The following is a 57671-nucleotide window of genomic DNA, read 5'->3' on the forward strand; positions in this document are numbered from 1 at the left end:
GACATCTACGAGTCGCAGGACGGTTCGTACAGCAGCCTCGCCACCAGCGGCTCCTACCCGAGCGGCCACACCTACGGCGGCTACGAGGCGGGCACCATCCTCGCCACACTGCTGCCGGAGCTGGCACCGTCGATCCTGGCGCGCACCTCGGAGTACGGGAACAACCGCATCGTCCTCGGGTTCCACTACCCGCTCGACGTCATGGGCGGCCGCATCACCGGGCAGGCCACCGTCGCGCACCGGTGGGCGGACCCCGACTTCGCGAAGCTGCTGACGCAGGCGCACACCGAGATCGAGAACGTGCTGCTCGCGCAGTGCGAGAAGGAGGGGTACGGCGACACGCTCGCGGCCTGCGAGGGCGACACGTACGACGGGCTGAGCACGGCGCAGGACGTCAACGTGTACACGCAGCGCCTGAGTTACGGGTTCTCGCGGACGGGCAAGGCCGGGCAGCCGCTGAAGGTGCCGTCCGACGCGGCGGCCCTGCTGGTGACGGCCTTCCCGCAGCTCGACACCGAGCAGCGCACCGAGATCCTGGAGCAGACCGCGACGGACTCCGGGAACCCGCTCGACCTCACCGCCGACGGCGGGGCGAGCTGGGAGCGGATCAACCTGGCGGCGGCGATGACGGCGCACGTCGTCGTCAACGCCGACGGGTCGGTCACGGTGACGAACATCGCGGACGCCACCAAGGCCGCCGTCGCGGACGCCGGCGCCATCACGGTGGGCGGGGTCGCGATCGACGGGTTCGACCCGGAGGTCTCCACGTACCTGGTCGACTGGCCGAAGAACGTGAAGCTCCCGTCCGTCACGGCCGTACCGGCCCAGTCCGGTGCCCGGGTGAAGGTCACCGACGGCAGCCCGGTCCTCACCTCGACCGGTTCCCGGATCACCACCCGCACCATCAAGGTCACCTCGGCCGACGGCACGGTCACCCGGACCTACACGGTCGGCTTCCAGCCGACGGCCCGGGATCACCGCCCCTCCGCCGCGGGCGGCAAGGGGTAAGGCCAGGGAGCGAGGACCACGGGGTACGGCACAGCGTCACCGCGGCCCCTCCGGGCGACCGTCACGGTCCCCGGAGGGGCCGCCCGTATTCCCGGGCGGGCGGCGGCGGGCGGGCGGGGTCGGGCGGTGCCGGGCGAGACCGGGGCGGGGTGAAGGATCTGGGGAGACAGTGTCGGTGCGACCACATATCCTGCACCGGACGATCACGCGGGACCAGGGGAGGGCGCGGCATGTTCGGCAAGCTGTGGGGTCGGGGTGGCCGGGAGAGACCGGAGGCGGACCCGTACGCACTGCCGGTCCCGCGCCGGCAGAAGGACGGGACGTACACGCTGCGCGCGCTGGGGGACACGCGGGTGCTCGCCCTGACCGACGCGGTGCGGGCGGACGACTGGGCGGCGTTCACCACGGCGCTCGCCCCCTTCGACCTCGGTCGCGACCACCATGTCCTCAGCGAACTCGCGGAGTTGGGGGGCGTGCAGAACTGGATCGTCGAAGCCGCCGAGGGCAAGGAGGAGTACCGCGCCACGGCCCTGCTGGTGGCCGGGGCGCGCAACATCGCCTGGGGCTGGGAGGCCCGCACCCGCGCGTCGGCCAAGAACGTCACGCGGGAGCAGTGGCGGCTCTTCCACGAGCGGCTCGAAGTCGCCGAGGAGCAGTTGCTCGAAGCCGCCGAACTCCGGCCGGAATGGAGCACGCCGTGGTCCCGCCTGCTCACCTCCGGGCGCGGCATGTCGCTGGGCGACACCGTCAACGAGACCCGGCTGGCCGCGGCGCTGCGCCGTGACCCGCTGGACCTGGCGGCGCACCACGAGTGGGTGTCATACCTCCAGCCCCGGTGGAGCGGTGAGCCGGGGCAGGCGCTGGCCTTCGCCCGGGAGAGCCTCCCGCGCGCGCCGCAGGGACACCGGCTCGGCTGCGTGATCGCCTGCGCGCACATCGAGGACTGGGTCGAGTCGGACGACGGGAAGTGCCTCGAAACACCCGTTATCCAGGCCGAGTTGAGGGCGGCGGCCGAGCACAGCATCCTCCACCCCGACTACGTGCGGGTGCCGGGCTGGCAGCATGACTTCAGCCTGTTCGCGATGGCCCTGGCCCTGGCGGGTGAACGCCGTACGGCCCGGCGCGTCTTCGGCGCGCTCGACGGCGCCTTCACCGGGCGGCCCTGGTCGTATCTCTCCCAGCCCGAGAAGCAGTTCGCCCGCTTCCGCAGTCGCGTCTGAGCCGGCAGTCGCGTCCGAGCCGGCAGCGGGTCCGAGCGCGACCCGCACCCCGCCGGGCCCGCACCCGCCGCCGGCCTTCCACGGCCCGGCCCGCGCGGACCCGACCCCGGCCCGCCGCTCACCCGCCGCTCAGCCGGCACCCAACTGCCGTTCACCCGGCGCCCCTCCGCCGCTCCCCCGCCGCCCATCCGCCACCCCTTCGCACCCCGGACTGCCCGATGACTCCGCACGACGACAACACCGCGCCCACCACCGCGCCCGCCTCCGCCGACCGCACCTTCCAGGTGGACCTGCGCGGACTGGTCGACCTCCTCTCCCACCACCTCTACTCCAGCCCCCGCGTCTACCTGCGTGAACTCCTGCAGAACGCGGTGGACGCGCTGACCGCCCGGCAACTCCTCGAACCCGACGCGTTCTCCGCGGACTTCGGCATCCGCCTGTACGCCGACGGCTCGTCGGTGCGCGTGGAGGACGACGGTGTCGGACTCACCGAAGCCGACGTCCACGCCTTCCTCTCCACCATCGGCCGCAGCAGCAAGCGCGCCGAGCGGATCGCCGAGCAACGCGCCGACTTCATCGGCCAGTTCGGCATCGGCCTGCTCTCCTGCTTCCTGGTCGCCGACGAGATCCACGTCCTCAGCCGCTCCGCCCGCACCCCCGACGCGCCCGCGGTGGAATGGCGGGGACACGGCGACGGCAGCTACACCGTCCGCACCCTGCCCGCCTCCGCCCGTCCCCGGCCCGGCACCACCGTCCGGCTGACGCCGCGCCCCGACGCCGGCGAGTGGACCCGGCCGTCCCAAGTACACCTGCTGGCACGGCACTTCGGCTCGCTGCTGCGGCACCCGGTGACCTTCGACGACGGCACCGGCGGCCCGGGCGCCCCCGTCAATCGCGAGCCCGCGCCCTGGGCGGCCACGTACCCCACCCCGGGCGCCCGTTCCCGCGCACTCGCCGCCTACGGCGAGCAGGTCTTCGGCTTCACGCCCCTGGACACCATCGAGCTGGACCTGCCGGCCGTGGGCCTGAAGGGCATCGCGTGCGTGCTGCCCGACGCGGTGCCGGCCGGGCGCCGCCACGGCCACCGGGTACACGTCAAGGGCATGCTGCTGTCGGACCAGGCCGAGGAGATCCTGCCCGACTGGGCGTTCTTCGTCCGCTGCGTCGTCGACGCCGAGAGCCTGCGCCCGACCGCCTCCCGCGAGTCGCTGTACGAGGACGAGACCCTCGCCGCCGTCCGCGACGCCCTCGCGGAGCGGCTGCGCGCGTGGATCGCCCGGGCCGCCGCGAGCGACCCGGACCTGCTGGCCCGCTTCCTCCAGGCGCACCACCTGGCCGTGAAGTCGCTCGCGGTGCACGACGACGAGATCCTGCGGATGCTGCTGCCGTGGCTGCCCTTCGAGACCACCGACGGGCACACCACCCTCGACGAGTTCGCCCGCACCCACCCGACCGTGCTGGTCACCTCCAGCGTGGAGGAGTTCCGGCAGGTCGCCGCGATCGCCTCGGCCGCCGGCCTCGGCGTCGTCAACGGCGGCTACACCTACGACCGCCAACTCGTCCACCGGCTGCCCGAGGTCAGGCCAGGGACCAGCGTCGCCGATCTCGACCCGGCCACGCTCACCGCCCACCTCGACCCGGTGGACCGGGAGACGGAACTGGCCGCCTCGGCCTATCTCGCGCTGGCCCGCGACGCCCTCGCCGTCTTCGACTGCGACGTCGCGCTGCGCACGTTCCAGCCCGCCTCCGCCCCCGCGCTCCTCGTCGACAGCCGGGAGGCCCGGCACGAGCGCACCCGCTCCCAGCTCGCCCGCGAGCAGGAGGGCGGCCTGTGGGGCGACATCCTCGGCGCGCTGCGCCACGAGGCGCCACGGGCCCAGCTGATCCTCAACCAGCTCAACCCGCTGGTCCGCACCGCCGTGGCCATCGACGAGCCCGAGCTCGCCCGCACCAGCGCCGAAGCCCTCTACGGGCAGGCCGCGCTGCTGTCCCGGCGCCCGCTCAGGCCCGCCGAGTCGAGCCTGATCAACCGCTCCTTCCTCGACCTTCTCGCCCACGCCCTGCGCAAGGACAGCTGACGATGCCGACCGCACCCCTGACCACCGACGAGCTGTACCAGGCGCTGAGCGACAACGAGCAGCGCCCGTTCGGACGGGACCGCACCGTCGTCGCGGAGGAACTCGCCGAGGTCGCCGAGCAGTTCGACGACCCCACCACGCTCATCCACGCCCTGCTCGAACTCCACAAGGCGTACACCTACGGCTCGGAACCGCGGAAGTCGCCCGTGGTCTTCGCCCGCCTGCTCACCCTCTTCGACGAGCAGCCCGACCTCTTCGACGAGCGGCTGCGCCAGCAGCTGTTCTGGCGGTTCAAGTGGGTGGCCAACGCCCTGCTCCAGCTCCCCGAGATCCCGCTGGCGAGCCTCCGGCAGTGGCTGACCGAGATGCGCGACCGGTACCAGAAGGCCGGTCTCGGCCTCCAGCCGTACTACGGGCAGGCGTACCAGCTCGCCCACCACGTCGGCGAGGGCACCGCCCCGGCCTACGAGCTGTGGGCCGCCCGCGCCCGCACCCGGCTCAGCGACTGCGAGGCGTGCGAGATCTGCGCGCGTGCCCTGTACCGCCTCACCGCGGGCGACGACGAGCAGGCACTGGACCTCTGGGAGCCGGTGCTGGCCGGCAAGTCGTCCTGCCAGGAGGAGCCGGCCCGCTCCATCTCTTACGCGCTGGCGGCCCTGGTCCGTACCGGCCGCGCCGACCGCGCCCGGGAACTGCACCTGACCGGGTACCGGGGCTGCCGCCGCAACGCCTCGATGGCCGCGGAGGTGGGCCGGCACCTGGAGTTCTGCGCGCTGACCGGCAACGAGGCGCGCGGCCTGGAACTGCTCGCCGAGAACCGCCGGCTGTTCGACGAGGTGGAGTCGCCGCTGGAGACCTACGACTTCCTCACCGGCGTCGAGGTCCTCCTCCAGCGGATCGAACGGCTCGGCCACGGCGACCTGCCCGCGGCCGGGTACGCGGGCCGCACCTGGTCGGTCACCGACCTGCGTGCCGAGATACGGGACCGCGCCGACGACCTCGCGAGCCGTTTCGACGCCCGCAACGGGACCACGGCGCACACCGATCGCCGTCGCGCCCGCCTGGACCAGGCGCCCCTGCTGGACGCGCTGGAGCTCACCCTGCGCAGCCGCCGCCTCGACGACGCGGTGGCGCCGGCCGCCCCGGTCACCGCCACCCCCGCCACGGCGGCGCCCCTCCCCGAGTCCCTGACCGAACTCATCCTGCGGGCAAGGGACTTGGAGCAGCAGGGGCACCCGGACGGGGACGCCTGCTGGGCCCGGCTGCGGACGCTCACCGCCGCCCCGGACTACGCCCACCCCGACGATCCGGCCGTCGGCCCGTTCGCGCGGCTGCGCGCCGACCTTCTCGCCGACGAGGCGAGCCGGGCCCACCAGAAGGACGAGCACAGCACCGCCGTCCCCCTCTACACGCAGGCGGCGGCCCTCTACGACGAGGCCGGGGAGCGGGGCTACGCGGTGCTCGCCCGCGGCTGTGCCCTGCTCGCCGAGGCCGAGAAGCCCGCGGACGCGGAGCGCGGCGGCGGCGCCGAAGCCACTGACGCGGCGGACGCGACGGACAGCGCGGACAACACAAGCGGCGCGGATGCAGCGGACACGGCGGACAGCGCGGACGACACGAGCGACGCGGACACGGCGGACGGTGCGGACGACGCGCGGAAGGCGGAGGCCGCCGAGGCCAAGGCGGCCGCGCTGGGCGAGGTCCACGCCGCGCTGGTCCGTATGCAGGAGGACACGCCCGACCTCGCCCCGTACCTGGCGGCCCGCCTGCTGCGGCTTCGGGCCACCGCGCTGGGCCTGCGGTTCCAGGAGTCGCGGAGCCAGGAGCACGCCGAACCGGTCCTCGCCGCGACGGACCTGCTGCAGGAGTTCGCCACCCGGCACGACCTGGCCGGCCAGATCTCCGGCGCCCGCCTGCTGCGGACCAGTACCCACGCCATCCGCGGCGACCTGCCCGCCGCCCTTACCGAGATCGACGGCCTCCTCGACCTCCTGGCGGAGCACGGCCCCGCCTGGCACCTGCCCCGCACCCTCGGGCTCCGCGCCCGCCTCCACCTCGGCCTGCGGGACGCGAAGGCCGCGCACGCCGACCTGACCGAGGCCCTGCGGCTGGCCGCCGGCTGGCCCGCCGGAGCGGCACCCACCGCCCGCCTGCACGCGGACCTCGCCGAAGCGTGCATGCGGCTGGACCGGCCCGACGAGGCGCTGCGCCACCTGACCCGCTCGGCGGAGCTGGACCTGCGCGCGGGCAGCCGGGTCGACGCCTTCTGCGCCTACAGCAACGCCGCCCAGCTGAGCCTGGAACTCGGCCGCGTCGAGGACAGCATCGCCCTGCTCGACTCCGTCCTGGCCGAACCGGACGCCGCCGCCGGGGAACTCGACGACCGGCTGCTCGCACAACTGCGGCTGACCCGCGCCCGCGCGCTGCACGCGGGGGAAGACCTCAAGGCCGCCACGGCGGAGTTCGTCGCGCTCGCCGCCGAGTCGGCCGGATGGGACGACGACCGCGGCAGCCACGCCATGATCGCCGCCGAGACGGCCGTGCTCCTCGCCGAGGCGGGCGAGTTCGGCCCGGCCCGCCGGGCGGTGGACCAGGCGATCGCCGCCCACGCCCGAGCCCCCCGCTACGAGCAGCTCAGCAACGCCCTGCGGGAGGTCGCCCGCCTCCGGGGCGAGCAGGACGGCCCCGACGGCCTCCAGGACGCCCTCGCCTTCCTCGCCGACGCCGGCCTGGTCGCCGACGAGGCCCGCGAGGCCGGCTTCGCGCCGCGCGGCCGCTCCCTGGACACCGCGCTCGCCTACGAGTACGGCCGGGTCAACGCGTACGCGGGTGCGTACGACGACGCCGTGGCCGCGCTGGACCGGGCGCTCGACCTGCTCGGCGAGGCGGCGGCCGGGGACCACCGCGTCGACGAGTGGACCGAGTGCGTCCGGCTGGCGGGCGTCGTGGAGGGTATCCACCTCAAGCGCACCGCCGCCGCCCTCGCCCGGCTGGACGCGGCGGTCGCCCACCTGACCTCCCTGGACCGCCCCAAGGAGGCCGACAAGCTCGCCTCGCTGGCGTCCCGGCTGCGCGACGGCAGGTAGCAGGGTACGGGCGGTTGCCGGGGCCGCGGCCCGGACCGGGCAGCGCGGGGTCACTCCACGCGGGCGCGTATCCAACGCGCTTGTCCAGGGCGGGTGTCCAAGGGGGTCGGCCGCTGCCGGCGCCGCTCGATCTGTACGGTGGGAACGGACGTGTCCGGCGGCACCACCTGATCGGTCCTGCTCGGCGTACCTGACAGTCGCCGAGCAGGACTTCCCCGGAACCGGGCTGGCGACGAAGCACGCCCCCGGGCTCCCCGTGCGTCACCCGCTTTGGCCTGCCGCACCACACTGCGGCTAGTTTGTGTGCAGGACAGGTACGCGGGCCCGTGATGGCGGAGACACACGGGGACAGGAGGACGGGAAGAGTGTCGCTGCGCGGAGGGGACCCAGCCGAGATCGGCGGCTATCCGCTTGAGGCACGCCTCGGCTCGGGTGGCATGGGCACGGTCTTCCTGGCCCGGACGAGTTCGGGGCGGGCCGTGGCGATCAAGCTGATCCACCAGCAGTTCGCCGGGGACGAGGAGTTCCGCATCCGGTTCCGGCAGGAGGTGGCGGCGGCGCGGCGGGTCAGCGGCGCGTTCACCGCCGCCGTGGTCGACGCCGACACCGAGGACGAGCAGCCGTGGATGGCGACGACCTACATCGAGGGGCACACGCTCGCCCAGCACATCGCCGCGAAGGGCCCGCTGGACGGTGCGGAGCTGAGAAGGCTCGCCATCGGGCTGGCGGAGGCGCTGCGCGACATCCACCGGGTGGGTGTCGTCCACCGTGACCTCAAGCCCTCGAACGTCGTGCTCTCCCCCGAGGGCCCGCGCGTCATCGACTTCGGCATCTCGCGCGCCGTCGACCAGCAGACGCTGACCATGACCGGGCGGGTCATCGGCACGCCGCCGTTCATGTCGCCGGAGCAGCTCCAGGCACCGCGTGGCGTGGGACCGCGGTCCGACGTCTTCTCGCTGGGGACGCTGCTGGTGTACGCGGCCACGGGCCACGGTCCCTTCGACGCGGACAGCCCCTACATGACGGCGTACCAGGTGGTGCACGAGGAGCCGTCGCTGGATGCCGTACCGGCGGCCCTGCGCGCGGTCGTCGAGTCGTGCCTGGACAAGGAGCCCGAGGGGCGCCCCTCGGCGGACGAACTCCTCGTGCTGCTGCGGGATCTGCCGGTCGACCTCGGCGGGACCGAGCCGAGCGGCATCGGCGCGGGCCACACCCGCGACGTGATCACCCAGCATCACCTCGCGACACCGCCCACCCCGGCGCCGAACGCCTCGGTGCCGAACCCCCCGGCCGGTTCCGGCACCGAGGACACCGAAGCCCCCACCGGCCGCCGTCTGCGCGGCCGTTGGCGTCCGGTGCTCGCGGCCGCGGTCGCGGTGGCGGCGATCGGCGGGGGGATCGCCGCGCTCCAGGCGGGCGGCCTCGGCGGGAACAGCGGCGGCGACCAGGGCAAGAACGTCGGCGACAAGGTCACCGGCGTCGCGGCGCCGGTCGGCTCGCTTCCGGACGGCTTCGCGCCGTGGCACATGACCGTGCGCGGCGGCGCGGGCATCCCCGACGAGCTGCGGTGCGTCACGCACGGCGACGCGGTGTACTGCGGGGGCGGCGGTGTGCTCGCGACCCGGATCAGGGCCGCGGACGGCTCGCGGGTGTGGACGGTGAAGAGCCCGGGCGTGCCCTCCCAGGGCATGCACATGGTCGGCGCCACCGACGACACGGTGATCGGTTACCGCCTCGCCGCCGAGGACGCCCCGCAGGACCCGCCCACCGAGGTGGTGGCCGTCGACGCGAACAGCGGCCGGGAGCTGTGGTCCGTCGCGTCGGGCGACCAGTCGGCGGCCGTCACGTCGCGGACCGAGGAGGCCCTCGTGTTCGGCTCCGCCGTGGTGACGGTCAACGCGGCCGACACCCGCCTGGAAGCCCGGGACGCGCACAGCGGTCACGTGCTGTGGAAGACCCCGTTCCCCGCGGACCGGCAGTGCTCTCCCGTCCTGGCGGGCGCGCGGCTCCTCGCGATGTGCGCGACGCGTGCGGAGGTGGACGACCTGGACGTGCGCCACCCCACCCTGTACACGGTCGACCGCGTTTCGGGGAAGCTGGGCAGGCCCCTCGCGATCGACGTGAAGGCCCCCGCCGTGCCGGTAGGCGTCGCCGACGGCAAGCTCGTACTCCTCCAGGAGCACATGTCGGGACCGGCGCCGGCCGGCTACGACAGGGTGGTGCGGGTGGACCCTGTCGCGCGGACGATCACCTACACCCCGCTGGCCAAGGTGTACGAGGGGACGCCCGGCATGGCGGGCGGCACCGTCTACGTGAGCGGGCAGACCGGTCTCGTCACCGCGCTCGACCCCCTGACCGGCCGGAAGAAGTGGTCGCGGCAGACTGCCGTGGAGGGCGCGTCGGGGCCGGTGGCGGGAGCCGGTGCGCTGTACTTCAGCTCGGCCACCGGCCGGGTGGTCGCGCTGTCCCCGGCCGACGGCAGGACCCTCTGGACCACGGACCCGCGGGCCGACGGTCTGACCGGCGAGCAGGGCGCGAGCCCGCGCGTGGCCCTCGCCGGGCGTGAGGTGATCGTGGCCGCGGCCGACAACACCCTCTTCGCCTTCGACGCGCAGAAGCCGCCGAAGTCGGACTGACGGTCCCGCCGACGGCCGACCGCCACCCGCCGACCGCAACCCGCCGACCGCAACCACTGACCGCCATCACTGACCTCCTCCCGCCGACCGCCTCCCGCCGGCCCGACGGGCCCGCTCCTTGCCCTGCCCGGCACCGAACGGGGGACGGAGGGGCACGATCGGCGTGACAGCCGGGCTCGGGCCACGCCCGCCGGTTACCGTTGGGGAGAGCTTCACCGAAACCGCTCGCCGTGAGCGGCGAACGTACCCCGAGGTGAGCCGAGTTGGGGGGGAACAGGCATGCTCGCGTCCAGGGACGCCCAGGTGGTGGTGGTCGGTGCCGGACCCGCGGGGCTGGTGCTCGGCAACCTGCTGCGGGCGGCGGGCGTCACGTGCGTGATCGTGGAGCGGCAGAGCCGCGCGCACGTGGAACGGCGGGCCCGGGCGGGGTTCCTGGCGCCCCACAGCGTCCGCGTCCTGGAGGAGAACGGGCTTGCCGCGGGGTTGCGGGCCCGCGGGGAGCGCCATGACACGTGTGCCTTCCGCGGCGAGCACGGGCAGTTCGAGCTGAACTACGGAGCGCTGGGGCACCGTCAGCCGCTGACGGTCTACCCGCAGCAGGACCTGGTCGCCGACCTGATCACCGCGTTCCTGGACCGCGGCGGCGAGATCCGCTTCGACACGGCGGTGACCGGGCTGCACGGCATCGACACCGACCGGCCGTCGGTGGACTGCGCCGGTCCCGACGGGACGGCCTACCGGCTGTCCGGGGCGTACCTGGCCGGGTGCGACGGCCGGCACGGCGTCGCCCGGCGTGCGCTGCCCGCCGGCGCGGCCCGCGAGTACCGGCGGTATCACGGCGTGACCTGGCTGGCGATCCTGGCACAGGCGCCGCCGAGCATGGCCGCGGTGACCTACGCCGTGCACGACCGCGGGTTCGCCGGCCACATGGCACGCAGCTCCACGGTCACCCGCTACTACCTCCAGGTGCCGCGCGGCGAGGACCCCGAGGAGTGGGGCGAGCGGCGGATCTGGGACGAACTGGCCGTCAGGATGCGCACCGCGCAGTACGAGCCCCTGCACGAGGGGCCGATCCTGGAGCGGACCACCGTGGACCTGAGCTCCGAGGTGCGTGAACCCCTCCAGCACGGGCGGCTGTTCCTCGCCGGCGACGCCGCCGCCCTGATCAGCCCGTCCGCCGCCAAGGGTGCCAACCTCGCCATCATGGCAGCGGACACGCTGGCCAGGGCGCTCGTCGACGCGCTGGTCAGGGACGACCCGGGCGGGCTCGCCCGGTACTCGGGGGACTGCCTGCCGCGCCTGTGGCACGCCCAGGAGTTCTCGCACTGGATGATCAACCTTCTGCACGGCCCTGCCGGCGACGACGACGAAGCCGTCTTCCAGCGCGCGCTGCAACGCGCGCGGCTGACGAGCCTGCGGGATCTGCGCAGCCACCAGGACTACTTCGCCGAGAACTACGTCGGCATCTGAACCTCCCGCCCCGACCGGTTCCTCCGCCAACCGGCTCCCGGCCCGCAGCGGAACCTCCAAAACCCAAGATCGGCCGTAAAATTGGCACATTCCTGAGAGACCTGGGGCGGGGGGTGTGCCGGCTGATGGAACTCGAACTCCGACACCTGCGGATGCTGTGCACGATCGCCGACACGATGAGTCTCGGCAGGACCGCCACCGTCCTGGGGTGCTCGCAGCCCGCGGTCAGCAACCAGCTGAAGCGCATCGAGCGGCTGATGGGCGAGGACCTGTTCGTCAGGGGCAGTTCCGGGGTGACCCCGACGGGCTTCGGGGTCGAGGTGGTGGTGCAGGCGCGCGAGGTGGTGGCGCTGGCCGACGCGATCGGGCGGCGGTCCACCGCCGGCCGGCCCGGGGCCGGCCGGGTGCTGCGGCTGGCCGCGACGAACACGCCCGTCCTGCCCGGCATGCTGCAACGAGCGCGCGCCGTCCTGCCGACCCTCGCCGCGCAGGTGAGCAGCGTGTACTCCTCGGCCGAGATCGTCGAGCTGATCGAGGACGGCAAGGTGGACGTCGGCGTCGCGGTCGACTACCCGGGACGCGAGTTGGCGCACTCCGCGGCCCTGGCCCGCCGAGGGATCGTCACCGAGCCCAGCTTCGTGGCCCTGCCCACCACGCACCCGGCCCGCGGCCGGCTGGACGTGCCACTGCTCGAACTCGCCGGGGACGCCTGGTTCCTGACCCCCGACGACGGTGCCGGCTGGCCCGGTGTCTGCTACGACGCCTTCCGGGCGGCCGGCTTCACCCCGCCCACGGTGCACGAATTCCTCGGCGACCGGGACGAGTTGCAGCGGATGATCGCGGACGGGCTGGGGATCTCCATCGTCCAGGCGACGTGCCGGCCGATTCCCGGGGTGATCGTCAAGCCCCTGGTCGGCACGCCCCTGTGGTGCCGCTACGTCCTGGTGTGGCATCGCGAGCGGGTGTCCGGCGAGGTCGCGGAGACCCTCTTCCGCGCGGCCCTGGCCGCCTACGAGGAACTCATCGCCCGGGCACCGCACTTCCAGGCGTGGGCCGCCCGCCACTACCGGACCCCGCGGACGTGAGGCGGCCCCGGCGCGTGCCGGAGCCCCGTCGTGCGGTCAGCCCGCGCCGCGGTCCGGCCCGGCGGACGGGGCCCCTTCCGGGGTGTCGGCCCACAGGGAGCGGACGTTGCCGAGGTGGCGCCGCATGCACGCCTGGGCGCCCTCGACGTCCCCGGCGATCATGAGGTCGAGCAGTTCGAGGTGCTCCTCGGCGGACTCCACCAGGCGGCCCCTCGCGTCCAGCGCGGTGAGCCCGTACAGCCGCGAGCGCTTGCGGAGGTCGCCCACCACCTGGACGAGGTGAGCGTTGCCGGCAAGGCCCAGCAGCCCGAGGTGGAAGCGCCGGTCCGCCTCCAGGTACGCGATCAGGTCATGCCGCCGGGCACCCTGGACGACCTCCTCGGCCAGCGGGCGCAGCGCCTCCAACTGCTCGGCGCCGGCCACGGCCGTGACCCGTCCGATCGTCGGAACCTCGATCAGCTCGCGGATCTCGGTGTACTCGTCCAGTTCCCGCTCGGTGACCTCGGTGATCCGGAAACCCTTGTTCCGCACCGCCTCGACCAGCCCCTCCCGGGCCAGATCGAGCATCGCCTCCCGCACCGGCGTGGCCGACACCCCGAGATCGACGGCAAGGGTCGGCGCGGAATACACCACACCGGGCCGCAGCTCCCCCGCGACGAGCGCGGCACGCAGCGCGTTGGCCACCTGGTCCCGCAGGTTCTCCCGCACCGGAATGGCACTGCGAGACGACAGATGACCCATGACCGACCCTCCCACGCACGTGACCGCCAGAATACAATGTCACGTTTCCCTCAGCCCACTGCCACCCCGGGCGGCCACTCCCGCCGCGGCCACTCCCGCCGCGGCCACTCCCGCCGCGGCCACTCCCGCCGCGGGTGCCCAGGACAGGGCGCGCAGGCATCCCGAGCGGATGTCGTCGAGGTGTGCGGAGAGTTCTCCCGGGTTCTCGCTGTGGAAGCCCTGGCGTACCGCCGTCAGGCCGGGGCCGAGACGGAGGTGCAGTCCCCAGGTGAGGTGGGCGGTGGCGAAGCCCAGGGCGGCGGGGTGGCGCAGTTCGGTGCCGGCCAGGTCGCTGAGGGCTCGGCCGTACTCCTCAAGGAGGGCCTGCTCGTCCAGCTCGCCGTGGCCGCCGAAGACGCGGTAGAGGGAGACGAAGGTGCCCAGGTCGAAGCCCACCGGCCCGACGCCGACGTGTTCCCAGTCGATGAGGACGAGGGCACCGTCCGTGTCCAGGCCGGCGTTGCGTGGCGTGAGATCGCCGTGCACGAGAGTGCTGGGCAGCGTGGCGGCGCGCGAGTTCAGCTCCGCGGCCGCGTCCAAGCAGGTGTGCAGGGCGTGGATCTGCCTGCGGGTGAACAGCGCCTTGAGCCGCGGCTCGTGGGCAAGGGCGTCGAGGTTGTCGTGACCGGCCGGAACGTGGTGGGTGTACGCGGCGTGGCCGTCGCGCTCCAGCCAGGGGGCGTCGAGGAGGCCGGGGTCCAAGGCCCCTGGGACGTACAGCAGCACGGTGCGCAGCGCGGCCGTCGTGGCGGCGGCGGGAGTCCAGGGCCGGTGCAAGGCGGCACCGATGTCGCGCATCACCATCCACACGCGCCCGTCGTGCCGCACCACGGTCGCGTCCGGCGGTGTGGCCAGGCCGCGGGGCAGCGCAGCGGGAATGGCGCTGCCGAAGAAGCGGGCTTCTCGGCGGTCCAGTCGGCCATCACGCGAGTCGAGCAGGGACCGGTGGCCCCCACCCGGGATCTTGACGATCCACCGGGACGGGTGACCGTCCGGAGCCGCGGTGCTCACCCCGAGGACCACTGCCTGTCCCAGCCCCGGCGACAGGTCCCGCACCGAGAGCACCCGCGTTCCCGCTGCCCACGCGCCCTCATGGGATGCCAGGACGGCCTCGATCGTGCCGGCGTCGGGCAGGCCACGGTCGGTCATCCGCTTCCTTCCCGCCGGACGCCGAGTGCCGTGCGGACGCCGAGTGCCGTGCGGACGACAGCCGCATGCGTCCGATCCGACGGCGGCGTCACGCACCGAGGCCGGCGGCGCGGGAAGGCGACGGCCGGCCGGTCACGTCCGTCGCTCGACCGGTACCTCCTCGATCGGTTCATCGGACCGGTTCGGTTCGCATCGCCTGCGTGCCCACGACGGTCAGCAGCGCGAGCTTCTCGGCGGTGTCGGTCCCGGCGCGCGGGGTGAACCAGAGCAACCGCTGGCGGCTGTCCTCGCTGAAGAGGCTGAGGCAGTCGAGGTCGAGCATGCCGACGGTGGGGTGGACGATCCGCTTGCGCTCGTCTCTGCGCACCTCCACGTCCTGGTCGGCCCAAAGCGCCTGGAACTCCGGCGACTGCTGAAGCAGCTCGTCCACCAGGTCGGTCGCCTCGGCGTCGCCCGGGCTGCGTCGCCCGACTGCCGCGCGCAGGTCGGCGACGAACGAGCGTGACTGCGGGGCGAGGTCCTCCTGCGGGTAGATCCGCCGCGCGGCCGGGTCGGTGAACCACCGGTAGATGAAGCTCGCCGCGCGGCCGTGGTGCGCGGACAGGTCGCCGAGCATCGCGAGGGCGAGCGGGTTCTGGACCAGGACGGTGTGCAGGTCGGTGCTCACCATCGCCGGGGTCCCGTCGATTCGGGTCAGCAGGTCGAGCATCGCGGGGTGGACGTGCGAGGCCGTCCCGCCCTGGGGCGGGATCGGGCGGTTCGCCAACCGGTACAGATGGTCGCGCTCGTCGCGGCTGAGGCGCAGGGCGCGGGCGAGCGCGGCGAGCATCTGGTCGGAGGGCTGCGACCCGGCGCCGCGCTCGAGCTCGGTGTAGTACTCCACCGAGGCACCGGCCAGCACGGCGACCTCGTCGCGACGCAGACCGGGGACGCGGCGCCGCGGGCCGGGCGCGAGCCCGACCTCCTCGGGGCGAATCCGCTCGCGTCGGGAACGCAGGAAGCCGCCGAGTTCGGAGTACCTCGTGTTCGACATGCGCCCAGCCTCCCTGAGCTGCGCCGCCGGCGCCAGGGGATGCCGTCCCCACCTTCGGAAGCAACTGTCACGGGCCCGCGCCGCGCCACACAGTGGACGCCATGAACGCCTCACTCAACGACACACCCACCGGCTCCGGCGCCGCGCCGGTCGCTGGAAAGACGGTCCTGATCACCGGTGGCACGAGCGGGATCGGCGCCGCGACCGCTCGGCTCCTGCTCGCGCGCGGCCACCGGGTCGCCGTCACCGGGCGCGACCCTGGTCGGCTCAAGACCTTCCTCGACGAGGTCGGCCACGCGGACCGCGTCCTGGGCCTGGTGGCAGATGCCTCCGACTGGGACGCCACGAACACGGTGGTCACCAGCACGGTGGAGCACTTCGGGTCGCTCGACGCGGCGATCGCGAACGCGGGCGGCGCGTCCGCGGATCACTTCCGGACAGGCAGTGCCGGCGTCGTCGACGACGGCGATCCGGAGCTGTGGGCTCCGATGGTGCTCGCCAACGTGCTCGGCCCGGCTCTGCTGGCCAGGGCGGCCCTGCCCCACCTCGAACGGTCCCGCGGCCGGCTGGTGCTCCTCGGCAGCGTGGCCGGGATCAAGAACAGCCCGGGGAACCTCTACTCCGCCACGAAGTGGGCAGTGGTCGGCTTCGCCGAGAACCTCCGCCTGCACGCCACGACCCGCGGCATCGGAGTCACGGTCGTGAACCCAGGCATGATCGACACCGCGTTCTGGCACGGCCAGGCTCCCCCCATCGCGATGAGCCCGGATTCCGTGGCCGAGGCGATCGGCTTCGCGCTCGACCAGCCGGCCGGCGTCGACCTCAACACGGTGACGATCCGTCCGATCGGCCAGCCTGCCTGACACCGGGCGCGCAGCGTGCCCGCGGGTGCACCACCCTCGTGTCAGCGATCTTCGACGGACCGCTGACGCACCCGAGGCGCTGCCGGGCCATCGCCCTGCTCGCCCGCCCCCTCTGCCGCGCCCTCTCCACGGGGGCCCGGCAGAGGGGGGCGCGCCGGTGGCCGGAAAAAGATCGAGGCCACCCGATGCCATCGATCAAGCATGTCCTTTCCTCCCGAAAGCCCTCCATGCGAAGGGAGCGAAGAGCGGACGACCTGTGCGGCCCCGGACGAGGTTGCCGGGGCCCTCGTGGCCCACACGCCACGCACGGTCGCGGGCGATGCCCCACACCCGTACGAGCCCGCGCCGTTCCCCCCGCCCACCCCTGTGGGGCTTCCCGCGCCGTTCACCCCGCACAGCGCCGCGCGCGGCCCCCACCGGACCCGCGGCGCGGCAACACCGGCCGCACGCGCGCCCCCTCGCCCGGCCCACCCCGGCCCGGCCCGGGAGAGGCTGCCACCACCCCGCGGCCCCTCCCCCCGGCTCACCCCGCCGCACCCCCCGCCCGCACCGCCGCCGCCGTCGCCATCGCCCCCAGCAACTCCGCACGCTGCCCCAGCAACCCGCTCCGCACGCTGACCGCCTGCGCGCTGGCGGGCTGCGCGTAGCGGTCGACGGACTCGCGGACGCCCGCCACCAACGGGGCCCCCGCCGTGCCCAGTTCACCGCCGAGCACGATCGCCGCCGGGTTGAGGCAGTTGACCAGGTCGGCCAGCACCCGCCCGATGGTGCGCCCGGCGTCCGTGACCACGCGGGCCGCCGCCGAGTTGGGTGCCAGCTCGGCCAGCGGCGGGAGCACCGTCGAGACGTCCCCCGCGCCGGTCTTGAGCACGTGCGTGAGCTGGCGCCGCACCTCGGTGATGGACACCACCGTCTCCAGGCAGCCGCGGCTGCCGCACCGGCACCAACTCGTTGCGCCCGGCAACTGGGTGTGGCCGATCTCGCCCGCGATGCCCGTCGATCCCCGGTAGGTGCGGCCGGCCAGCACGATGCCGGCGCCGATGCCGTGCGACGCCTTGATGTAGAGGAAGTCGTCGAGCCCCCGCCCCGCGCCGAAGGCCCGCTCCCCCCGCGCGCCCATGTCCGCGTCGTTGCCCACGCTGACCGGATGCCCGAGCCTGCGGCCGAGCTCGTCGGCGGGATCGAGGCCGACCCAGTCCGAGAGGATCGTGGGCGCCCGGACCACCTGGGTCCGCACGTCGAGCGGCCCGGGGATGCCCGCGGCGATGCCCAGCACCCGGTCCAGCCGCTGGCCGGCCGCTTCCAGGGCCTGGTGGACCAGGCCGGCCGCGGAGTCGAGCGCGTCGTTGGGCCGCCCGTCCACGTCGAGTTCGTCGGTGCGCTCCGCCAGGATCTCCCCGGCCGCGGTGGCCACCGCGGCCGTGATGTGCGCGTGCCCGAAGTCGATGCCGACCACCACCCCCGCGGCCGGCCGCAGACTCACCAGCCCGGCCCGCCGGCCGCGGCCGGCGGCGGCCGGCGACCCGGCGCCCTCGGTGGCCAGCCCCTCCGCGAGCAGCGCGGCCACGCCCGCGCCGACCGCGCTGCGGGACAGCCCGGTCAGCCGGCTGAGTTCCGCGCGGCTGACCGTGTCGCGCTCGGCGAGGGCCCCGAGGAGCAGTTCGCGCGTCCGCATCCGGCGCGCCGAGACCGGCCCGGTCGCATCTGTCATGCCGTCACCCCAGCTCAAATTTCTGCCGTTGAACGGCTGAATTGAGGCCCGACTCTACCTCTTGAAAGTCGAGTTGGGTGAGCCTAGGGTCCATCCGCACGCCACTTCCCGGGCCGGTCCCCGTATCGCCTCGGGCCAACAGAGGAGCCGTGTTGATCGTGAAACGATTCAGAACGTCCCGCAGACGGCGGGCCGCGGCCGTGGCAACCGCCGCCGCCGCCCTGGTCGCCGGGCTCGCACTCTCCCCCACCGGGGTCTCCCCCGCCGCCGCGGCCGGCACCGACGGCCCCAACCCGGCCTGCCCGTGGGTGGGTTCGACCGCGCCGGTGAACACGCGTACGGCGCAGGTGCTGTCGAAGATGACCCTCGACGACAAGATCGCGATGGTGCACGGCTCCGCCGCGGGCCCGTACACCGGACTGGTCCCCGGCAACAGCCGGCTGTGCATCCCCGCGCTGAAGATGCAGGACGGCCCGACCGGCGTCCGGATGAGCGACACCACGCAGTTGCCGGCCGCGGCGAACGTGGCCGCGTCGTTCGACCCGTCGGTGGCGAGGTCCTACGGCTCGGTGATCGGCGCCGAGGACAAGGCCAAGGGCGTCGACGTCGACCTCGGTCCGACGATCAACATCGTCCGCGACCCGCGCTGGGGCCGGGCGTTCGAGTCGTACAGCGAGGACCCGTACCTGACCGGGCAGATGGGCGCCGCGGACATCGAGGGCATCCAGGGGCAGGACGTGATGGCCCAGGTCAAGCACTGGGCGGTGTACAACCAGGAGACCAACAGGAACACGCCGTCTGACAACGTTATCATCGACGACCGCACCGTCCGGGAGATCTACACCAGCGCGTTCGGCGCGGTGGTGGCGCAGTCCGACCCGGCGTCGGCGATGTGCTCGTACTCCACGGTCAACGGCACCGACGCGTGCGCGAGCGCCTACCTGGACTCGATCCTCAAGGACGACTTCGGCCTCAAGGGGTTCATCACCTCCGACTGGGGCGGCACGCACAGCACGGTCGCCACGGCCAACGCCGGTATGGACATGCAGATGCCGGACGCCTCGTACTTCGGCGCCGCGCTCAAGACCGCCGTGCAGAACGGCCAGGTGGCGCAGAGCCGGCTGGACGACATGGTCACCCGCATCCTGCGCGAGCAGTTCCGCTTCGGGTTCTTCGAGCACCCGTCCAAGGACACCCCGGACGCCGACGCGTCCACGGCTGCACACGTCGACACCGCGAGGAAGGCCGCCGAGGCCGGCACCGTCCTGCTGAAGAACTCCGGCGGCGTGCTGCCGCTGAACTCCCGCAAGGTGAAGTCGATCGCGGTGCTCGGCGACGGCGCCGGCGTGGACACCATGACCGCGGGCGGCGGCAGCGCGTCCGTCGGCGGCACCGGCACCGTCACCCCGTACGACGGGATCAAGGCGCGGGCCGGCGCCGGGACCACCGTGTCCTACGCCCAGGGCGGCAGCGGCCCCGGCGGTGAGCTGCCGGCCATCGACAGCTCGTACCTGACGCCGGCGTCCGGCAGCGGCCACGGGCTGCAGGGCGACTACTACACCAACACCACGCTGGCCGGGGACCCGGCGGCGACCACGACCGACCCGCAGGTCGACTTCAAGTGGAACGGCCAGGCGCCCGCCGCGGGCGTGTCCGGTGGTTCGTTCTCCGCCAAGTGGACCGGCACGATCACCCCGCCGGCCACCGGCACGTACACGTTCGGGATCACCAGTGACGACGGCAGCCGGCTGTTCATCGACGGCAAGCAGCTCATCGACAACTGGCGGGACCAGGGCAGCACCACGCAGACCGCGCAGGTGGACCTGACCGCGGGCAAGCCGGTGCAGGTCGAGATGGACTACTACCAGTCCGGCGGCGACGCCGTCGCCGAGCTGGGCTGGACGCCGCCGGGTGCGGGCAGCCCGCTGGACCAGGCGGTCGCGCTGGCGGCCAAGTCCGACGTGGCGGTCGTCTACGCCAACGACTTCGAGAGCGAGGGCAGCGACCTGCAGAACATCGACCTGCCCGCCGACCAGAACAAGCTGATCTCCGCGGTCGCGGCGGTCAACCCGAACACCGTGGTCGTGCTGAACACCGGCTCGGCCGTGACCATGCCCTGGCTGGACCAGGTCAAGGGCGTGCTGGAGGCGTGGTACCCGGGCCAGCAGGCGGGCAACGCGATCGCGTCGCTGCTCTTCGGCGACGTGAACCCGTCGGGCAAGCTGCCGGTCACCTTCCCCACGTCGCTGGACCAGGTGCCGGCCTCGACCGCGGCGCAGTTCCCGGGCGTGAACGGCACGGTGGAGTACTCCGAGGGCCTGAACGTCGGCTACCGGTGGTACGACACGAACAAGCTGACGCCGCTCTTCCCGTTCGGCTACGGCCTGTCCTACACGTCGTTCGGCTTCTCGAACCTTCGGGTGGGGCACACGCTCAGCGAGAAGGGCACCGTGCCGGCGAGCGTGGAGGTGACCAACACCGGCAGCCGCGAGGGCGCCGAGGTCGCGCAGCTCTACCTGACCGACCCGTCCTCGACCGGTGAACCGGCCCGCCAGCTCAAGGGGTTCCAGAAGGTCGACCTCAAGCCGCACCAGAGCAAGCGGGTGACCTTCGAGATCAGCGCGCAGGACGCGTCGTACTGGAGCACCGACGCGCAGGCGTGGGAGCTGGCCACCGGCAGGTACACCGTGCAGGTCGGCGACTCCTCGCGGGCCCTGCCGCTGTCGGGCGCCTTCCAGGTGACCAGGAACTCGGGGCCGCGCTTCACCAAGGTCTCGGCGCCGGCCACCGCTGACGGCGGCGGCACCCTGTCGGTGAAGACCACGTTCACCAACGCCTCGACGCAGAGCGTGAGCCAGGCCGCCACCCAGCTCACCGTGCCGGCCGGCTGGACGAAGAAGGCGGTCACCGCCGCCACCTTCCGCAAGGTGCCCGCGGGCGCCTCGGCCACCACCACCTGGCAGGTGACGGTGCCGGCCGGGACCGGGGGCGGTGCGGCCACCCTCGCCGCCACCACCGCCTACAGCGGCTCCCGCGGCCTGCCGCCGGGCACCGGCAAGGCGACCGTGCAGATCGCCTACGCCGACCTCGCCGCGGCCCGCGACACGGTGGGCGTCACCGACGACGCCGACCAGACCCCCGGCAACCTCGACGGAAAGGGCTACAGCTTCTCCGCGCAGGCGCTGGCGTCGGTCGGCGTCACGCCCGGCGGCCAGGTGACCGCCGGCGGCGCGACGTTCACCTGGCCCGACGTGCCGGCCGGCCAGGCCGACGCGGTCACCACCGGCGGCCAGCTCGTCAGCCAGTCCGGCTCCGGCTCGGCGCTGTCGCTCCTGACCGTCGGCACCAACGGCACCCAGACCGGCAAGGTGACCGTCACCTACACCGACGGCACCACCTCCACGTCGACCCTGAACGTCTCCGACTGGTACAGCAACGCTGCGGGCAGCGGCTGCACGCTGGTCGTCACCACCCCGCACTGGAACCGGCCGGCCGGCAGCACCAACCCCGCCGACCAGAAGGTCAGCCTGTACGCGGCGTCCGTGCCGCTCAGCAGCGGGAAGCAGGTGCGGTACGTGACCCTGCCGAGCAACCCCGAGTTGCACGTCTTCGCCACCGCCATCAGCTGACCTCCGGTCGGCAGCGGCGCCGTGGGCGGGCGGTCGACCGGCCGCCCACGGCGCCCGCGCGGGCGAGAACCCGCCACCGCGAACTCGGTCCTGAGGCTTGACGCGCATGTGGGAGTCCGGTGACATGTGCGGGAATTGCTTGGAAAAAGTTCGTTGTTGTTCAACTGTCGACCGCCGAGCCCGTGCTGACGATCGGTCCGTGACCGGTCGTTCAGGGGCGTGCGGTGGTCCAAGGCAAAGGACATGCATGCGACCACGGCACGAAAGACTCCGGCGAACGGTGACCGGCGTGGCCCTTTCGGCACTGCTGGGCAGCGGACTGGTCGTGGCGGCAGCCGCACCGTCCACCGCCGCACCGTCCACCGCGGCCCGGCACTCCGCCACACAGAACCCCACCACCGCACAGAACTCCAACGGCAGCTGGACGGTGGACGACCCCGGCCGCTCGACGCTCACCGCGCAACTCGACCTGGACTCCGCGGGCGAGCTGCACCTCGCGGTCGACCGCGGCAGCGCGCCGGTGCTGCTGCCGGGCCGGCTCGGCATCCGCACCGACCAGCACGACCTGACGACGGGTCTGCGGCTGGTCAAGCGGCAGGACCGCACGGTCCACGAGTCCTACCGGATGACCACCGGCAAGCAGCTGCGGACCTCGGCCACGATGCGGGAGGCGACCTTCACCTTCCGCGGCGCCGACGGTGCCCGACTGGGCGTCGCGGTACGGGTGTCCGACGACGGCGTCGCCTACCGGTACCTGCTGGACGGCAAGGGCCCGGTGACCGTGACCGGGGAGTCCTCGACGTTCGAGCTGCCGACGGACGCCGACGCCTGGGTCCAGCCGTACTCGCCCAGCTACGAGACCGAGCGGACCCAGACCACCGCCGGCGCGGCCAACGCGGCGCAGCCCACGTCCTGCACCGGCGACACCTGCGCGTTCGGCTACCCGACGCTCTTCGAGGTCGGGAGCACCTACGTGCTGCTGACGGAGGCGGACGTCGACGGCCGGTACTCCGGCAGCCACCTCGACCACGTGGCCGGCAGCGGGGCGTACTCCGTCGCGCTGGCGGACGACGCGCCCGTCACCTCGAACGGACCGCTGGCGACGCCGTGGCGCACCGCGATCGTGGGCAGCCTGGACACGCTGGTCGGCTCCACCCTCGTGAACGACCTCGCGCCGCCGGCGAAGTTCCAGGACACCTCCTGGATACGGCCGGGCGTGGACGACTGGTCCTGGCTGAGCGACGGGTCGAGCCCCGGTGACTTCGACCGGCAGAAGGACTTCGTGGACTACGCGGCCGCGCACGGCCTGCCGTACACGCTGGTGGACGCCGGCTGGCAGGCGAGCTGGGTCCCCGAACTGGTCCGCTACGCGCGGGCCAAGGGCGTCGACGTGATCCTGTGGTTCGCCTGGACCGACCTGAAAACCCAGCAGCAGCGCGACACCTGGTTCGCGAAGCTCAAGGAGTGGGGCGTCGCGGGCGTCAAGGTCGACTACATGGACTCCGACGCGCAGTCCACCTTCCAGTGGTACGACGCGATCCTGCACGACACCGCCAAGGACAAGTTGATGATCGACTTCCACGGCGCGACGATCCCCCGCGGCCTGCAACGCACCTGGCCGCAGGTGATGAGCGTCGAGGCGGTCCGCGGTGAGGAGAACGGGCAGAACCCGACCCGCGACATCTTCCTCGCCTTCACCCGCAACATCGTCGGCTCGATGGACTACACCCCGACGTGGTTCTCCCGCCCGAACCGGCAGGACTCCCTGGCGCACGAACTGGCGCTGCCGGTGGTCTACGAGTCCGGCTGGACGTCGCTGGGCGACAACCCCGAGGGCTTCGCCGCCCAACCGGTGGCCGAGAGCTACCTGGAGCAACTCCCCACCACCTGGGACGAGACGCACCTGGTCTCCGGCGGGCCCGGTCCGCAGCCGGCCGGCGACCGGCAGGCCGTCATCGCCCGCCGCAGCGGCGACCGCTGGTTCGTCGGCGGCATCCTGGCCGGCGCGAGCGACACCATGACGGCGCCGCTCGGCTTCCTCGGCAAGGGCACCTGGCTGGTCGAGACGATCGGCGACAGCGACGGCCAGTTGCAGCGCACCGTGCGGACGGCCACCGCCAAGGACACCCTGTCGGTGCCCGGCGCGGCCAACGGCGGCTTCGTCGCCCTGGCCTGCCCCGCCACCAAGGGCCGCACCGACTGCGAGAACCCGGTGGTCACCGCGCCCGCCACGTCCCTGACCCTCGACCCGTCGACCGCCACCGCGGGCCCCGGCGCGAAGGTCGGGATCGACGCGGCGTTCGAGCTTCCGCAGGGCACGGCCCTGCGCCAGGTGCGCCTGACGGTGGACCGCGACCGGCTCCCCGTGGGCTGGAGCGCCACCGGCCGGGACGTCACCGCCGGCTCGCTGCGGGCCGGCCGGGCGCTCGACGGCCACTGGACGGTGACGGTCGGCAAGGACCAGCCGGGCGGCGAGGTCGACGTGCCCGTGGTGGCCACGTACGCCGACCCGGCCGGCGGGAAGGCCCCGCCGGTCCACGTCGAGCAGGTCGTGCGGGTCTCCGTCCCGCTGCACGGCACCGTCTACGCCAGCGATCAGCCGTTCCTCACCGAGACCAACGGCTACGGGCCGGTCGAGCGCGACCAGTCCAACGGCGAGGCCGGCGGGCAGGACGGCCACCCCTTGACGATCGACGGCACCGTGTATCCGAAGGGCCTGGGCATGAACGCGCCGGCCCAGGTGCAGATCGACCTCCAGGGCCGCTGCACCCGCTTCGAGGCCCACGTCGGCGTCGACGACGAGACCGGCGGCCAGGGCAGCGTCACGTTCACCGTGCTCGGCGACGACGGCAGGCAACTCGCGTCCACTGACGTGGTGCGCGGCGGCCAGAGCGCGGTCGACCTGAGCGTCGACACCACCGGCGTGCACACCCTGAGCCTGGCCGTCGGCGACGGAGGCGACGGCAAGAACTACGACCACGCGGACTGGGGGCTGGCCCGGCTCACCTGCGTGAACTGACCACCGCGGCAGCACCGAGCGGACACCCGCCCGCCGCCCCCGTCACCCGTACGAGGTGCCGGGGGCGGCGGGCGGACCGGTTTCCCGCGGCGAACTCTCCGTGGCTGACAGGGTATTGACAGATCGTCGAGCGGTGCACAAGGTAGTTGACAACGATGTCAGAACCCCATCCCCGGTCGGAGGGTCGCGTGGACGCGTCAGCTCAACCCGGTATCGGTCGCCGGCGGTTCCTCACCATCGCGGTGGTCGGGGCCGGTGCGGTCGCCGTTCCGGTCGGAGTCGCCGATGCCCGGCCGGCCGGCGCGGAACCGGCCGGCGCTCAGCCGGCGCGCAGCGGATCGCCGGCCGCCGGCCGGCCGGTCGCGACCGTGACCGACCTCGCCGTCGAGTCGGTGACCTCGGCGGGGATCACCCTGAGCTGGACCGCGCCGGCCGGCGCGGTGCGGTACGAACTCCGGTCGGCCGACCGCCCGATCGACGCCTCGACATGGCCGACCGCGCGACGCCTCGGCGGCCCCCGCCCGATCGGCTCCGCCGGCGCCGGCCACCAGCTGGACGTCTCCGGGCTGGACCCGGACACCCGGCACTGGTTCGCGCTGGCGACCCACGACGGCCGGCACTGGTCGGCGCCGTCCAACGCGCCGGCCACCCCGCCGAGCCGCCTCGACCAGGTCGAGGTGTGGCTCTTCGAGCAGAACGCGTCCGACGCCCGCAACCGCCGGCTCACCCGGGTCATCGCCCCGGACTTCGTGCACCGGTCCGCGTACGAGTGGGTGGGCACCGAGTACGAGGACCGCGGCTTCCCCGCGGTACGGCAGAGCCTGGTCCGGCTCGCACAGGACGGCGCGCTGCTCGGCGCCGGCGTGTCGGCGAGCTACTGGGAACCGGACCTGGAGACGCTCGCGCCGGGGGTGGACCCCGCCGAGGCGTCCGGCGACCCGCTCGGGAACGGCCCGGTGTACCACCTGGTCAGTGACACCCCGAGCGCCGTCAGGCAACTGGTCTTCAAGGCCGAGCGGCAGATCGCGGCCGGGTTCGACGGCGTCGAGTTCGACGAGTGGTACCCCACCGACACCTCCGTGATCGCCCCGGCGATGCGCGCGATCAGGCAGCAGGCGCGGCAGACGCACGGCCGTACGGTCTACCTGTCGGCCAACTCGACCTACGGCGGCGCGGACTTCCCCGCGCTCGACGGCGACACCAACACCGGCGCCGAGGCGGTCGACTACTACCTGCGCAACTACCCGTTCCGGCTCCAGGGGCTCGACGTGCCCGCTGCCGAGAGCACGGCCCCGTTCGACGGCACCGCGAACCTCATCCCGCAACTGCGGTCCGCGATCGCCAAGGTCGCGCCCAAGCCGTTCGTGTTCTTCATCGACTACGCGACGCCGACCATCTTCTGGGGGCCGCACGACTTCGGCTCCTGGCCGGCGTTCGTGCGGATCGCCTCCGCCCAGATCCTCGCCGCGGGCGGCTTCCCGGCGGCCGGCCGCAGCATGTACAACGTGCTCGACGGGCTGGTGCGCGGGGTGTTCACGCTGGAGTCCAATCTGGCCGCGTTCCAGCGGGACACCCACGAACTGCGGCGCGAGCTGCGGGCGATCACCCCGGCCACGCTGGACGTCAGCGCGCCGAAGGTGCACCTGTCCGCGTTCGACCAGCCGGGCCGGCGGATCGTGCACGTGGTGAACGGCGACTTCGACAACGACACCGGCAGCATGCGCACCCAGACCGACCTGACCGTGACGGTGTCCACCGACCGCCGCCCGGCCGGCGTCACGCTGGTGACCCCGGACACCGTCGGTCCGGCCCGGCGGCAGGCGCCGTCCTGGCGGTACGCCTCCGGCCGGGTCACCGTACGGGTGCCGCGGCTGGAGTACCACGACGTGCTGGTGATCGGCCTCGACCGGCCCTACCGGCCGCACCTGACGCCGAGCCGGGTGGTGTTCCCGTTCCCCGGCCCGTCCGCCGTCCCGGCCGGCAACAGCGTGCACCTGGTGGCCGTACCGACGCAGGGCACCGGCCAGCAGGTCCGCTGGTCGGTCGACGGCCGGCCCGGCGGCGACAGCCGCGTCGGCACGGTGACGGCCGACGGCACCTACACCGCCCCGGCCCGGGTCCCGGCCGGCGGATCGGTGACGATCACCGCCGCGAGCGCCGCCGAACCCGACGTCACCGCCGCCGTCGAGGTGGCGATCAGCGATCCGGTCCGCCTGCCGTGGACAGCGCCGATCCGGGCCGGAGCGACCACCGACCTGGGCCATCGGCTGCCCACCGGGTGGCGCATCGTCGAGGGCCGCGGGGACTGGGACGTCACCGACGGCGCCCACGGGCCGGTGATCGCCAACACCAACCTGTCCGAGGGCGAGTCCCAGGGCGACACCATCGGCGAGCCGGCCCTGCTCGTCGCGGGCGATCAGACCTGGACCGACTACCGGTTCACGGTCGCCGTCAGCCCGACGGTGGCACCGGTGGTGTGGTACTCCGACCCCTCCTACCGTCAGGACACCTTCGTCGGGGTGGTCGCGCGCTTCCAGGACGACGCGAACTACTACGAGTACCGGCTGTGCGCCGACGGCAACGCCCGGCTGTTCACCAAGCACGACGGCACCCTGACGCAGGTCGGCGCCGCGGCGCCGGCGCCCTTCCCGCAGGTCGGCGCCGCCGCCACGTTCCTCGTCCACGCGGCCGCGGACGTCCTCGAGTTGTGGCTGGACGGCACGCTGGTCCGCCGGGACAGCGGCATCGCGCTGCGCCGCGGCGGCATCGGCCTGGTGTCGAGCCTGACGCAGAACACCTTCGGCTCGATCCGGGTGGACCCGGCCTGATCCGGCGGCGCTCAGCCGCCCGGTCCGGTCACCGCGGGCGGGTGTGCCGCCGGTTGGAGCCGCGGCAGCGGCGACGGGCTCCGCTGCCGCGCGTCGCGGGCGACTCGGATGCCGACCGGCATCGGCGGGATCGGTCCCGCCGGTGCGACCTCGACCACGACGCTCGGCCGCCCCTCTCCTCTTGAACGGCACCGCGTCGTCGAACCGTTCGGGCGGCAGCGCGTCACGCCCGCCGGCACGATGCGGTCGGCCACCCCGCCGATCAGCCGGCCTCGGGGGCGACCGGCCGGCCGGCACTCCCACGACGGGGTGGCCGGCGGCGCACCGATCGGCTCCGTGCCGGTCGGCAGCGTCGAGTGGAGCCTTCGGAGTTCCGCTCGGCGTGGCCGCGGGCGCGGAGTGCCAGGGCCCGCCGAGCCGGGGGTGGCCAGGTCGGCGTGGCACCCGACCAGACCCGTGCGCGTCAAGCTCCGGACGCGGCAGCCGGATTGCGCGGTGGCCGACGATCGGCTCGGGGGCGGCGGCGCTTCGTGCGCCCGCCCGGACGGCAGGCAGCAGCCGCGCTGCCGGTCCTCGGCGGCCCGCGCCGGGGGATATCCCCCGGTCCGATCATGGGACTGGCCCGATCGTGCCCCGTCGGCGCGCGACGTAGCGTCCGGGCATGACCCGGACTTTACGCAAGCACCTCGCCGTGGCGGTCGGCGTCGCCGCGCTGCTCGCCGCCGAGGTGGCCACCGCCTCCGCGCAGACCGCCGGCACCTCCCCCGCCGAGCGGCTCCGGCAGGACACCGAGGCGATCCACGCCCTCGGCATCAGCGGTGTGCAGGCCCGCGTGGTCGCGCCCGACGGCAGGCAGACGGTCGCCACCAGCGGCACCGCCGACCTGGACACCGGCCGCCCGGTGCCCTCCGACGGCTACTTCCGCATGGCCAGCACCTCCAAGACGCTGGTCGCCACCGTGGTCCTCCAGCTGGAGGCCGAGCACAGGATCTCGCTGGACGACACGGTGGACCACTGGCTGCCGGGCGTGGTGCGGGGCAACGGCAACGACGGCAGCCGGATCACCGTCCGCCAACTGCTCCAGCACACCAGCGGCATCCACGACGACCTGCCCGGCTACACCACGCCGGAGGAGTACGTCCAGCAGCGCGACGACGTCTACAGCTCGGCGCAGTTGGTGGCGCGCGCCATGGCCCACCCGCCGGACTTCCCGCCCGGTGGGGGCTGGCAGTACTCCAACACCGGCTACGTCCTGCTCGGCATGATCATCCAGAAGGTCACCGGCCAACCCGCCCATCGGCAGATCGAGGACCGCGTCCTGCGCCCGCTCGGCCTCGACCGGACCCGGTGGACGGGCGTCTCGCCGACGCTGCCCGAGCCGCACGCCCGGGCCTACCAGTTCTTCGGGCCCGGTTCCCGGGTGGACGTCACCCACCAGGTACCGGTGGAGCACGAGATCCTCGCGTTCGTCTCGACCACGCGGGACGAGAACACCTTCTTCCGCGCGCTGCTCTCGGGCCGGCTGCTCCCGGCGCGGCAGTTGGCCGAGATGAAGCGGACCGTCCCGGTCAGCGCGGACCTGCGATCGATGTGGCCCGGCGGACGGTACGGGCTGGGGCTGGTGGAGCGACCCCTGAGCTGCGGGGGAACGTACTGGAGCCATGAGGGCGGGGACGGCGGTTACATCACCCTCAACGGCGTCACCGGCGACGGCCGGCGCAGCGCGGTGGTCTCCATGTCCGAGGCACTCGGCGACTCCCAGGAGCACATCTCCCAGCAGGAGAACGCGGGGAGCGCGCTGATCGACCACGCGTTGTGCGCCGGGGGCCGCGCCACCCCCTGACACGGGACCGGTTCGGGACGGGACGGCACTGCACTGCACTGCACGGCCGAACCGACGATCCGACGATCAGCAAGAACCGTGCTACGCGAAGTGGCGGGTGGACAGGGCCCGTTGGAGTTCGGCGTCGGCGTCGGCCACGCAGCGTTCGAAGGTGGCGCGGGCGCCGGGCTCCATCCACTGGGTGAACGCCTGCTCGTAGACGGTCAGGGCGAGCCGCACCAGGTAGGCGGCCTGCCGCGGGGGGACGCCGCGTTCGGCGAGCAGGTCCCTGAGCACGTCCTCAAGGACCGCCACCTTGAGGACTTCCCGCTCCCGCAGTTCGGGGTTGGCGGCGATGACGCTCTGCCGCCGGTGGGCGAGGGAGCGGTCCGCCGGGAAGAGGGACGCGGAGCCGGCGAGGGCGCCGAGGAGCACCTGCCACGGCGGGTCGCCGGCCGGGGCGTCGCCCACTCCCGCCCGCAGCCGGGCGACCAGCCCGTCGGTGCCGCCGAAGAGGACTTCCCGCTTGTCGCGGAAGTAGCGGAAGAACGACCGCTTCATCAGGCCCGCGCGCTCCGCGATATCCGCGACGGTCGTCCCGTCGTAGCCGCGCTCGGCGAACAGCTCCAGCGCGGCTGTCTCCAGGCGCTGCCGGGCGTCCGGCTCCCATCTCGGCATGCCTTCACCCTACCCGATGACACTTGGTGTTATCGTTGTGATGACATCAAGTGTCATCACGTCATCGAAGTGGAGTGCCCATGCGAGCGGTACAGATCGACGAGTTCGGCGGACCCGAGGTGCTGCGGTTCGTGGAGACCGAGACACCCGTCCCCGGCCCCGGCCAGGTTCTGATCGAGGTGCGCGCGTGCGGCACCAACCCCGCCGACTGGTTCGTCCGCGAGGGCGCCCTGGGCGGGTCCCTGCCGCAGGGGACCGGCTTCGAGGCCGCCGGCGTCGTCACGCGGGCCGGCGAGGGCGTCGCGGGCACCGCCGTCGGCGACCGGGTCTTCGGGAACCTGATGTTCGGCGGCGCCACCGCCGGCGCGGCGCAGTTCGCGGTGCTGGACCACTGGGCCAACATCCCGGACACCATGTCCTTCGAGCAGGCGGCGGCCATCCCGATGCTCGCCGAGACCGCGATCCGCACCCTCGACGAACTCGGCGTGGCCGAGGGGCACACCCTGTTCGTCAACGGGGGCAGCGGCGCCGTCGGGCGGCTCGCCGCGCAGATCGCGGTGGGCCGCGGCGCGGAGGTCATCGTGACATCGGGCGCCGAGAAGGCCGCGGCGATGCGCGAACTCGGCGCGAAGGTCACCGGGTACGGCGACGGCCTCGCGGACCGCGTGCGCGCCCTGGCCCCCGGCGGCGTCGACCGGGTCCTGGACATCGGCCCTGGCGGCCAGCTCCCCGAGCTGATCGCGATCGCGGGCGGCGATCCCTCGCACGTGGTGACGGTCACCGACTTCGGCAACGCCGCGGAGTTCGGCGTCCGGGCCAGCGGCCGCGAGGGCACCGTCTTCCGCCTGGACGCCCCGCAGACGGTCGCCGACGCCGTCGCCGCGGGCACGTTGACCGTGCCGGTCTGGCGCGTCGAGCCGTGGGAGAACATCGCGAAGGTGCACGAGGACATCAAGTCCGGCGCCGCGAAGGGGAAGACGGTGCTGCGCGTGGAGGCGTGAGCCGAGCCGTGCGCGGGTGCGCGTGAGCCGTGCGCGGGTATGCCCGAGCCGCGCGCGGGTGCGCGTGAGCCGTGCGTGGGTAGGCCCGAGCCGCGCGTGAGTGCGTGAACCGCCTTGCCCCGCCCGTCACTCGTGAATCCCCCGAATCCGTCCGCGTGAGCGCTGGCGCCGCCCCTCCCCGCTGGCGAAGAATCGTCGTCGCAGGCAGGTACATTCGTTCGACGGGACCATGAGGAGCCGCACCATGCACGAGGCGCCGTCCGGGCCGCTTCCGTATTACGAGGACATGGGGCCGGGAACGGGAGCGCTCCCGCCGCGGGCGTGGACGGGGGTGTCCGACGCGCGCCGGGTGAACCTGGGCGGGGCATGGCGGTTCCGGCTGTCGGCGACGGCGGACGGGTCGGACGAATCGTTCGCCCGCCCCGGCTTCGACGCCTCGCGCTGGGACGTGCTGCCGGTGCCCTCGCACTGGCCGCTCCAGGGCCACGGCCAGGACCACGACTACGGCCGGCCCGCGTACACCGACGTCCGCTACCCCTTTCCGATCGACCCGCCGCGGGTGCCCACCGAGAACCCCACCGGGGACCACCTGCGCGGCTTCGACCTGCCGGGCGACTGGCCGGGCGGTGCGGCGGTGCTGCGCTTCGACGGGGTGGACTCCTGCGCCCGGGTCTGGCTCAACGGCGAGGAGCTGGGCACCTTCAAGGGCAGCCGGCTGCCGGTGGAGTTCGAGGTCGGCGAGGTGCTGCGGCCGCGCGGGAACGTGCTGGCGGTGCGGGTGCACCAGTGGTCCTCGGGCAGCTACCTGGAGGACCAGGACATGTGGTGGCTGCCGGGCATCTTCCGCGATGTCACGCTGATCGAACGTCCCGAGGGCGCCGTCACGGACTTCTTCGTGCACTGCGACTACGACCACCTGACCGGCAACGGCTCGCTGCGGGTCGACTGCGATCCCCAGGGGACCGTGACCGTACCGGAGTTGGGCCTGGACATCGCGACCGGCGAGACCGCGGTGGTACCGGTGGAGCCGTGGTCGGCGGAGGTACCGCGGCTGTACGACGCGGAGTTGGCCACCGAGGGTGAACGGGTGCCGCTGCGGATCGGCTTCCGCACGGTCCGCGTCGAGGACGGCGTGCTGAAGGTGAACGGGCGGCGCGTGCTGTTCCGCGGGGTGAACCGGCACGAGTTCGACCCGGACCACGGCCGGGCGGTGGACCTGGAGACGATGCGCCGGGACCTGCTGCTGATGAAGCGGCACAACGTCAACGCGGTCCGCACCAGCCACTATCCACCGCACCCGGCGTTCCTCGACCTGTGCGACGAGTTGGGGATGTGGGTGGTCGACGAGTGCGACCTGGAGACGCACGGCTTCTCCGAGGTCGACTGGCGCCGCAACCCGGTGGACGACGAGCGGTGGACCCCGGCCCTGCTGGACCGGGCCGCCCGGATGGTCGAGCGCGACAAGAACCACCCCGCGGTGGTGATGTGGTCGCTGGGCAACGAATGCGGCACCGGGCGCGGGCTGTCCGCGATGGCCGACTGGATCAGGCGGCGCGACCCGGCCCGCCCGATCCACTACGAGGGCGACCAGTCCTGCGCGGACGTCGACGTCTACTCCCGGATGTACGCCAACCACGAGGAGAGCGAGACGATCGGCCGCCGCGCCGAACCCCCGCTCCTGGACGCCGAGTCGGACCGGCGCCGGCGCGCGATGCCGTTCATCCTGTGCGAGTACGCCCACGCGATGGGCAACGGCCCGGGCGGACTCAGCGAGTACCAGCGGATCTTCGAGACGTACGAACGCTGCCAGGGCGGCTTCGTGTGGGAGTGGATCGACCACGGGCTGCGCCGCAGGACCGCGGACGGCGGCGCGTACTTCGCCTACGGCGGGGACTTCGGCGAGGAGTTGCACGACGGCAACTTCGTCTGCGACGGGCTGGTCTTCCCCGACCGCACGCCCTCCCCCGGGCTGGTCGAGTACAAGAAGGTGGTCCAGCCGGTCGGCTTCGCCGCGGATCTGGCGCGCGGCCTGCTGACCGTCACCAACCGCCATGACTTCGCGGACGTTTCGGGACTGGCCTTCCACTGGGCGTACGAGGTGGAGGGCGAACTCGCCGCCGAGGGACGGCTTGAGGTGCCCGCGCTGGCGCCGGGGGCGAGCGCCGAGGTGGCGCTGCCGCGCGCGCCGCGGACCGCGGCGGACGGCGAGGCGTGCTGGACGGTGCGGGCGGTGCTCGCCGAGGACACCGCGTGGGCGCCGTCCGGCCACGAAGTGGCGTGGGCCCAGTTCGAGGTGGCCCGACCGGCCGTGCCGGCCGGCCCGTTGCCCGGCGCACCGCACGCCCCGCGGCGGGTCGAGGGCGGGCTGATCATGCTCGGCCCCGGCATGTTCGACGCGGCCGACGGCACCCTGCGCTACCTGGACGGCGCGGTGGTGGACGGCCCCCGGCTGGACGTGTGGCGGGCGCCGATCGACAACGACCGCGGGGCGGACTGGTATCCGGAAGGACAGCTCGAACGCCGTTGGCGGGAAGCCGGGTTGGACCGGATGCGGCACCGGATCGACGAAGTGGCCCCCGGCCAGGACGCGTTGACCGTCACCACCCGGGTCGGGCCGGCCGCCTCGGACCTGGGGCTGCGCACCGTCTACCGCTGGACGGCGGCCGGCGACCGGCTCGCCCTGGACATCGAGGTCACCCCGGAGGGCCCCTGGACGCTGCCACTGCCCCGGCTCGGCATACGGCTCGGGCTGTGCCCCACGCTCGACACCGTCGAGTGGTACGGCGGTGGGCCCGGCGAGGCGTACCCCGACACCCGCGAGGCGTCCCGGCTGGGCCGGCACCGCTCGACCGTCGACGGCCTCCAGACGCCTTACGTGCGGCCGCAGGAGAACGGCGCCCGCGCCGACGTGCGGTGGGCGGAGCTGCGCCGGGCCGACGGCTCGGGGCTGCGGGTGACCGGTGCGCCACCGTTCTGGTTCACCGCCCGGCCGTGGAGCACCGAGGAGCTGGCGGCGGCCGAGCACACGAACGAGCTGAAGCGCGGCGACCTGATCTGGGTGCACCTGGACCACGGGCTGCACGGGGTGGGCAGCGGCGCCTGCGGGCCCGAGGCGCTGCCGGAGTTCCGGCTGGCCGCCGCCCCGGCCGCGTTCTCCTTCACCTTCGGCACGCTGCGGGCCGGCCACCCGGCCGGCCCGCGGCCCCCCTTCTGACCGGCCGGCCGCCCTCTCCCCGACCGGGCCACCGGCCCCGCCATCAAGCCCGACCCCGACCCCGCCACCTACCCCGACACTCACCCCGACATCGACGATCCGGAGCACCCGTGACCGGCACCACCCCCTTCGTCCGCCCGTACCGCCCCGCCGACCTGGCCGCGCTGTACGACATCTGCCTGCGCACCGCCGACGCGGGTCAGGACGCCTCCGCGTCCTACGCCGAGCCCGACCGCGACCTGGTCGGCGCGATCTTCGCGGCGCCGTACGCCGTGCTCGAACCCGACCTCACCTTCGTGGTGGACGACGGCAGCGGGCAGGCGGTCGGCTACATCGTCGGCACCGGCGACACCGCGCGGTTCGTCGAGCGGTTCCGCGCGGAGTGGCTGCCGTCCGTGGCCGGCCGCTGGCCCGCGCCGGCCGGCGAACCCGGCACGCCCGCCGAGTCGATGGCCGTGCTGCTGCACCTCCCCGAGCGGATGGTGGTGCCCGCGCTCGCCTCCTACCCCGCCCACCTGCACATCGACCTGCTCCCCCGGGCGCAGCGGTCCGGGCACGGCCGCGCCCTGATGACCGCGTACCTGGCCGCGCTCGCGGCGAAGGGGGTCCCGGCGGTGCACCTCGGCATGCTCAGCACCAACACCTCCGCCCGCGCGTTCTACGACAGGCTCGGCTTCCACGAGATCCCGGTCCCGGACGCGGGGCCGCTGACGTACCTCGGCCGCGCCACGTCGTAACGCCTCCGGCACGCCTCCACGCCGCCGGGCGCGGCCACGGCCGATTGTCAGTGCCCGCCCCTACGCTCGGCGGCAGGAGGTGCACCCCATGACCGACGAGTCCCCGTACGAACCCGTGACGGTGTCGCGGGTGGTTCCCGCCCCGCCGGCGGCCGTCTTCCGGGTCCTGGCCAACCCCACCCGGCACACCGACCTCGACGGCTCCGGCATGCTGCGCGGCGCGGTCACCGAGACGCCCGTCTCCCGCGTCGGCGACGTCTTCGTGATGCGCATGTACTACTCGGAGCACGGCCACTACGAGATGAACAACCACGTCGTCGAGTACGAACAGGACCGGCGTATCGCCTGGGAGCCCGAGGCGGGCCGCGGCCACCCCGGACACGGCCTGCCGGGCAGCCGCTGGGGCCATCGCTGGATCTACACCCTGTCCCCCGCCGGCCCCGGGTCCACCCTGGTCACCGAGGCGTACGACTGCTCCCGCGCCCCTGCTGACGAGCGGGACGGGATGCAGGGCGGGCAGGTCTGGGTGAGCGGCATGGAGCGGACGCTGGAGCGGCTCGCCGAGGCAGTGGACGAGCAGGAGATGGCGGACGGGTAGGAGACGGCGGACGGGCAGGAGTTGGCGGACGAGGAGGCCGGAGCGTAGGCCGGGGCAACGCGGACGCGGCCCCCGGGGGCCCGTGCCTGGCCGCGGACGCGGCACCTGAGTCGGCGAGCCGTACGCCGGCAGCCTGCCCGGTCATCGCGCGGAATTCCCGGTGCGTAAATCCGGCCGGTGGGGACAGGATGGGGCGATGGGATGGACGTTCACGCCGTCGGTGGCGGAGTTCACCGCCGCGGCCGGCGGTTTCCTGGACCGGCACCCGCTGGAGACCAACGTGCTGCGGACGGTCTGCGGGACGCTGCGCCGGCGGGGCCCCGACGCGTACGGAGCGCAGCCGCCGGTGTTCGGCTGGTGGCGGACCGGCGACGAGGGGGCGGTGCAGGCCGCGTTCCTGCGCACCCCGCCGTATCCGCCGCTGCTCGCGCCCGGCACCCGGCAGTCCTCCCGCGAGCTGGCCGCCGGGTGGGAGGGCCCGCTGGACGGGGCGCGCGGGGACGCGGACGCGGTCCGGGCGTTCGGTGAGGCGTGGCGGGAGCGGACCGGCGCGGCGCCACGGGTGGTGCGCGAGCAGCGGCTGCACCGGCTCGGCGCCCTGACCCCGCGCAGCCCCGCGCCGCCCGGCCGGGCCCGGGTCGCCGGGGAGCGGGACCTCGGCCTGCTGCTGCGCTGGCACCAGGAGTTCGCCCGGGACATCGGCGAGCCCATGCCGGGTGCGGAGCGGGTCGTGGCCGACGCCCTCCGGTTCGGCGGCCGCGTCCTGTGGGAGGTGGACGGCGAGCCCGTCGCGATGGCGGGCATGACGTCGCCGGAGGACGGCGCGGTCCGGGTGGTCGCCGTCTACACCCCGGCCGCGCTGCGCGGGCGCGGCTACGCGGGAGCCGTCACCGCGGCGGTGTCGCGGGCCGCGCTGGACACCGGGGCGCGTGACGTCGTGCTCTTCACCGACCTGGCCAACCCGGTGAGCAACCACGTCTACCGGCGGCTGGGCTACGTTCCGGTTCGGGACCAACTGGTGGTCGCCTTCGGGTGATCGAGAGCTCATCGCGTTCACCGGAGCGGTTCCGCGACCGCCCCGCATAATGGAAGCGGCGGATACCCCGCCGCCCGACGATCGCCAGGAGGAGCCGTGACCGGCGCCCGCCGACAGCCGTCCCATCTCGTGAAGCTGCGGCCCGCACCCTTCGGCGCGGACCCCGCGGGCGCGCGGCTGGAGCGCATCCTCGCCTCACCCCACTACGCCGACGGGGCCTTCGTGAACCCGGTCGGCGCCCGCACCACCCCCAGCGGCGGCATGCTGAAGGCGCTGCCGGCCAACCTCCGCAAGGACGCGCGGCTGGCCCGCAAGCCGGCCCGGCCGGTCCCGCTGCACCCCACCACGCTCGCCGACCTCGCCAAGCCGCCGGCCTCGGGCCTGCGGCTGACGTGGATGGGCCACTCCTCGGTGCTCGCCGAGATCGGCGGCCGGCGGGTGCTCTTCGACCCGGTGTGGGGCGAGCGGTGCTCGCCGTTCGCGTTCGCCGGGCCCAAGCGGGTGCACCCCACCCCCGTGCCGGTCGAGTCGCTGACCGGTATCGACGCCGTGGTGATCTCCCACGACCACTACGACCACCTCGACATGCCGACGATCATCGCGCTGATCCGCGGCGGCGCGGTCTTCGTGGTGCCGCTGGGCGTCGGCTCGCACCTGGAGCACTGGGGGGTGCCGGCGGACCGGCTGCGCGAGTTGGACTGGCACGAGTCCACCCAGGTGGCCGGGCTGACCCTGACCGCCACCCCGGCGCGGCACTTCTGCGGGCGCGGCCTGCGCGGCCGGCAGCAGACCCTTTGGGCCTCCTGGGTCGTCACCGACGACATCCACCGGATCTACCACAGCGGCGACACCGGCTACTTCCCCGGTTTCGCCGACATCGCCCAGCTGCACGGCCCGTTCGACGCCACCATGATCCAGATCGGCGCGTACAGCGAGTTCTGGCCGGACATCCACATGACTCCCGCCGAGGGCGTCCGCACCCACCTCGACCTGTCCGGCGGCACCTCGCACGGCGTGATGCTGCCCATCCACTGGGGGACCTTCAACCTCGCCCCGCACGCCTGGTCCGACCCCGGCGAGGGCACCCTCGACGCCGCCCACCGCTCCGGCGTGCAGGCCGTCACCCCGCTCGTCGGGCAGCCCTTCGAACCCGTCACCGCCCCGGCCGCCTTCCCCTGGTGGCGCGAGGTCGCCGTCACCCCCGAGACCGGCTGGACCCCGTGGCCGCCCCCCGCCCCGGCCCAGCGGGACCAGGTCGCGGACGCGTAGGCCGTATTTTTTGGAAGTCCCTCCCCCGCCGAAGGCTGCGGGGGAGCACCGGACGCCACGGGCCCCGCCCCTCGGGCGGACGGCGCCACTTCCACCACACGGCCCAGGCGCGGCCCCACCGCCCCGCCCGCCGTGGGCGCCGGCCAGCCCGGGCGCCGGCTACCGCAGGCCGCGGCGGGAGAGGAGCGGCTCGACCCGTGGTGCGCGGCCGCGCACCACGGCGAACGCCGCCATCGGGTCCTTGCTCCCTCCCTTCGCGAGCAACTCGCGGCGGAAGATCTCCCCGTTGGCGCGCCGCATGCCGCCGTGGGTCTCGAACCAGTCGACGGTGTCGGCGTCCAGCACCTCGCTCCAGATGTAGGAGTAGTAGCCGGCGCTGTAGTCGCTGCCGAAGATGTGCGTGAAGTAGGTGGTGCGGTAGCGCGGCGGGATCGCCGGCAGGTCGATCCCGGCCGCCGCCAGGGCGCGCGCCTCGAACTCCAGCGGGTCGCCCGGGTCGCTGCCGGCCGGCAGCGAGTGCCACGCCCAGTCCAGCAGCGCCGCCGCGAGGTACTCGACGGTCGCGAAGCCCTCGCCGAACCGTGCGGCCTCCAGCATCCGCGCCACCATGCCGTCGGGCATCGGCTCGCCGGTCTCGTGGTGGCGCGCGTACCGGGCCAGCACCTCGGGCCAGGTCGACCACATCTCGTTGACCTGCGACGGGTACTCCACGAAGTCGCGCGGCACCGCGGTTCCGGAGAAGTAGGGGTACCGCACGTCGGAGAAGAGCCCGTGCAGGGCGTGCCCGAACTCGTGGAAGAGCGTGTCGACCTGGCTGAACGTCAGCAGCGCGGGCTCGCCGGGCGCGGGCTTGGCGATGTTGTGGTTGTTGACGATCACCGGCTGCCGGCCGAGCAGCCGGGACTGCGGGACCAGCGCGTTCATCCAGGCGCCGCCGCGCTTCGTCGGCCGGGCGAAGAAGTCGATCAGGAACAGCCCGAGCCCGCTGCCGTCGGCGTCGAAGACCTCGAAGGTCCGGACGTCGGGGTGGTAGCCGACCAGGTCGGGCCGCTCGGTGACGGTGATCCCGTAGACCTCGTGGGCGGCGTGGAAGACGCCGTCGCGCAGCACCGACTCCAGTTCGAGGTACGGGCGCAGCGCCGCCTGGTCGATGGAGTGGCGCTCCTTGCGGACCTTCTCCGACCAGTACGCCCAGTCCCACGCCTCGATCGGTCCGCCGGCGGTCTCGGCGAGCGCGTCGGCCTCACGGCGCGCGTTGGCCACGGCGGGCGGCACCAGGCGCTCCAGCAGGGCGGTCACGGCCTCGGTGCTGCCGGCGGTGGTATCGGCGACGGTGTACGCGGCGTGGCTGTCGTAGCCCAGCAGCGCGGCCCGCTCGGCGCGCAGGGTGGCCAGGGTGACCGCGAGCGGGCCGTTGGTGTCCTGCGCGCGGTCCATGGCGGCGGCCAGGAGGCGGCGCCGGACCTCGCGGTCGTCGAGAACGGCGAGTTCGAGCTGGTTGGTGAAGTTCCGCAGGCTCAGCACCCACTTGCCGTCGTGGCCCAGCTCGCGGGCGTTCGCCGCGGCGGCCGCGACCGCGTCCGGCGACAGGCCGGACAGCTGCGCGGGGTCGTCCAGCACCAGGGCGCCGTCCTTGCTGGCGGCCAGCACGTTCTGGCCGAACTCGGTGCTCGCGGCCGCGATCCGCGCGTTCAGCGCGCGCAGCCGCTCCCGGCCCTCCTGCGACAGCTCCGCCCCGGCACGTACGAAGGCGATACGGTACCGCTCCAGCAGCCGCAGCGACTCCGGGTCCAGGCCGAGGGAGTCGCGTGTCTCGTACAGCGCCTTGATCCGCGCGTAGAGCTGCGCGTTCAGGTACACCTCGTCGCGGTGCGCGGACGTCATCGCGCTGACCTCGGACTCGATCTCCCGCAGGCCGTCGGTGACGTGTGCGGACGCCTGGTTGCTGTAGACCGCGCCCACCCGTGCGAGCAGTTCGCCCGAACGCTCCATCGCCTCCAGCGTGTTGGCGAAGGTGGGGGGTTCGGGGTCCGCCGCGATCCGTTCGACCTCGGCGGTGTGCTCCGCGATGGCCCGCTTGAACGCCGGGAGGTAGTGGGCGTCGTCCAACCCGGCGAAGGCGGGCAGGCCGTAGGGCAGCGGGCTCGGGCTCAGCAGCGGGTTCATGGTCACCGTTCGACCCTATACAGCCGCCTGGGCCCCCGCCGTCTCGGTTTCGGTCGCGTTCCGGCCACCAGTCCGGTGGCCTGCCGCGCGCTGGGGTATCCCCTGGCGGGAGTTCCCCGCGCCCCTGAGTATGTGCGGCTGCTTCCGCGGAAGGAGGGCAACCCTCAAGGGGCGCGGGGAACCGCGCGAGGACCCCCCGCCGGCGGGTGGTCCCTCAACCGGCGGACGGGGGCACCCCGGAGGGTCAGGTCACCCCGACTTGCGGCGGAACTCGCGTGCTCCGCCCGCGCGGCCGTGGGCGCCGTGGACCTTGGACTGGTCCGGTCCGGTCCCCGCGGTGCCGCCTCCGCCGCGCCCGCCCTGCTTGCGTGCCAGCGCCTCACGGAACTTGCGCTTCACGTCGTCCTCGGCGAGTGCGGCCGGGTTCTCCCCTTCCGGTTCCGCGGAATCGGCCGGTGCGGCCGCTTCCGCATCCAGCGAACTGCTGTCGGCGGCCGCGTCGGCCGCCTGCTTTGCGTCGGTCATGACCCAAGCCTCGCACGTCGGCCGCCCCCCGCCTACTGAATAGCGGCCTGACGGACCGCGCGTGTACGGTTCCGGTCAGCTCTCGTAGCACCGCCGCGGAAGGATCGCACTCCATGACCTGGCTGTTGTACGGGGCCACCGGGTACACCGGTCGCCTGATCGCCCGCCGTGCCGTCGCGCAGGGCCAGCGCCCCGTGCTGGCCGGTCGCAACGCCGCCAAGCTGGTCCCGTTCGCCGCCGAACTCGGTCTGGAGCACCGGGTGTTCGACCTTTCCGAGCCGACCGCCATCCGCCGCGGGCTGAAGGACGTGACGGCGGTGGCGCACTGCGCGGGGCCGTTCACCCGTACCGCGCTGCCGATGGCGCACGCGTGCGTGGAGACGCGGACGCCCTACCTGGACATCACCGGCGAGATCGACGTGTTCGAGTCGCTGCGCGCGCTCGGCACCCGCGCGGAGGCGGCCGGGATCACCCTGCTGCCGGGCGCCGGCTTCGACGTGGTGCCGACCGACTGCGTGGCGGCGCTGCTCGCGGCCAGGCTGCCGGACGCCACCCAGCTCGACCTGGCGTTCCTGCTCGGCGGCGGCCCCAGCCCCGGCACCGCCCGCACCCTGGTGGAGGGCGCGCCCGACGGCGGCCGTATCCGCAGCGGTGGCGAGATCCGTTCGGTGCCGCTGGGCTCCCGCCAGGTGCGCGCCGCCTTCCCCTCGGGCGCCCGCACGGTGGTGTCGATCCCGTGGGGCGATGTGAGCACCGCCTACCACTCGACCGGCATCCCCGACATCACCACGTACACCGCGATGCCGCAGGCCGTGGTGGCCGCCTCCCGTGCGGTGCGGCTCGGGCCGCTGCGCCGCGCGGTCTCGGGTGCGGTGGGGCTGGTGGTGCGGGGGCCGGGCGAGCGGCGGCTGGCCGGCACCCGCAGCGAGGTGTGGGGGCAGGCCACCGACGCGGCGGGCAACAAGGCGACCGCCACGCTGACCGGCCCGAACCCGTACCGGATCACGAGCGACGCGGTGCTGCGGATCGTGCAGCGGCTGCCCGATCTGGCCGCGGGCTTCCAGACGCCGTCCCGCGCGCTGGGCGCGAACTTCGCCGCGTCGCTGGACGACGTGACCGTCTCGATCGAGACGCCGCACTGACGCGGGTGGACATGGCGCACGCGGACCGGCGGGCGGGCGGGCCCGCGCGCAGATGTGCGGACAGGTGTGGGGCCCCGCCGGATGGCGTCCCGGGCGCGTCCTTCCCCTGACACCGGCCGGGCGCCCCGGCAGGGCCCCTGTTCGAGAGCGGCGGTACTCAGCCGCGGTCACTCACCGCTTGCGGGCGACGGCCCCGTAGACGCCGACCGGCGGCTCGTCCTCGGGCACCTCCTGCTGCCAGTGGTTCACCTGGACCAGGCCGGGCTCGACGAGGTCGTACCCGTCGAAGAACTCCAGCACTCCGGCGTGGCTGCGCGGGGTGAGCACGGCGGTGGCGTTCTTGTACACCGCCGTCACCTCGCCGGCCTTCTCGGCGTGGAAGTCCGCGGTGGCGTGCGAGAGCACCAGGTAGCTGCCGTCCGGCAGCGCCTCGCCCAGCGTGGTCACCATGCCGCGCGGGTCCTCCTCGTCGGTGACGAAGTGCAGGACCGACACCAGCATCAGCGCGACGGGCTGGTCGAAGTCGATCAGCTCGCTGATGGTGGGGTGCCCCAGGATCGTCTGCGGGTCGCGCATGTCGGCGAGGAAGAAGCCGGTGTTGCCGGTGCCGAGCAGGCGGGCGCCGGCGTGGGTGGCGACGATCGGATCGTTGTCGATGTAGGCGATCCGCGCGTCGGGGGCGACGGAGTGGGCGATCTCGTGGGTGTTCGGCGAGGTGGGTATCCCGGTGCCGATGTCGATGAACTGGCGCACCCCGCGCTCCGCGAGGAAGCTCACCGCCCGCTGGAGGAAGTCCCGGTTCGCGCGGGCTCCCACGACCACCTCGGGGGCCGCGTCGACGATGCGGTCGGCGGCTTCCCGGTCCACCTCGTAGTTGTCCTTGCCACCGAGGTAGTAGTCGTACATCCGAGCCGGATGCGGGCGGCTGGTGTCGATCTCGCCGGCGGGAAAGCCCTGCTCGGTCACGCGGTCCTCCGCTTGGTCGTTGCCTGGTCGAGGGGTCGGGGCCGGCCGGGCCGGCGGCAGGGCCCGGTCATCCGAGCAGGAAGTCCGCGTCGCCGGACTTGGCGCCCAGGATGAACGTGGTGATCTCGTGGTTGGTGTAGATGAGCGCGGGGCCCTCGGGGTCGGTGGACTGGCGCAGCGCCACCCGGCCGTCGTTGAGTCTCTTCGCCTCCACGCAGGAGCCGCCGTTGCCGCCGCTCCACGGCTTTCGCCAGCCGTCGGCGCCGAGTTCCGTGGCGGGCATTCCGTTGTAGATGGTGTCGTTGGTGACGCGATCCATGGTTCAGATCTCCTTGCGCATGCCATCGAGGATGGCTTTGGTGCTCTGTGCCGGCGCTGCCTGCGCGCACATCCGGTCGAGGGCTTCGAGGAAGGTGGACACGTCGTCGCGGTCGTCGAAGTAGGCGCCGCCCACCAGACTCTCCGTGTAGGCGATGTCCGGGATCTCCTTGAGCTGGAACCGGAAGATGTGGAACGGCCCGTACATGGCCGGGTGCGGCCCCGCGGCGAACGGGATCACCTGCAGCCGCACGTTGGGCAGGTCGGCGGCGTCGATCAGGGCGCCCAGTTGCTCGCGCATCACGCCGCGGCCGCCGATCGGCCGGCGCAGCACCGTCTCGTCCATCACGACCCACAGCAGCGGTGCCTCGTCGCGGCTGAGCAGCGCCTGCCGCTCGACCCGCAGCGTGACCAGCCGGTCGATCTCCTCGGGGGTGGCGTTCGGCAGCCCGGCGCGCAGCACGGCCTGGGCGTAGCTGGGGACCTGGAGCAGTCCGGGGACGTAGTGCGGCTCGTAGGCGCGGATGACCGACGCCTCGCCTTCGAGGCTGACGAAGGCGCTGAACCACTCGGGCAGCACGTCGCGGAAGTTGTGCCACCAGCCCGGCCGGTTGGCTTCGCGGCACAGCGCGAGGAAGCCGCCGATCTCGTCGGGGGTGGTGACGCCGTAGGTGGTGAGCAGCTTCTCGACATACGGGATCTTCAGCCCGACTTCGGCCTTTTCCATCCGCCGGATCGTGGCGTGGGTCACATCAAGGGCACGGCCGGCCTGCTCGAAACTGAGACCGGCCTTCTCGCGGAGGTCCTGGAGGCGTTTTCCGAGCACCATGCGCAGGACCGTCGGGGCACCACCCGGCCGGGGGTCCATCACGTGCCTCATCCTCCAACTCCCTTGACTGACATGCAGTGTGTCATGACGTCAGCGCCAGGAACAGCATGTTCTGTCGATTCTGTAATTTACAGTTCGGACCTTGCCATGTGTCCAGCGCGGGCCCCATAGTTACGGGGTGGTCCTTTCAACTCACGCTCTCCGGCCCGAATGCCGGGCAGACGTCCGCGCCCCCGGGCAGCAGGACGTCTTCCGGCTGCCCGCGCTGAGCGCGTCCGTGGCGGCCGCCCGCGCACGGATACGGGCCCGCCTCCGGGAGTGGGGCGCGGACGCCGAGCTGAGGGACGACGCGGGACTGGTGGTGACCGAACTGTTCACCAACGCGGTCCGGCACACCGACAGCGAGAAGATCACGTGCGCACTGCATGACGTCGGCTCGGCAGTGCGACTCGAAGTGACCGATCAGGGGCGCGGCGAGGGGGACCCGATGCCGTGTGCGGCCACTGCCGACGAAGAGGGCGGGCGAGGACTGCTGCTGGTGAGCGTGCTGGCGGCAGCCTGGGGTTCCGATCCCGCAGCGGATGGCATGGGGCGTGTGGTGTGGGCCGAACTGGCCGCACACCGCGCGCCCCATTGACGTACCGGGCGACGTACCGGCCGGCGTTTCGGCCGGCGTACCGACGTTCACCGGCCGGCCGCCGAGCCCTGACGGCGCGGCTCCCCGCCGCGCGGTTACTGACCGCGGACTCCCCCGCCGGTTCCTAGCGGCGCGGTTCCAGCGGGAGCAGCTCCGGCCGCTTGGGCAGCACACCGTCGCCTGAGGACGCGCCGCGCAGCCGGCGGCCGATCCACGGCACCAGGTGCTCGCGGGCCCAGTGGATGTTGTCCCGGCGGACCTGCGCGGGCAGCCGGCGCGGCTCGGGCGGCCAGGGCAGGTCGGGGTCGGTCGGCGGCTCCAGGCCGAGCACCTGGGCGGCCCGCAGCGCCACCCGGACATGGCCGGCGGACGACAGGTGCAGCCGGTCGTCGCTCCAGGCCCGCCGGTCGTGGATGGCCGCCAGCGACCACAGGTCCAGCACCGGGCAGCCGTAGCGGTCGGCGACCGCGCGGACATGGGCGTTGTACGTCGCGATCTTGCCGCGCAGCAGGCCGAGCACCGGCACCCCGCGGGTGTCGAAGCCGGTGCAGACCATCACCGTGCCGACCACCGCGCGCAACTGCGCGACCGCGCCCTCGAACCGCTCGGCGAGCGCGTCCGGGTCGCTGCCCGGGCGCAGGATGTCGTTGCCGCCGGCGCAGAAGGTGACCAGGTCGGGCGCGAGCGTGACGGCCCGGGGCACCTGCTCGTCGATGATCCGGTCCAGCAGCCGGCCGCGCACCGCGAGGTTGGCGTAGCGGAAGTCGCCGGGCGGGGTCGCGCCGGCCCGGCGCTCGGCGAGCAGCTTCGCCAGCCGGTCGGCCCACCCCACGAACGCCTCGCCGGGCCCGGGGTCGCCGACGCCCTCCGTGAAGCTGTCCCCCACCGCCGCGTAGGACCCGAAGCCGGCCGTGGCCGGCGCGAGCACCCGGCCCGGTCCGCCGCCCGGTCCGGTCGCAGTGCCGGTCGCCAAGCCGGTCGCCGTGCCGGTCGGCGTCCCCTGCGCCGGGCGTCCTTCGTCGGTCTCTCCGTTGTCATCTGTCCGCGTATCGTCAGCCACGTCGGACCATTTTTCTCCTCGGCCTGTGACCTACGCGACCGTAAGGACGGATTGACGGCACGTGATTCATCCCACCCGTCCGGCCCGGAGAAGACCGCCCGCGGACGGAATACGGCCCGACACATACCGCTCGGTACGCCTTCGCCCGCGCTGCCGTATCGTCGGCGGTGGCGCGGTGCGGCCGCGGCAGGCGCAGTTCATGGCATGGCAAGGACGAGGAAAAGGAGCATCGGTGACGCAGGAAGTGCGGCAGTCCGCCGCGACCGGCCCGGAACCCCAGCTGACCGGGGTGCGCAACTTCCGCGACGTGGGCGGGCTGCCCACCGCCGACGGCCGGCGGGTACGGCCGGGGGTGCTCTTCCGCAGCGGCCACCTCGCGCACGCCGACGAGCAGGACGCGGCCTTCCTCGCCTCGCTCGGGCTGCACACCGTCTTCGACTTCCGCAACGGCGACGACATCGCGCTCGAAGGCCCCGACGTCACGCTGCCCGGCACCCGCAACATCAACATCCCGCTCAGCGACCCCGCGCAGAACGCGGACTTCTGGCGGACGGTCCGCAACGGCGACCTCGACGCGCTGCACGCCGCGCTCGGCGACGGCAGGGGCGCGGAGCGGATGGAGGCGTCCTACCGCAAGCTCATCCTCGAACGCACCTCCGAGCACGGCCGGATGCTCGCCCTGCTCGCCGGGCCGTCCGACGACGCGCAGGACGGCCGGCAGCCGGTGACGACCGCGGCGGCCGCGGCGGCCGGGCCGTCGGACCGCGCCGCCGTGCCCGCGCTGCTGCACTGCGCCGCCGGCAAGGACCGGGCCGGCACCTCCATGGCGATCATCCTGCTCGCGCTCGGCGTGGAGCGGTCCGCGATCGAGGCGGACTACCTGGAGAGCAACGCCCGGCACCGCCGCTACAAGGTGGTCCGCGGCGACGGAAGCACCGGCACCGCGATCGACCCTGCCGTCCGCGAGCTGCTGGACCCGCTCTTCGAGGCCCGGATCGAATACCTGCGGGCCGCGTTCGACACCATCGAGCAGCACTGGGGCTCCGTCGACCGCTATCTCGAAGAGGGCCTCGCCCTCGCCCCCGCGGCCCGCGCGCGCCTGCGGGACCGCCTCCTCACGGACTGACCGGCGTCCCGCGAGACCGCCACCCCGCGGCGCCCGACACCGGGCGACGCGGGGTGGAAGAAGCGGTGCGGGTCGTGACGACGCGGGGTCGTGACCTCGCCGGGCCGGGGCAGCCGCCTACCGGTTGGCCACCGCCTGCTTCACCAGGGTCCGGCCGAAGTCCCACATCAGCCCGCCCCCGCCGTGCGCGTCGTCCATCACCTCGGTGAACGCCTGCACGAAGCGGTCCACGTCCGCCTCGTCGACGACGAGCGGCGGGATCAGCTTGATCACCTCGATGTGGTCCCCGGAGACCTGCGTGAGGATGCGGTGCCGCTGGAGCAGCGGCACCACCACCATCTGGGCGAACAGCCCCTTGCGCGCGGCCTGGAGCATCGTCCAGCGGCTGCGCAGCTTCAGCGACTTGGGCCGGCCGAACTCGACCGCGACCATCAGCCCGCGGCCACGGACGTCCTTGAGCAGTTCGTACTCGTCGACGAGCGCGGCCAGCCGGGTGCGCAGCAGGTCGCCCATCCGCCGGGAGTTCTCGACCAGTTGCTCGTCCTCGACCACCGACAGCGTGGCCAGGCCGGCCACCATGGCCTGCGCGTTGGAGCCGTAACTGGCCGAGTGCACCAGCACCCGGTCCATCGAGGAGAAGACCTTCTTGAAGATCCAGTCCTTGCCGAGCGTCGCGCCCACCGGGACGTAACCGCCGGAGAGCGTCTTCGCCACCGTGAGCAGGTCGGGCTCGACGCCCTCCTCGTGCTGGTAGGCGTAGAAGCGGCCGGTGCGGCCGATGCCGGTCTGCACCTCGTCGCAGATCAGCAGCGCCTTGTGCGCGCGCAGCAGCGACTGGGCGGAGCGCAGGTAGCCGGCCGGGGGGATGTGCACGCCGTGGCCCTGGATGGGCTCGACGATCATCGCCGCCACGTCGCCGCGCTTGAGCTCGCGGGCCAGCGCGTCGAGGTCGCCGACCTCGACCTCGGTGTCGGGCAGCAGGGGCGCGAAGCCGTCCTGGAAGCCCTCCTCGCCGTTGACCGACAGCGAGCCGGTGGTCAGGCCGTGGAAGGAGTGCTTGCAGTACAGCACCCGGGGCTTGCCGGTGGCGTACCGGGCGAACTTCAGCGCGGTCTCCACCGCCTCGGTGCCGCTGTTGCCGAAGAACACCCGGTCCAGGTGCGGGGTGTGGGCGAGCAGCTTCTCGGCGAGCAGCCCGGGCAGCGGCTGGCAGTCGAACCGGGTCAGGTCCGGCAGCCCCGCGTCCAGCACGTCGTGCAGCGCCTTGCGGACCACCGGGTGGTGGCGGCCGACGCCCATCACGCCGAAGCCGGCGAGCATGTCCAGGTAGTCGTTGCCCTCGGCGTCCCAGAAGTGCGCGCCCTCGGCCCGCTCGTAGTACTTGTCGAAGCCGATGGTGCGCAGCATCCGCGGCAGTTGGTGGTTCAGGTGCTTGGTGTGCAGTTCGTACCGCTCACCGCCCCGCTCCGCGAGCAGGGTGCCCAGGTCGAACCCCTTCGGCTGCGCGACGGGGACCGGGCTGTCCGGGTCCGGCATCGGGTCGGACGATGTCATCGTTCACCTGCTCCTCGCGTGCGTGGGGTGCTGCCACCCGAAGTATGTGCCGGTCTCGCGGTGTCGGAACCGGTCGGGTCGGCCTGCCCGGGGACAGTCCTGCCCGCGTCTTTGGCCGCGGTTCCCGCCGCGCGCACGGGTACGGCGCGGGCCGCCGCGGTTCCGGGTACGGCGCCGGCCGAAGCTGACGCCGCCGTGCCGCTCTCCGCCACCGCCCCCGGCCCGGTGCGCGCGGCCAGCCGCAGGAACGACGCGCCCACCGACCCGGCGATCTCCGCCGGGGTCAGCCCGATGTCCGCCAGCACCTCGCCCCGCTTGGCGTGCGCGAGGAACTGCGGGGGGATGCCGAAGTCGCGCAGCGGCACGTCGACGGACGCGTCGCGCAGCGCCTGGGCGATCGCCGAACCGACGCCCGCGGCACGGCCGTTGTCCTCGACGACGGCCACCATCCGGTGCCCGGCGGCGAGTTCGGCCAGTGCGGGGTCGACCGGCTTGACCCAGCGCGGATCGACCACGGTGACGCCGATGCCGCGCCCGGCGAGCAGTTCGGCGACCGACAGGCAGGTGCCGGCCAGCGCGCCGACGGAGACCAGCAGCACGTCGGGCCGCAGGCCCGCGGCCGGCCGGTGCAGGATGTCCACGCCGCCGATCCGGTCGAGCGCGGGCACCTCCTCCCCCGCGGTCTCCTTCGGGAACCGCACCACGGTGGGCGCGTCGTCCACCGCGACCGCCTCCCGCAACTGCGCGCGCAATTGGTCCGCGTCGCGCGGCGCGGCGATCCGCAGCCCGGGCACCACCTGGAGGATCGACATGTCCCACATGCCGTTGTGCGAGGCGCCGTCCACCCCGGTCACCCCGGCCCGGTCCAGCACGAAGGTGACGCCGCACTTGTGCAGCGCGACGTCCATCAGCACCTGGTCGAAGGCGCGGTTGAGGAAGGTCGCGTAGACCGCGACGACCGGGTGCAGCCCGCCGGTGGCCAGGCCCGCGGCCGAGGTCGCGGCGTGCTGCTCGGCGATCCCGACGTCGAAGACGCGGTGCGGGTAGGCCGCGGCGAACTTCGCCAGGCCCACCGGCTGGAGCATGGCCGCGGTGATGGCGACCACGTCGGGCCGCTCGGCACCGATGGCCACCAGCTCCTCGCCGAACACCGAGGTCCACGACGGGCCCGGGGAGGGGGTCAGCGGCCGGCAGGTGAGCGGGTCCATGGCGCCGACGGTGTGGAAGTGGTCCGCCTCGTCCTGCTCGGCGGCGGCGTACCCGCGGCCCTTCTCGGTGAGGCAGTGCACCAGGACCGGGCCGTGGAAGCGGCGGGCGCGGCGCAGCGCGGACTCCACCGCGTCGATGTCGTGGCCGTCGATCGGGCCGAGGTACTTCAGCCCCAGGTCCTCGAACATGCCCTGCGGCGCGAAAGCGTCCTTGAAGCCCTTCTTCGCGCCGTGCAGCGACTCGTAGAGCGGCTGGCCGATCACCGGCGTCTGCTGCAGGAGCTGCTTGCCCCAGGACAGGAAGCGCTCGTAGCCGTCGGTGGTGCGCAGGGTGGCGAGGTGGTTGGCCAGGCCGCCGATGGTGGGGGCGTAGGAGCGCTCGTTGTCGTTGACGACGATGATCAGGGGGCGGTCCCGGGCGGCGGCGATGTTGTTCAGCGCCTCCCAGGCCATGCCGCCGGTGAGCGCGCCGTCGCCGATGACCGCGACCACGCGGTCGTCGCTGCCGCGCAGCTCGTTGGCCTTCGCCAGGCCGTCGGCCCAGCCGAGCACGGTGGAGGCGTGGCTGTTCTCGATCACGTCGTGCTCGGACTCCGCGCGGGACGGGTAGCCGGACAGGCCGCCCTTGGTGCGGAGCTTGGAGAAGTCCTGTCGGCCGGTGAGCAGCTTGTGCACGTAGGACTGGTGGCCGGTGTCCCACAGGATGCGGTCGGCGGGTGAGTCGAAGACGCGGTGCAGCGCGATCGTCAGCTCCACCACGCCGAGGTTGGGGCCGAGGTGGCCGCCGGTCCTGGCGACCGCGTCGACGAGGAAGTGGCGGATGTCGGCGGCGAGTTCGTCCAGCCGGCCGTCGGGCAGTGCCTTCAGGTCGCGCGGGCCTTTGATGTTCTCCAGCATCGACATGTGTGGACCTCGTTCCTGCCGGGATTGCGGTGGATCGCCGGCCGCTGACCGGCCGGTGGCAGTGCGGGTACGAGCCACCGGCGCGGCCCATGCCGTCGCCGGTGGCTCGTACCCGCTTTCACCAGGAGGTCACTTCGCGCGGTTGGACGCGACGGTCTCCCGGGCGGCGCGGATGGACTCCTTCAGCGAGCCCATGGTGGCCAGCACGGCCGTGGGCTCGTAGCCGCAGTGGGCCATGCAGTTGTCGCAGCGCTCGTCCTTGCCGCGGCCGTACTTGTCCCAGTCGGTCTCGTCGATCAGCTTCTGGTACGTGGCCACGTAGCCGTCGCTCATCAGGTAGCAGGGGCGCTGCCAGCCGAAGAGCGAGTAGTTGGGGATCGCCCACGCGGTGCAGGGGAAGTCCGCCTTGCCCTCCAGGAAGTCCAGGAAGAGCGGGCTGTGGTTGAGCCGCCACTTCTTGCGGTTGCCGTCGCCGAACGCCTTGCGGAACAGCTCACGGGTCTGCTCGACGCCGAGGAAGTGGTCCTGGTCGGGCGCCTTCTCGTACGCGAACGCGGGCGAGAGCATCATCTCGTCGACCTGGAGGTCGTCGTTGAGGAAGTTGAGCACCTCGATGATCGTCTGCGGGGTGTCCGTGTTGAAGAAGGTGGAGTTGGTGGTCACCCGGAAGCCGCGCCGCTTGGCCTCCTTGATCGCCTCCACAGCCTCGTCGAAGGTGCCTTCCTTGGCCACCGATTCGTCGTGCCGCTCGCGCAGGCCGTCAATGTGAACGGTAAACGCGAAGTAAGGGGACGGTGTGAACTTGTCCATCTTCTTGCGCATGAGCAGGGCGTTGGTGCAGAGGAATACATATTTCTTACGGGCGACGAGCTGGCGGACGATCTCGTCGATCTGGGGGTGCATGAGCGGCTCGCCACCCGCGATGGAGACCATCGGCGCACCCGACTCCAGCACCGCCCCGACCGCCTGGGCGACCGGCATGCGCTGCTTCAGCACCCCGGCCGGGTGTTGGATCTTGCCACAGCCCTCGCATTTGAGGTTGCAGGCGAAGAGCGGTTCGAGTTCGACGATCAGCGGGAACTTTTCGCGACGCCTAACCATTTTCTGTTCGAAGAGGTATGACGCGACGCGGACGGTCTGACGGAGCGGCATGGCCATCTAGCTCACCTCCAGGGGAGCGCGGTAGTGCGGTGCCAATCGAGAAAGGCGGGAACAAGATCTCTGAGCACTCGGAATGCGATGATCCCGGTGCGAAGCGTTCCGACACGGACGAGTTCGAACTCGGGCGTGTCGACGACGACGCGGGCCGCCGCGATGCGGTGCGCCCCCTCGGCGAGAGCGGCGCGGCGCATCGCGGCCGACTCCATGTCCACGGCGATGGCACCTGTCGCCGCGAGTGCGGTGCGCTCGGCGCCCCGCACGACATGATCGGATTCCGCCAGTGTGCCGGTGTGCACGGTGTGGCCCCGGTCCGCGAGAACGGCCTTGAGCGCGGCGGCCAGCGTCGCGCTCTCGTGCCCGTCGTCGGAGACGACGACGTCGCCCGGCCGCATGCCGGGGGCGAGCCCCGCGCAGAAGCCGGTGGTCAGGACGGAACCTCCGTGTATCGCCGGGTCTTGCAGGGCCTGGGCGACGACCCGCTCCGCGTTCTTCGGACCCATGCCGGTGCGCAGCACGGTGACCGGGAACTCCGCGGTATTCCTGGCGGTGCCCCTGCGCAGCGCGAAGCGCTCGATCGGCAGGGCGCACACCACCGTCAGCGGGGGTCGGGGACGGCCCACGAACTAGGCCCCCTTTCCGGTGCTCGGGATGGTGGTGCTCGGGATGGTGGAACTGGGCATGCCGGTGCCGGCCGTGCCGCCGCCCGACGTGCTCACGGCGGACGTGCCGGCCGAGGCCGCCGGGTGGCCGGCACCGAAGGGCTCGGAGCGGGCGTAGCGGCCGAGCGCGGTCAGCGGGAAGACCATCCGGTACAGGTGGTAGTTGATCGAGAAGTCGCGCGGGAAGCCGGTGCCGGTGAAGTACGGCTCATCCCACGAGCCGTCCGCCAACTGGGTGTCAGCCAGCCAGCGCACCCCGCGCTCGACCGACTCGGTGTCCCGCTCGCCGGCCGACAGCAGCGCCATCAGCGCCCACGCGGTCTGCGAGGGAGTGGAGTGCCCGCGGCCGACCCACTCCTGCTCGGAGTAGGACCGCAGGTCCTCGCCCCAGCCGCCGTCCGCGTTCTGCACCTCGTGCAGCCAGTCGACGGCCCGGCGGATCGCCGGGTGGTCCGGGGCGAGCCCGGCCGCGGCCAGCGCGGGGACGGCCGATCCGGTGCCGTAGATGTAGTTGACACCCCAGCGGCCGAACCAGGCGCCGCTGTCCTCCTGTTCCCCCAGCAGCCAGTCGATGCCGCGCCGGGTGTGCCCGTCGTGCTCCAGGCCGAGCGCGGCGAGCATCTCCACGACATGCGCGGTCACGTCGGCCGACGGCGGGTCGATCACCTCGCCGAAGTCGCAGAACGGCAGCCGGTTCGGGAAGGGGCTGGTGTTGTCGGCGTCGAAGGCGCCCCATGCGCCGTTCCTCGACTGCATGCCGACGTTCCAGCGCACCGCCTTGTCGATCGCGGAGTCCACCCGGGCCTGGTCGGGGTGGGCGATCCGGCGCAGCGCGAGCACCACCTCGGCGGTGTCGTCGATGTCCGGGTAGTTGTCGTTGTGGAACTCGAACGCCCAGCCGCCCGGCGCCAGTTGCGGGCGCTGCACGGACCAGTCGCCGGGGCGGGTGATCTGCTCGCCGAGCATCCAGTCGGCAGCCTTGACCAGCGCCGGGTGGTCGGCGGGGACGCCGGCGTCGGCGAGCGCGATGGTCGCCAGGCAGGTGTCCCAGACCGGGGACTGGCACGCCTCGATCATCCGCACGCCCTCCTCGGGCCATACGGCGAAACGATCCAGCGAGTCGAGTCCGGCCTTGACCACCGGGTGGTCCAGGTCGTACCCGAGCAGGTGGAGGGCCATCACCGAGTAGACGGCGGGCGGCTGAATGCCGCCCCAGCAGCCGTCGGCCTCCTGGCGCTCGATGATCCAGCGGGCACACGCGTTCATCGCGCTGCGGCGCACCACCCGGGGGCTGAACCGGCGGTAGACGTGCAGCACCTGGTCGAGGCGCTGGAAGACGCCGTCCCAGCTGGTGATCGACTTCCGGCGCTTCTTGGGGTAGGGCCGGGCCGGATCGACATGCAGCTCGTCGATGCCGAACGGCGCCGGGCGCACCGGCCGGTGGGCGCCGACCACGGTGAGCGGCACGATGGTCTGCCGGGCCCAGCAGCCGAACGAGTAGATGTTCAGCGGCATCCACTTGGGCAGGAAGATGACCTCGGGCGGCATCTCCGGCAGGTCGTCCCAGCTCCACCAGCCGAACAGGGCGAGCCAGATCCGGGTGAAGACCCGGCTGGCCGCCACCCCTCCCTCGCCGCGCGACCACTTGGCGGCCAGCGCCATGTGCGCCTCGGCCGGGTCGTCCCCGGCCAGCCGCAGCGCGACGTACGCCTCGATGGTGGCCGAGACGTCGCCCGGACCGCCGTGGAAGGTGGCCCAGGCGCCGTCCTCGCGCTGCTGGGAGCGAATCCAGCGGGCCGAGGCCGCGGTGACGCTGTCGTCGCGGATGCCGAGGAACTCCCGCAGCAGCAGGTCCTCGGCATCCATCGTCACGTTTGTTTCGAGGTCGCCTTTCCACCATCCGTCAGGGTGCTGCCGTGCCAGGAGGTGGTCTGCGGCGCGCTGCACGGCACGCTGCGCCGCCGCCTCTGTATCGCCGGCTGGAACAGGCTCCGGCTCCGAGGCGCTACTGGCCGAAGGTGTCCGGTGGGTTGGCGTCCCTGGACTGCCATCGGTCGTCGCTGTCATGGCTTCCCCTTTGCAGTTGAGACTTCTGCGGTGTCGGGGGCGGCCGTCCGCCGTCACAAAAGTGAGACCGGCGACGTCATACGCTCCACGTCTGTCTGTTTACTTTTCGCGGACCACCACAAAATCCGCCAGGCCCACGAGCTTACGTTGGATTTCTTCAGGCATGTCCATTTTGTCCAGTGCGGCGATGGCGGTCGTGTACTGCCTCCGGGCCTCCTGAGACGTCCATTCCCGACCACCCGCCTCCTCGATCAACGCCGCGCGCAGGGCGAACTCTTCCTCACTGAAGGCATCAGTTTCGATCAATCCGGAGTTTTTCGCGTCCGCGGCCAGGAGTTCACCCAGCCGCTCCGACGCGGGACCGTCCGCGGCGAGCGCGGCGACCACCGGCAGCGACTTCTTACGCTGCCTCAGATCGCTCCAGGTCTGCTTGCCGGTGGTGGCCGGATCGCCCCAGATGCCCAGCAGGTCGTCGATCGCCTGGAAGGCCAGCCCCAGGTGGTAGCCGTACTCCTCCAGCGCGTCCGCGTCGGACTCCGACGCGCCGCCGAGCACCGCTCCGATGGAGGAGGCGCAGGCCAGCAGGGCCCCGGTCTTGTTGCCCTCCATCTCCAGGCACTCCGCCACGGTGACCCGCTCGCGGTGCTCGAAGGAGATGTCCTGCGCCTGACCGTCGATCAGTTTGCGGGTCGCCGTGGTCAGCCGGCGGGTGGCCCGGCCGGCGTCGGCGGTGCCCTGCTCCAGCAGGATCTCGTTGGCCAGCGCGAAGAGCGCGTCGCCGACCAGGATCGCCTGGGCCGGGCCGTGCACCTTCCACACCGTGTCGCGGTGCCGGCGCTGCTCGTCGCCGTCCATCAGGTCGTCGTGCAGCAGCGAGAAGTTGTGCACCAGCTCCACCGCGACCGCGCCGGGCACGCCGGTCTCCGCGGGCGCCCCCGCGGCCTGCGCGGACAGCAGGGCCAGCGCGGGACGCACCGCCTTGCCGCCGTCGCCGTCCGCGGGCCGGCCGGCCTGGTCGATCCACCCGAAGTGGTACGAGGCGACGGTGTCCATCGGCGGGGCGAGCCGTGCCACCGCCGCGCGCAGCACGGGGGTGGTCAGGATGCGGCCGTTCTCCAGCAGCGCGATCACGCTGTCAGCGGTCACGTTCTCTCCTCTTGTCGCACCAATTGCACTCATGCCGCCTCCAGTACGCCGTATTCGCAGGGCAGTCCAAGGGCGGACAAAGCTTGTCGGGAGGCGTACAGGCCGCTGCGCACCGCACCCTCCATGGTCGCGGGCCAGCCGGTGGCGGTCCACGCGCCGGCCAGGTACAGGCCGGGGGCGCGCGTGGCGGGCCCGGGCCGCAGGGCGGCCACACCCGGGGTGGGCGCGAAGGTCGCGGTGCGTTCGCGGGTGACGAAGAAGTCACGGACGGCGGCGCCGCGGGACGCGGGCAGCACGCGCTCCAGTTCGGGCAGGTAGCGGCGGCGCAACTCGGCCACCGGCAGGTCGATCTCGTCCTGCACGGCCGACTGGGAGAGCGCGACGTACTGGCCGCCGCCGGTGTGCCCGGAGCTCTTCGTGCGGTCGAAGACCCACTGGACCGGGCTGCCGAGCGCCGCCAGGAACGGCTGCTGGAGCACCTGCCGGTCGTAGATCACATGGACATTGAGGATCGGCGCGGTGCCGATGCGCAAGAGCTTTTCCGGCTCGTCCAGCGCGCCGGCCGGCAGCAGTTCGTGGGTCTCCTGCTGCGGCACGGCCAACACCACGGTGCCGGCGGTCAGTTGCTCGCCGCGGCCGGGGCCGGTCTCGACGTCCACGCGCCACCCGGCGTGTGCGACGTCACGTCCCGCGGCCCCGTCGGCGGCCGCGTCCGGGCCTTCCGGACGGGGCGTCAGACCGACCGCGCGGGTCCGCAGCAGCACCCGCACCCCCGCCGCGTCCAGCGCCGCGCGGGCCCGGCCGTCGTGCAGGTCGCCCAGGGGTGCCGCGGCCCAGCCGATGTCGGCGGCGCCCGGCTCGGACAGCAGGCCGGTCTTGAACACCATCGCGGCCAGGGCCAGCGAGGACTGCCCCGACGTGGCGTTGAGGGTGGCCACCGCGACCAGGTCCCACAGCGCCTCGATGGTGCGGGCGGACTGCCCGCGCCCGGCGAGCCAGCTGCCGAAGTCGACCCGGTCCAGCGCCGGATCGTCGAGGTCCAGGCCGCGCAGCGCGAGCGCCGCCCGCCCGACCGACGCCCGCTCCGCCACCGACAGGTGCGGGTAGCGCACCAGGCTCGGCGCGAGGTGCAGCGGAACCGGCAGCGCCACCCGGCCGATCCGGCCGAGCTTGCCGGTGTCGGCGTCGAAGACCGGGACGTCCAACCGGTCCTGAAGCGTCACCAGGTCGCGGGCCGCGATCCGGTCCAGGAACCACTGGTAGGCGGTGCAGCAGCGCAGGAAGACGTGCTGGCCGTTGTCGACGGTCAACTCGCCGCGCTTGAAGGAGAAGGCGAGGCCGCCCAGCCGGGGCCGGGCCTCGGTCAAGGTCACCTCGACCCCGGCGTCGGCCAGCGCGAGCGCGGCGGTCACCCCGGCCAGGCCGCCGCCGACCACGACGGCGGTGCGCCGCCCGCGGGCGCGCTCGGGGCGGCCGGCCTCGGTGCCGGCCGGACCGGCCTGCGGGCCGGATCGGGTGGTCGTCATGCGCGCTCTCCTCGGGCCGCACCATGCGGGGTGCGGCGGGCCGTCGCGGAAGGTGACGCAGTGCGCGTCAACGAGGTTGCTCGGTCGGACGGCGGGTGCGGGACGAACCGCGGGAACTGCACCTGCCGCGGGGACGGGGCGGGTGTGACGGGCTGAGCGGACGACGTGGCGAACGACGTGGACGGAGCGTACTGCGCGGTGGGACCCGCTGGGTGCACGCGGGTCGGTCTCACGCGTCCCTCCGCGGGGCGGTGACGGGGGCGGGAGTACGCGCGGTACGGCGGGCGTCGAGTCCGGCCAGGCCGCGGACCGCGACGTACGCCTTCTCCCGGCCGGGCAGCGAGACCCGGCCGCGCAGCACCGCCTCGGGGTCGGCGGCGAACCGCTCCAGCAGCCGCCGGTAGATGCCCGCCATCGCGGCGACGCAGGCGCCGCTCCTGCGGTCGAGCATCGGCAGCAGCCGGTAGCCGGTGGCGAACAGCGCGCGGGCCCGGCGTACTTCGAACTCGACCAGCCCGGCGAAGTCGGAGCCGGCCGGCGGGGTGTCACCGTGGAATCCCTCGGCGCAGCCGAACTTCGCGAGGTCCTGCGCGGGCAGGTACGTGCGTCCGTTCCCGGCATCCTCGCGGACGTCGCGCAGGATGTTGGTGAGTTGCAGAGCGAGGCCGAGTGTGTCGGCGTATTCGGCGGCACGTGCATGATCGTGCCCATTCACGGTGCCGAAAACG

39 protein-coding genes and 1 pseudogene (2 of these 40 cut by a window edge) are annotated in these 57671 nt (G+C 73.2%); 21 read left to right on the top strand and 19 right to left on the bottom strand.

The window, feature by feature from the left end; genetic code table 11:
• From ACIPAE_RS13335 to ACIPAE_RS13365, 7 genes are all read left to right on the top strand, one after another.
• Positions 1 to 1008: the end of a glycoside hydrolase domain-containing protein gene (locus ACIPAE_RS13335; protein WP_402444995.1), read on the top strand. 5883 nt of this gene lie to the left of the window's left edge; 1008 of the gene's 6891 nt are visible here — the last part of the coding sequence; its start codon lies beyond the left edge, outside the window; its stop codon occupies positions 1006 to 1008.
• 230 nt (positions 1009 to 1238) lie between these two features.
• Positions 1239 to 2228, top strand: a complete 990-nt coding sequence (locus tag ACIPAE_RS13340) for a hypothetical protein (RefSeq protein WP_402444996.1) — start codon at positions 1239 to 1241, stop codon at positions 2226 to 2228.
• Between the two features lie 218 nt (positions 2229 to 2446).
• Positions 2447 to 4306 carry an HSP90 family protein gene (locus ACIPAE_RS13345; RefSeq protein WP_402444998.1) on the top strand — a complete coding sequence of 620 codons (1860 nt, stop codon included), beginning with the start codon at positions 2447 to 2449 and terminating at the stop codon, positions 4304 to 4306.
• A 2-nt stretch (positions 4307 to 4308) separates the two neighbouring features.
• Positions 4309 to 7392 carry a hypothetical protein gene (locus ACIPAE_RS13350; protein ID WP_402445000.1) on the top strand — a complete coding sequence of 1028 codons (3084 nt, stop codon included), beginning with the start codon at positions 4309 to 4311 and terminating at the stop codon, positions 7390 to 7392.
• Between the two features lie 365 nt (positions 7393 to 7757).
• Positions 7758 to 10028 carry a PQQ-binding-like beta-propeller repeat protein gene (locus ACIPAE_RS13355; RefSeq protein WP_402445001.1) on the top strand — a complete coding sequence of 757 codons (2271 nt, stop codon included), beginning with the start codon at positions 7758 to 7760 and terminating at the stop codon, positions 10026 to 10028.
• Positions 10029 to 10307: 279 nt separating this feature from the next.
• The gene (locus ACIPAE_RS13360; protein WP_402445003.1) at positions 10308 to 11498 is read left to right on the top strand and encodes a 4-hydroxybenzoate 3-monooxygenase; all 1191 of its coding nucleotides are present in this window, start codon (positions 10308 to 10310) and stop codon (positions 11496 to 11498) included.
• Positions 11499 to 11623: 125 nt separating this feature from the next.
• A complete protein-coding gene (locus ACIPAE_RS13365; protein WP_329363182.1) occupies positions 11624 to 12583 on the top strand; it encodes a LysR family transcriptional regulator in 960 nt (319 codons plus the stop codon).
• Positions 12584 to 12619: 36 nt separating this feature from the next.
• Here ACIPAE_RS13365 and ACIPAE_RS13370 read toward each other — a convergent pair whose 3' ends face one another.
• The 3 genes from ACIPAE_RS13370 to ACIPAE_RS13380 all read right to left on the bottom strand — a co-directional run bounded on the left by ACIPAE_RS13370 (position 12620) and on the right by ACIPAE_RS13380 (position 15545).
• Positions 12620 to 13324, bottom strand: a complete 705-nt coding sequence (locus ACIPAE_RS13370) for a GntR family transcriptional regulator (RefSeq protein WP_402445006.1) — start codon at positions 13322 to 13324, stop codon at positions 12620 to 12622.
• 39 nt (positions 13325 to 13363) lie between these two features.
• Positions 13364 to 14512, bottom strand: coding sequence for a phosphotransferase (locus ACIPAE_RS13375; RefSeq protein ID WP_402445008.1), 1149 nt, complete (start codon positions 14510 to 14512; stop codon positions 13364 to 13366).
• A gap of 169 nt (positions 14513 to 14681) precedes the next feature.
• A complete protein-coding gene (locus ACIPAE_RS13380) occupies positions 14682 to 15545 on the bottom strand; it encodes a helix-turn-helix transcriptional regulator (protein ID WP_329363187.1) in 864 nt (287 codons plus the stop codon).
• Positions 15546 to 15646: 101 nt separating this feature from the next.
• On the opposite strand from ACIPAE_RS13380, the gene ACIPAE_RS13385 reads away from it, so the two are divergent.
• Positions 15647 to 16408: an SDR family oxidoreductase gene (locus ACIPAE_RS13385; RefSeq protein WP_402445010.1), complete on the top strand. Its 762-nt coding sequence runs from the start codon at positions 15647 to 15649 to the stop codon at positions 16406 to 16408.
• A gap of 523 nt (positions 16409 to 16931) precedes the next feature.
• Here ACIPAE_RS13385 and ACIPAE_RS13390 read toward each other — a convergent pair.
• Complete coding sequence (locus ACIPAE_RS13390; RefSeq protein ID WP_329363191.1) at positions 16932 to 18119, bottom strand: ROK family protein; 1188 nt, start codon at positions 18117 to 18119, stop codon at positions 16932 to 16934.
• 158 nt (positions 18120 to 18277) lie between these two features.
• On the opposite strand from ACIPAE_RS13390, the gene ACIPAE_RS13395 reads away from it, so the two are divergent.
• From ACIPAE_RS13395 to ACIPAE_RS13410, 4 genes are all read left to right on the top strand, one after another.
• Positions 18278 to 21748, top strand: a complete 3471-nt coding sequence (locus ACIPAE_RS13395) for a glycoside hydrolase family 3 C-terminal domain-containing protein (protein WP_366414635.1) — start codon at positions 18278 to 18280, stop codon at positions 21746 to 21748.
• A 280-nt stretch (positions 21749 to 22028) separates the two neighbouring features.
• Positions 22029 to 24767, top strand: coding sequence for a glycoside hydrolase family 97 catalytic domain-containing protein (locus ACIPAE_RS13400; protein ID WP_402445013.1), 2739 nt, complete (start codon positions 22029 to 22031; stop codon positions 24765 to 24767).
• A gap of 188 nt (positions 24768 to 24955) precedes the next feature.
• Entirely contained in the window at positions 24956 to 27595 is a 2640-nt protein-coding gene (locus ACIPAE_RS13405; protein WP_402445014.1) for a hypothetical protein, read from the top strand.
• 661 nt (positions 27596 to 28256) lie between these two features.
• Positions 28257 to 29438 (top strand): serine hydrolase domain-containing protein, encoded by a 1182-nt coding sequence (locus ACIPAE_RS13410; protein WP_402445016.1) that lies wholly within the window; start codon positions 28257 to 28259, stop codon positions 29436 to 29438.
• Positions 29439 to 29519: 81 nt separating this feature from the next.
• Here ACIPAE_RS13410 and ACIPAE_RS13415 read toward each other — a convergent pair whose 3' ends face one another.
• Positions 29520 to 30095, bottom strand: coding sequence for a TetR family transcriptional regulator (locus ACIPAE_RS13415; protein WP_329363200.1), 576 nt, complete (start codon positions 30093 to 30095; stop codon positions 29520 to 29522).
• Positions 30096 to 30175: 80 nt separating this feature from the next.
• Between ACIPAE_RS13415 and ACIPAE_RS13420 the strand changes: the two genes are divergently transcribed.
• From ACIPAE_RS13420 to ACIPAE_RS13445, 6 genes are all read left to right on the top strand, one after another.
• A complete protein-coding gene (locus ACIPAE_RS13420) occupies positions 30176 to 31096 on the top strand; it encodes an NADP-dependent oxidoreductase (RefSeq protein ID WP_402445018.1) in 921 nt (306 codons plus the stop codon).
• Positions 31097 to 31340: 244 nt separating this feature from the next.
• Positions 31341 to 34310, top strand: coding sequence for a glycoside hydrolase family 2 TIM barrel-domain containing protein (locus ACIPAE_RS13425; RefSeq protein WP_402445020.1), 2970 nt, complete (start codon positions 31341 to 31343; stop codon positions 34308 to 34310).
• A gap of 110 nt (positions 34311 to 34420) precedes the next feature.
• The gene (locus tag ACIPAE_RS13430) at positions 34421 to 35047 is read left to right on the top strand and encodes a GNAT family N-acetyltransferase (protein ID WP_329363206.1); all 627 of its coding nucleotides are present in this window, start codon (positions 34421 to 34423) and stop codon (positions 35045 to 35047) included.
• 88 nt (positions 35048 to 35135) lie between these two features.
• Entirely contained in the window at positions 35136 to 35645 is a 510-nt protein-coding gene (locus ACIPAE_RS13435; protein ID WP_402445022.1) for an SRPBCC family protein, read from the top strand.
• A 196-nt stretch (positions 35646 to 35841) separates the two neighbouring features.
• Positions 35842 to 36681, top strand: coding sequence for a GNAT family N-acetyltransferase (locus ACIPAE_RS13440; RefSeq protein ID WP_402445024.1), 840 nt, complete (start codon positions 35842 to 35844; stop codon positions 36679 to 36681).
• Positions 36682 to 36777: 96 nt separating this feature from the next.
• Positions 36778 to 37950, top strand: coding sequence for an MBL fold metallo-hydrolase (locus ACIPAE_RS13445; RefSeq protein ID WP_329363213.1), 1173 nt, complete (start codon positions 36778 to 36780; stop codon positions 37948 to 37950).
• 159 nt (positions 37951 to 38109) lie between these two features.
• On the opposite strand, the gene ACIPAE_RS13450 is transcribed toward ACIPAE_RS13445, so the two are convergent.
• Complete coding sequence (locus ACIPAE_RS13450) at positions 38110 to 40116, bottom strand: M3 family metallopeptidase (protein ID WP_329373738.1); 2007 nt, start codon at positions 40114 to 40116, stop codon at positions 38110 to 38112.
• 249 nt (positions 40117 to 40365) lie between these two features.
• Entirely contained in the window at positions 40366 to 40641 is a 276-nt protein-coding gene (locus ACIPAE_RS13455; protein WP_402445026.1) for a DUF5302 domain-containing protein, read from the bottom strand.
• 113 nt (positions 40642 to 40754) lie between these two features.
• Between ACIPAE_RS13455 and ACIPAE_RS13460 the strand changes: the two genes are divergently transcribed.
• Positions 40755 to 41783 carry a saccharopine dehydrogenase family protein gene (locus ACIPAE_RS13460; RefSeq protein WP_402445028.1) on the top strand — a complete coding sequence of 343 codons (1029 nt, stop codon included), beginning with the start codon at positions 40755 to 40757 and terminating at the stop codon, positions 41781 to 41783.
• Between the two features lie 171 nt (positions 41784 to 41954).
• Here the strand turns inward: ACIPAE_RS13460 and ACIPAE_RS13465 are convergent, their stop codons facing one another.
• The 3 genes from ACIPAE_RS13465 to ACIPAE_RS13475 form a co-directional block, all read right to left on the bottom strand.
• Entirely contained in the window at positions 41955 to 42749 is a 795-nt protein-coding gene (locus ACIPAE_RS13465) for an SAM-dependent methyltransferase (RefSeq protein ID WP_402445030.1), read from the bottom strand.
• A 67-nt stretch (positions 42750 to 42816) separates the two neighbouring features.
• Positions 42817 to 43068: a DUF397 domain-containing protein gene (locus ACIPAE_RS13470; RefSeq protein WP_328471334.1), complete on the bottom strand. Its 252-nt coding sequence runs from the start codon at positions 43066 to 43068 to the stop codon at positions 42817 to 42819.
• A gap of 3 nt (positions 43069 to 43071) precedes the next feature.
• Positions 43072 to 43896: a helix-turn-helix transcriptional regulator gene (locus ACIPAE_RS13475; RefSeq protein ID WP_328474717.1), complete on the bottom strand. Its 825-nt coding sequence runs from the start codon at positions 43894 to 43896 to the stop codon at positions 43072 to 43074.
• A 178-nt stretch (positions 43897 to 44074) separates the two neighbouring features.
• On the opposite strand from ACIPAE_RS13475, the gene ACIPAE_RS13480 reads away from it, so the two are divergent.
• Positions 44075 to 44533, top strand: coding sequence for an ATP-binding protein (locus ACIPAE_RS13480; RefSeq protein WP_402445031.1), 459 nt, complete (start codon positions 44075 to 44077; stop codon positions 44531 to 44533).
• A 124-nt stretch (positions 44534 to 44657) separates the two neighbouring features.
• Here ACIPAE_RS13480 and ACIPAE_RS13485 read toward each other — a convergent pair whose 3' ends face one another.
• Positions 44658 to 45461 (bottom strand): SGNH/GDSL hydrolase family protein, encoded by an 804-nt coding sequence (locus ACIPAE_RS13485; protein WP_402445058.1) that lies wholly within the window; start codon positions 45459 to 45461, stop codon positions 44658 to 44660.
• A gap of 364 nt (positions 45462 to 45825) precedes the next feature.
• Between ACIPAE_RS13485 and ACIPAE_RS13490 the strand changes: the two genes are divergently transcribed.
• A complete protein-coding gene (locus tag ACIPAE_RS13490; RefSeq protein ID WP_329363223.1) occupies positions 45826 to 46719 on the top strand; it encodes a tyrosine-protein phosphatase in 894 nt (297 codons plus the stop codon).
• A 117-nt stretch (positions 46720 to 46836) separates the two neighbouring features.
• Here the strand turns inward: ACIPAE_RS13490 and ACIPAE_RS13495 are convergent, their stop codons facing one another.
• The 8 genes and pseudogenes from ACIPAE_RS13495 to hpnD all read right to left on the bottom strand — a co-directional run.
• On the bottom strand, positions 46837 to 48255 hold the full coding sequence (locus tag ACIPAE_RS13495; RefSeq protein WP_329373744.1) for an aspartate aminotransferase family protein: 1419 nt from the start codon (positions 48253 to 48255) through the stop codon (positions 46837 to 46839).
• 233 nt (positions 48256 to 48488) lie between these two features.
• Positions 48489 to 50384: pseudogene (gene dxs, locus ACIPAE_RS13500) on the bottom strand (1-deoxy-D-xylulose-5-phosphate synthase); the annotation flags it as partial.
• Positions 50385 to 50513: 129 nt separating this feature from the next.
• The gene (hpnH, locus tag ACIPAE_RS13505; RefSeq protein WP_329363225.1) at positions 50514 to 51542 is read right to left on the bottom strand and encodes an adenosyl-hopene transferase HpnH; all 1029 of its coding nucleotides are present in this window, start codon (positions 51540 to 51542) and stop codon (positions 50514 to 50516) included.
• 5 nt (positions 51543 to 51547) lie between these two features.
• The gene (locus ACIPAE_RS13510) at positions 51548 to 52165 is read right to left on the bottom strand and encodes a 1-hydroxy-2-methyl-2-butenyl 4-diphosphate reductase (protein ID WP_329363226.1); all 618 of its coding nucleotides are present in this window, start codon (positions 52163 to 52165) and stop codon (positions 51548 to 51550) included.
• 3 nt (positions 52166 to 52168) lie between these two features.
• Positions 52169 to 54271 carry a squalene--hopene cyclase gene (shc, locus tag ACIPAE_RS13515; protein WP_329363228.1) on the bottom strand — a complete coding sequence of 701 codons (2103 nt, stop codon included), beginning with the start codon at positions 54269 to 54271 and terminating at the stop codon, positions 52169 to 52171.
• A gap of 99 nt (positions 54272 to 54370) precedes the next feature.
• The gene (locus tag ACIPAE_RS13520) at positions 54371 to 55450 is read right to left on the bottom strand and encodes a polyprenyl synthetase family protein (protein WP_328471322.1); all 1080 of its coding nucleotides are present in this window, start codon (positions 55448 to 55450) and stop codon (positions 54371 to 54373) included.
• Positions 55447 to 56943, bottom strand: a complete 1497-nt coding sequence (gene hpnE / locus ACIPAE_RS13525) for a hydroxysqualene dehydroxylase HpnE (RefSeq protein ID WP_329363231.1) — start codon at positions 56941 to 56943, stop codon at positions 55447 to 55449. Before hpnE ends, ACIPAE_RS13520 begins: the two co-directional genes overlap by 4 nt.
• 229 nt (positions 56944 to 57172) lie before the next feature.
• A protein-coding gene (gene hpnD / locus ACIPAE_RS13530) for a presqualene diphosphate synthase HpnD (protein WP_329363233.1) crosses the window boundary here: on the bottom strand, positions 57173 to 57671 show its 3' portion. Its footprint extends 464 nt past the window's final position; only the last 499 of its 963 coding nucleotides appear in the window; the start codon falls outside the window, past its right edge; its stop codon occupies positions 57173 to 57175.

The sequence above is a fragment of the Streptomyces sp. NPDC087270 genome (assembly GCF_044744625.1).
Classification (GTDB): Bacteria; Actinomycetota; Actinomycetes; order Streptomycetales; family Streptomycetaceae; genus Actinacidiphila.

Excerpts from the sequence above, each read along its gene's own strand:
- ACIPAE_RS13410 (WP_402445016.1), top strand. The coding sequence starts at position 28,257 with ATGACCCGGACTTTACGCAAGCACCTCGCCGTGGCGGTCGGCGTCGCC.
- ACIPAE_RS13495 (WP_329373744.1), bottom strand. The coding sequence starts at position 48,255 with ATGCCGGACCCGGACAGCCCGGTCCCCGTCGCGCAGCCGAAGGGGTTC.
- ACIPAE_RS13475 (WP_328474717.1), bottom strand. The coding sequence starts at position 43,896 with ATGGTGCTCGGAAAACGCCTCCAGGACCTCCGCGAGAAGGCCGGTCTC.
- ACIPAE_RS13435 (WP_402445022.1), top strand. The coding sequence starts at position 35,136 with ATGACCGACGAGTCCCCGTACGAACCCGTGACGGTGTCGCGGGTGGTT.
- ACIPAE_RS13425 (WP_402445020.1), top strand. The coding sequence starts at position 31,341 with ATGCACGAGGCGCCGTCCGGGCCGCTTCCGTATTACGAGGACATGGGG.
- hpnE (WP_329363231.1), bottom strand. The coding sequence starts at position 56,943 with ATGACGACCACCCGATCCGGCCCGCAGGCCGGTCCGGCCGGCACCGAG.
- ACIPAE_RS13470 (WP_328471334.1), bottom strand. The coding sequence starts at position 43,068 with ATGGATCGCGTCACCAACGACACCATCTACAACGGAATGCCCGCCACG.
- ACIPAE_RS13460 (WP_402445028.1), top strand. The coding sequence starts at position 40,755 with ATGACCTGGCTGTTGTACGGGGCCACCGGGTACACCGGTCGCCTGATC.
- ACIPAE_RS13340 (WP_402444996.1), top strand. The coding sequence starts at position 1,239 with ATGTTCGGCAAGCTGTGGGGTCGGGGTGGCCGGGAGAGACCGGAGGCG.
- ACIPAE_RS13390 (WP_329363191.1), bottom strand. The coding sequence starts at position 18,119 with ATGACAGATGCGACCGGGCCGGTCTCGGCGCGCCGGATGCGGACGCGC.
- hpnH (WP_329363225.1), bottom strand. The coding sequence starts at position 51,542 with ATGGCCATGCCGCTCCGTCAGACCGTCCGCGTCGCGTCATACCTCTTC.
- ACIPAE_RS13440 (WP_402445024.1), top strand. The coding sequence starts at position 35,842 with ATGGGATGGACGTTCACGCCGTCGGTGGCGGAGTTCACCGCCGCGGCC.
- ACIPAE_RS13385 (WP_402445010.1), top strand. The coding sequence starts at position 15,647 with ATGAACGCCTCACTCAACGACACACCCACCGGCTCCGGCGCCGCGCCG.
- ACIPAE_RS13350 (WP_402445000.1), top strand. The coding sequence starts at position 4,309 with ATGCCGACCGCACCCCTGACCACCGACGAGCTGTACCAGGCGCTGAGC.
- shc (WP_329363228.1), bottom strand. The coding sequence starts at position 54,271 with ATGACAGCGACGACCGATGGCAGTCCAGGGACGCCAACCCACCGGACA.
- ACIPAE_RS13345 (WP_402444998.1), top strand. The coding sequence starts at position 2,447 with ATGACTCCGCACGACGACAACACCGCGCCCACCACCGCGCCCGCCTCC.
- ACIPAE_RS13420 (WP_402445018.1), top strand. The coding sequence starts at position 30,176 with ATGCGAGCGGTACAGATCGACGAGTTCGGCGGACCCGAGGTGCTGCGG.
- ACIPAE_RS13375 (WP_402445008.1), bottom strand. The coding sequence starts at position 14,512 with ATGACCGACCGTGGCCTGCCCGACGCCGGCACGATCGAGGCCGTCCTG.
- ACIPAE_RS13360 (WP_402445003.1), top strand. The coding sequence starts at position 10,308 with ATGCTCGCGTCCAGGGACGCCCAGGTGGTGGTGGTCGGTGCCGGACCC.
- ACIPAE_RS13365 (WP_329363182.1), top strand. The coding sequence starts at position 11,624 with ATGGAACTCGAACTCCGACACCTGCGGATGCTGTGCACGATCGCCGAC.
- ACIPAE_RS13520 (WP_328471322.1), bottom strand. The coding sequence starts at position 55,450 with ATGAGTGCAATTGGTGCGACAAGAGGAGAGAACGTGACCGCTGACAGC.
- ACIPAE_RS13415 (WP_329363200.1), bottom strand. The coding sequence starts at position 30,095 with ATGCCGAGATGGGAGCCGGACGCCCGGCAGCGCCTGGAGACAGCCGCG.
- ACIPAE_RS13455 (WP_402445026.1), bottom strand. The coding sequence starts at position 40,641 with ATGACCGACGCAAAGCAGGCGGCCGACGCGGCCGCCGACAGCAGTTCG.
- ACIPAE_RS13450 (WP_329373738.1), bottom strand. The coding sequence starts at position 40,116 with ATGAACCCGCTGCTGAGCCCGAGCCCGCTGCCCTACGGCCTGCCCGCC.
- ACIPAE_RS13370 (WP_402445006.1), bottom strand. The coding sequence starts at position 13,324 with ATGGGTCATCTGTCGTCTCGCAGTGCCATTCCGGTGCGGGAGAACCTG.
- ACIPAE_RS13380 (WP_329363187.1), bottom strand. The coding sequence starts at position 15,545 with ATGTCGAACACGAGGTACTCCGAACTCGGCGGCTTCCTGCGTTCCCGA.